At 59.2% G+C, this 57,671-nt stretch carries 50 protein-coding genes and 1 pseudogene (1 of these 51 running past the window's edge); 31 read left to right on the top strand and 20 right to left on the bottom strand.

Annotated elements, in window-relative coordinates; translation table 11 throughout:
- Positions 1-925, top strand: partial view of a VOC family protein gene (locus KGB18_RS27145; protein WP_223570787.1) — the 3' portion only. It extends 467 nt beyond the left edge of the window; the window shows 925 of its 1,392 coding nt (coding positions 468-1,392); its start codon lies beyond the left edge, outside the window; the stop codon is at positions 923-925.
- 121 nt (positions 926-1,046) lie between these two features.
- Here the strand turns inward: KGB18_RS27145 and KGB18_RS27140 are convergent, their stop codons facing one another.
- A complete protein-coding gene (locus tag KGB18_RS27140; protein ID WP_223570786.1) occupies positions 1,047-1,724 on the bottom strand; it encodes a type 1 glutamine amidotransferase domain-containing protein in 678 nt (225 codons plus the stop codon).
- Positions 1,725-1,827: 103 nt separating this feature from the next.
- Here KGB18_RS27140 and KGB18_RS27135 point away from each other — a divergent pair, with 103 nt between their 5' ends.
- From KGB18_RS27135 to KGB18_RS27085, 11 genes and pseudogenes are all read left to right on the top strand, one after another.
- Positions 1,828-2,022, top strand: coding sequence for a hypothetical protein (locus tag KGB18_RS27135; RefSeq protein WP_148710196.1), 195 nt, complete (start codon positions 1,828-1,830; stop codon positions 2,020-2,022).
- 105 nt (positions 2,023-2,127) lie between these two features.
- A complete protein-coding gene (locus KGB18_RS27130) occupies positions 2,128-2,643 on the top strand; it encodes an Hcp family type VI secretion system effector (protein WP_007900657.1) in 516 nt (171 codons plus the stop codon).
- A 131-nt stretch (positions 2,644-2,774) separates the two neighbouring features.
- Positions 2,775-4,817, top strand: a complete 2,043-nt coding sequence (gene tssI / locus KGB18_RS27125) for a type VI secretion system tip protein TssI/VgrG (protein WP_223570785.1) — start codon at positions 2,775-2,777, stop codon at positions 4,815-4,817.
- Positions 4,807-5,547, top strand: coding sequence for a DUF4123 domain-containing protein (locus KGB18_RS27120; protein ID WP_223570796.1), 741 nt, complete (start codon positions 4,807-4,809; stop codon positions 5,545-5,547). Before tssI ends, KGB18_RS27120 begins: the two co-directional genes overlap by 11 nt.
- Complete coding sequence (locus KGB18_RS27115; protein WP_223570784.1) at positions 5,544-10,370, top strand: RHS repeat-associated core domain-containing protein; 4,827 nt, start codon at positions 5,544-5,546, stop codon at positions 10,368-10,370. The genes KGB18_RS27120 and KGB18_RS27115 overlap by 4 nt, the downstream gene beginning before the upstream one ends.
- Position 10,371: 1 nt before the next feature.
- A complete protein-coding gene (locus tag KGB18_RS27110) occupies positions 10,372-10,686 on the top strand; it encodes a hypothetical protein (protein WP_223570783.1) in 315 nt (104 codons plus the stop codon).
- Between the two features lie 212 nt (positions 10,687-10,898).
- On the top strand, positions 10,899-11,216 hold the full coding sequence (locus KGB18_RS30155; RefSeq protein ID WP_411736949.1) for an Imm50 family immunity protein: 318 nt from the start codon (positions 10,899-10,901) through the stop codon (positions 11,214-11,216).
- A gap of 174 nt (positions 11,217-11,390) precedes the next feature.
- On the top strand, positions 11,391-11,954 hold the full coding sequence (locus KGB18_RS27100) for a hypothetical protein (protein WP_223570782.1): 564 nt from the start codon (positions 11,391-11,393) through the stop codon (positions 11,952-11,954).
- Positions 11,905-12,102 (top strand): annotated as a pseudogene (locus KGB18_RS27095) (DUF6124 family protein); the annotation flags it as partial. The gene KGB18_RS27100 and the pseudogene KGB18_RS27095, both read left to right, overlap by 50 nt.
- Positions 12,099-12,365 carry a hypothetical protein gene (locus KGB18_RS27090; protein ID WP_201060086.1) on the top strand — a complete coding sequence of 89 codons (267 nt, stop codon included), beginning with the start codon at positions 12,099-12,101 and terminating at the stop codon, positions 12,363-12,365. The pseudogene KGB18_RS27095 and the gene KGB18_RS27090, both read left to right, overlap by 4 nt.
- Positions 12,366-12,664: 299 nt before the next feature.
- Positions 12,665-14,527, top strand: a complete 1,863-nt coding sequence (locus KGB18_RS27085) for an ATP-binding protein (protein ID WP_201060085.1) — start codon at positions 12,665-12,667, stop codon at positions 14,525-14,527.
- A gap of 553 nt (positions 14,528-15,080) precedes the next feature.
- Here KGB18_RS27085 and KGB18_RS27080 read toward each other — a convergent pair.
- The 6 genes from KGB18_RS27080 to KGB18_RS27055 all read right to left on the bottom strand — a co-directional run bounded on the left by KGB18_RS27080 (position 15,081) and on the right by KGB18_RS27055 (position 21,665).
- Positions 15,081-15,254 carry a hypothetical protein gene (locus tag KGB18_RS27080; RefSeq protein WP_176466896.1) on the bottom strand — a complete coding sequence of 58 codons (174 nt, stop codon included), beginning with the start codon at positions 15,252-15,254 and terminating at the stop codon, positions 15,081-15,083.
- A gap of 10 nt (positions 15,255-15,264) precedes the next feature.
- A complete protein-coding gene (locus KGB18_RS27075) occupies positions 15,265-15,507 on the bottom strand; it encodes a hypothetical protein (RefSeq protein WP_052965204.1) in 243 nt (80 codons plus the stop codon).
- A gap of 62 nt (positions 15,508-15,569) precedes the next feature.
- Complete coding sequence (locus tag KGB18_RS27070; RefSeq protein WP_223570781.1) at positions 15,570-16,643, bottom strand: lipocalin-like domain-containing protein; 1,074 nt, start codon at positions 16,641-16,643, stop codon at positions 15,570-15,572.
- Entirely contained in the window at positions 16,633-19,104 is a 2,472-nt protein-coding gene (locus KGB18_RS27065) for an ABC transporter permease (RefSeq protein WP_223570780.1), read from the bottom strand. Before KGB18_RS27065 ends, KGB18_RS27070 begins: the two co-directional genes overlap by 11 nt.
- A 1-nt stretch (position 19,105) precedes the next feature.
- The gene (locus KGB18_RS27060; protein WP_048394989.1) at positions 19,106-19,774 is read right to left on the bottom strand and encodes an ABC transporter ATP-binding protein; all 669 of its coding nucleotides are present in this window, start codon (positions 19,772-19,774) and stop codon (positions 19,106-19,108) included.
- Between the two features lie 193 nt (positions 19,775-19,967).
- Positions 19,968-21,665 (bottom strand): sulfatase-like hydrolase/transferase, encoded by a 1,698-nt coding sequence (locus KGB18_RS27055; protein ID WP_223570779.1) that lies wholly within the window; start codon positions 21,663-21,665, stop codon positions 19,968-19,970.
- 380 nt (positions 21,666-22,045) lie between these two features.
- Between KGB18_RS27055 and KGB18_RS27050 the strand changes: the two genes are divergently transcribed.
- The 17 genes from KGB18_RS27050 (at position 22,046) to KGB18_RS26970 (ending at position 40,815) form a co-directional block, all read left to right on the top strand.
- The gene (locus tag KGB18_RS27050; RefSeq protein ID WP_223570778.1) at positions 22,046-23,398 is read left to right on the top strand and encodes a UDP-glucose dehydrogenase family protein; all 1,353 of its coding nucleotides are present in this window, start codon (positions 22,046-22,048) and stop codon (positions 23,396-23,398) included.
- Positions 23,395-24,453 carry an NAD-dependent epimerase gene (locus KGB18_RS27045; protein WP_201060081.1) on the top strand — a complete coding sequence of 353 codons (1,059 nt, stop codon included), beginning with the start codon at positions 23,395-23,397 and terminating at the stop codon, positions 24,451-24,453. Before KGB18_RS27050 ends, KGB18_RS27045 begins: the two co-directional genes overlap by 4 nt.
- Entirely contained in the window at positions 24,450-25,196 is a 747-nt protein-coding gene (locus tag KGB18_RS27040; protein WP_123356224.1) for a sugar transferase, read from the top strand. The genes KGB18_RS27045 and KGB18_RS27040 overlap by 4 nt, the downstream gene beginning before the upstream one ends.
- Positions 25,197-25,841: a CpsD/CapB family tyrosine-protein kinase gene (locus KGB18_RS27035; protein WP_123497613.1), complete on the top strand. Its 645-nt coding sequence runs from the start codon at positions 25,197-25,199 to the stop codon at positions 25,839-25,841.
- 23 nt (positions 25,842-25,864) lie between these two features.
- Complete coding sequence (locus KGB18_RS27030; protein WP_223570777.1) at positions 25,865-26,887, top strand: polysaccharide biosynthesis/export family protein; 1,023 nt, start codon at positions 25,865-25,867, stop codon at positions 26,885-26,887.
- A 17-nt stretch (positions 26,888-26,904) separates the two neighbouring features.
- Positions 26,905-28,500 carry a GumC family protein gene (locus tag KGB18_RS27025; protein ID WP_223570776.1) on the top strand — a complete coding sequence of 532 codons (1,596 nt, stop codon included), beginning with the start codon at positions 26,905-26,907 and terminating at the stop codon, positions 28,498-28,500.
- 32 nt (positions 28,501-28,532) lie between these two features.
- Complete coding sequence (locus KGB18_RS27020; protein ID WP_410003843.1) at positions 28,533-29,588, top strand: glycosyltransferase family 4 protein; 1,056 nt, start codon at positions 28,533-28,535, stop codon at positions 29,586-29,588.
- On the top strand, positions 29,585-30,952 hold the full coding sequence (locus KGB18_RS27015; protein ID WP_201060078.1) for an O-antigen ligase family protein: 1,368 nt from the start codon (positions 29,585-29,587) through the stop codon (positions 30,950-30,952). The genes KGB18_RS27020 and KGB18_RS27015 overlap by 4 nt, the downstream gene beginning before the upstream one ends.
- On the top strand, positions 30,949-31,917 hold the full coding sequence (locus KGB18_RS27010) for a glycosyltransferase (RefSeq protein ID WP_123721093.1): 969 nt from the start codon (positions 30,949-30,951) through the stop codon (positions 31,915-31,917). Before KGB18_RS27015 ends, KGB18_RS27010 begins: the two co-directional genes overlap by 4 nt.
- On the top strand, positions 31,910-33,046 hold the full coding sequence (locus KGB18_RS27005; RefSeq protein ID WP_201060077.1) for a glycosyltransferase family 2 protein: 1,137 nt from the start codon (positions 31,910-31,912) through the stop codon (positions 33,044-33,046). Before KGB18_RS27010 ends, KGB18_RS27005 begins: the two co-directional genes overlap by 8 nt.
- A 12-nt stretch (positions 33,047-33,058) precedes the next feature.
- Positions 33,059-34,060 (top strand): polysaccharide deacetylase family protein, encoded by a 1,002-nt coding sequence (locus KGB18_RS27000; protein ID WP_123721091.1) that lies wholly within the window; start codon positions 33,059-33,061, stop codon positions 34,058-34,060.
- Positions 34,057-35,361 carry a lipopolysaccharide biosynthesis protein gene (locus tag KGB18_RS26995; protein ID WP_223570775.1) on the top strand — a complete coding sequence of 435 codons (1,305 nt, stop codon included), beginning with the start codon at positions 34,057-34,059 and terminating at the stop codon, positions 35,359-35,361. The genes KGB18_RS27000 and KGB18_RS26995 overlap by 4 nt, the downstream gene beginning before the upstream one ends.
- The gene (locus tag KGB18_RS26990; protein ID WP_123721089.1) at positions 35,358-37,277 is read left to right on the top strand and encodes a hypothetical protein; all 1,920 of its coding nucleotides are present in this window, start codon (positions 35,358-35,360) and stop codon (positions 37,275-37,277) included. Before KGB18_RS26995 ends, KGB18_RS26990 begins: the two co-directional genes overlap by 4 nt.
- Before the next feature lie 92 nt (positions 37,278-37,369).
- Entirely contained in the window at positions 37,370-38,059 is a 690-nt protein-coding gene (locus tag KGB18_RS26985; RefSeq protein ID WP_201121263.1) for a GNAT family N-acetyltransferase, read from the top strand.
- Positions 38,060-38,063: 4 nt separating this feature from the next.
- Positions 38,064-39,284 carry a GNAT family N-acetyltransferase gene (locus tag KGB18_RS26980; protein WP_201060074.1) on the top strand — a complete coding sequence of 407 codons (1,221 nt, stop codon included), beginning with the start codon at positions 38,064-38,066 and terminating at the stop codon, positions 39,282-39,284.
- Complete coding sequence (locus tag KGB18_RS26975) at positions 39,256-40,068, top strand: ChbG/HpnK family deacetylase (protein ID WP_201060073.1); 813 nt, start codon at positions 39,256-39,258, stop codon at positions 40,066-40,068. The genes KGB18_RS26980 and KGB18_RS26975 overlap by 29 nt, the downstream gene beginning before the upstream one ends.
- Positions 40,069-40,125: 57 nt before the next feature.
- On the top strand, positions 40,126-40,815 hold the full coding sequence (locus KGB18_RS26970; RefSeq protein ID WP_201060072.1) for a hypothetical protein: 690 nt from the start codon (positions 40,126-40,128) through the stop codon (positions 40,813-40,815).
- Between the two features lie 182 nt (positions 40,816-40,997).
- On the opposite strand, the gene KGB18_RS26965 is transcribed toward KGB18_RS26970, so the two are convergent.
- The 9 genes from KGB18_RS26965 to KGB18_RS26920 form a co-directional block, all read right to left on the bottom strand.
- The gene (locus KGB18_RS26965; protein ID WP_223570774.1) at positions 40,998-41,804 is read right to left on the bottom strand and encodes a methyltransferase domain-containing protein; all 807 of its coding nucleotides are present in this window, start codon (positions 41,802-41,804) and stop codon (positions 40,998-41,000) included.
- A 94-nt stretch (positions 41,805-41,898) separates the two neighbouring features.
- Positions 41,899-42,804 carry a LysR family transcriptional regulator gene (locus KGB18_RS26960; protein WP_123721084.1) on the bottom strand — a complete coding sequence of 302 codons (906 nt, stop codon included), beginning with the start codon at positions 42,802-42,804 and terminating at the stop codon, positions 41,899-41,901.
- Between the two features lie 245 nt (positions 42,805-43,049).
- On the bottom strand, positions 43,050-43,676 hold the full coding sequence (gene ycaC, locus KGB18_RS26955; protein WP_123721083.1) for an isochorismate family cysteine hydrolase YcaC: 627 nt from the start codon (positions 43,674-43,676) through the stop codon (positions 43,050-43,052).
- A gap of 68 nt (positions 43,677-43,744) precedes the next feature.
- Positions 43,745-45,583, bottom strand: coding sequence for an amidohydrolase (locus KGB18_RS26950; protein WP_123721082.1), 1,839 nt, complete (start codon positions 45,581-45,583; stop codon positions 43,745-43,747).
- A gap of 9 nt (positions 45,584-45,592) precedes the next feature.
- Positions 45,593-46,183, bottom strand: coding sequence for an antibiotic biosynthesis monooxygenase (locus KGB18_RS26945; RefSeq protein WP_223570773.1), 591 nt, complete (start codon positions 46,181-46,183; stop codon positions 45,593-45,595).
- A complete protein-coding gene (locus tag KGB18_RS26940; RefSeq protein ID WP_123721080.1) occupies positions 46,176-46,592 on the bottom strand; it encodes a DoxX family protein in 417 nt (138 codons plus the stop codon). The genes KGB18_RS26945 and KGB18_RS26940 overlap by 8 nt, the downstream gene beginning before the upstream one ends.
- A gap of 272 nt (positions 46,593-46,864) precedes the next feature.
- A complete protein-coding gene (locus tag KGB18_RS26930; RefSeq protein WP_123721079.1) occupies positions 46,865-47,233 on the bottom strand; it encodes a DUF6124 family protein in 369 nt (122 codons plus the stop codon).
- A 420-nt stretch (positions 47,234-47,653) separates the two neighbouring features.
- On the bottom strand, positions 47,654-48,577 hold the full coding sequence (locus KGB18_RS26925; RefSeq protein ID WP_123721078.1) for a LysR family transcriptional regulator: 924 nt from the start codon (positions 48,575-48,577) through the stop codon (positions 47,654-47,656).
- A gap of 46 nt (positions 48,578-48,623) precedes the next feature.
- Positions 48,624-49,619, bottom strand: a complete 996-nt coding sequence (locus tag KGB18_RS26920; RefSeq protein WP_123721077.1) for an MBL fold metallo-hydrolase — start codon at positions 49,617-49,619, stop codon at positions 48,624-48,626.
- 274 nt (positions 49,620-49,893) lie between these two features.
- Here KGB18_RS26920 and KGB18_RS26915 point away from each other — a divergent pair, with 274 nt between their 5' ends.
- Positions 49,894-50,358 carry a helix-turn-helix domain-containing protein gene (locus KGB18_RS26915; RefSeq protein ID WP_123721076.1) on the top strand — a complete coding sequence of 155 codons (465 nt, stop codon included), beginning with the start codon at positions 49,894-49,896 and terminating at the stop codon, positions 50,356-50,358.
- Between the two features lie 33 nt (positions 50,359-50,391).
- On the opposite strand, the gene KGB18_RS26910 is transcribed toward KGB18_RS26915, so the two are convergent.
- Positions 50,392-51,216, bottom strand: a complete 825-nt coding sequence (locus KGB18_RS26910; protein ID WP_038978364.1) for an alpha/beta fold hydrolase — start codon at positions 51,214-51,216, stop codon at positions 50,392-50,394.
- A gap of 34 nt (positions 51,217-51,250) precedes the next feature.
- Positions 51,251-51,826: a flavodoxin family protein gene (locus KGB18_RS26905; protein ID WP_123721075.1), complete on the bottom strand. Its 576-nt coding sequence runs from the start codon at positions 51,824-51,826 to the stop codon at positions 51,251-51,253.
- Between the two features lie 333 nt (positions 51,827-52,159).
- On the opposite strand from KGB18_RS26905, the gene KGB18_RS26900 reads away from it, so the two are divergent.
- Positions 52,160-54,964, top strand: a complete 2,805-nt coding sequence (locus KGB18_RS26900; protein WP_223570772.1) for an ATP-binding protein — start codon at positions 52,160-52,162, stop codon at positions 54,962-54,964.
- Here the strand turns inward: KGB18_RS26900 and KGB18_RS26895 are convergent.
- Positions 54,929-56,407, bottom strand: coding sequence for an ATP-binding protein (locus KGB18_RS26895; protein WP_201060064.1), 1,479 nt, complete (start codon positions 56,405-56,407; stop codon positions 54,929-54,931). The two genes, KGB18_RS26900 and KGB18_RS26895, sit on opposite strands and share 36 nt — an antisense overlap.
- A gap of 184 nt (positions 56,408-56,591) precedes the next feature.
- The gene (locus tag KGB18_RS26890; RefSeq protein WP_223570771.1) at positions 56,592-57,542 is read right to left on the bottom strand and encodes a GlxA family transcriptional regulator; all 951 of its coding nucleotides are present in this window, start codon (positions 57,540-57,542) and stop codon (positions 56,592-56,594) included.
- Between the last annotated feature and the right edge of the window lie 129 nt (positions 57,543-57,671).

The raw sequence follows: 57,671 nt of genomic DNA, 5'->3' as shown, positions 1-57,671 counted from the left end.
CTTCACCCCGGCGGCATTGGCCCTTATTGAGCGCGCTGAAACCCAGGGCGGCCTGACTGAATACGAGACGCAGGACTTTGTCGCACAAGCACTGGAAACCTTCCGCTGGCACCACAGCGCCACCGTCACCGCCGCGCAATACCAGCAGCTCAGTGCCCAGCATCGACTGATCGCCGACGTGGTGGCGTTCAAAGGCCCACACATTAACCACCTGACGCCACGCACCCTGGACATCGACATTGTGCAGGCACAAATGCCCGCCCATGGCATCACCCCCAAAGCGGTGATCGAAGGCCCGCCCCGCCGCCAATGCCCGATCCTGCTGCGCCAAACCAGCTTCAAGGCGCTGGACGAGCCGATTGCGTTTACCGATCAAGCCGAAACCCGCGGCAGCCATAGCGCCCGCTTCGGTGAAATCGAGCAACGCGGTGCGGCGCTCACCCCCAAAGGCCGGGCGCTTTACGACCGCTTGCTCAACGCTGCCCGGGATGAACTGAAGGACTTCCCCAATGAAGCCAACGCCGCACGCTACAACACGCTAATGACGCAGCACTTCGGCGAATTCCCTGACACCGTCGAGGACATGCGCCAACAGGAACTGGCGTACTTTCGCTACTTCGTAACGGAAAAAGGCTTGGCGGCGGATGAATTGAAAGGCGCGTCGCTGGAAGATTTGCTCAAAGGCGGCTATGTGCGGGTTGAACCGCTGGTGTACGAAGACTTTTTGCCAGTCAGTGCGGCGGGGATTTTTCAGTCGAACCTGGGGGATGCGGCGCAAACCCACTATGGCGTGCATTCGAACCAGCAAGCGTTCGAAAAGGCCTTGGGAAGATCGACGATTGATGAGTTAGGGCTGTATGCCGAGACGCAGCGGCGGTCGATTGATGAGTGTTTGGCAGCACTGGGCTTGAACGTTTCCAAATAAGCGTTATGGCTGCAAAAAAGATCGCAGGCTTCGCCAGCTCCTACGGGGATTAGGTACACCCGCTGCATCGCGGTTGCACACGGTCGATGTAGGAGCTGCCGCAGGCTGCGATCTTTTGATCTTATTGCAGCTTCGCCAACAAAGCCTTGGCGGTCGCTTCCGACGAGGCCGGGTTCTGGCCGGTCAGCAACAGACCATCCGCAATCACGTAACTCGCCCAGTCATCGGCCTTGGAGAAAAGACCACCGTTGGCCTTGAGCATGTCCTCGACCAAAAACGGCACCACATCCGTCAGCTGCACAGCGGCTTCTTCGGAGTTGGTGAAGCCCGTCACGCGCTTGCCTTTGACCAATGGCTGGCCGTCCGCATTCTTGACGTGGCGCAACACCCCCGGCGCATGACAGACCGCCGCCACCGGTTTGCCCGCCGTGTAAAACGACTCGATCAGCGCAATTGAAAAGGGATCTTCAGCCAGATCCCACAACGGGCCATGCCCGCCTGGATAGAAAACAGCGTCATAGTCTTCGGCCCTCACGGTATTCAGCACCCCGGTAGACGCCAATGCGGACTGGGCAGCGGAATCCTTGTGAAAGCGATCGGTGGCCGCAGTCTGCGCGTCTGGCTCATCACTTTTAGGGTCCAGCGGTGGCTGGCCGCCCTTGGGTGAAACCAGGGTCAGCTGCGCGCCAGCGTCCTTGAACGTGTAATACGGTGCGGCGAATTCTTCGAGCCAAAAGCCGGTTTTCTTACCGGTGTTACCCAATTGATCGTGGGACGTTAAAACCATCAGGATTTTCATGTCGCTCTCCAGTCGATTTCAGGGTTATTCAGTGATCTCGGCGCTGGGTTTGACCATCGGACAGCGCTGTTCGTTGCGCCCATTGTCGGGGGGGTGACGGCTCATGGCCTTGATGCGCAAGAAGTTGCGCAACTATTTCGATGAAAAGCCCCCCAGCGACGCTGGACGCCAAGTTAATCAAGCCCTCCAGCCCAGTGCGCAAGAAGTTGCGCAGTGCTGCGCAACTTCTTGCGCACCTTTTCAGCTGATCCTTGCCGAAAATCCTTTCGGCGCTGGACAAATCGCCTCAACCACCTGATTTATATAGCTTTAATAATTTATGGCACGGACCTTGATAACAGTCAGGCACCCACCGGGCGATACCGCCTCCCGGGCACCCTAACTTTTAGCAAGGAGCACATCCATGGCTACACCAGCGTACATGTCCGTTACCGGCGAGAAACAAGGCCTGATCACTGCCGGCGCGTTCACCGCCGACTCCGTTGGCAACACCTACCAGGAAGGTCACGAAGACCAGGTCATGGTTCAGGCTTTCAGCCACGACGTGATCATCCCGCGTGACCCACAGTCCGGACAACCGACCGGTCAGCGTGTACACAAGCCAGTCGTGATCACCAAGGTCTACGACAAGTCTTCGCCACTGCTGCAAGCGGCATTGACCTCCGGCGAGCGCATGAGCGAAATCGTTATCCAGTGGTACCGCACCTCGGCTCAAGGCACCCAAGAGCACTACTACACCACCAAACTGGAAGACGCGATCATCGTCGCCATCAACAACAAAATGCACAACTGCCAGGATCCGTCGAACTCGCACTTCACTCACCTGGAAGAAGTGCAATTCACCTACCGCAAAATCACCTGGACCCACGAAGTATCCGGTACTTCGGGTTCCGATGACTGGCGCGTTCCGGTCGCCTGATCCAGGCCGACCGTTTCAAGCATCGGCCAGCTCTGCTGGTCGATGTTGTTTACGTCCTTCCAGAATTTTGCGTCCGTTGACCCGGCTTCCGGGTGTCAACGAACGCCGCAGCACTGTACGAGGAACAAGGGATGTTCGCGCCGGCCAATCAGACTCACTTTGCCCTGACTATCGAAGGTCTGGAAAACGATCTCCAGGTCCTTTCCCTGCAAGGTCGGGAAGCCATCAGCCAGCCTTTTGTGTTTGAGGTGGAGCTGGTCAGTGAACAGCCGTCCCTGGACCTCGAGACCCTGCTGCACAAACCAGCCTTTTTGCAGCTCTCGCCAGACGGCAGCGGCATCCATGGCCAGATCTATCGTGCCGCCCAAGGCGATTCCGGCAAACGCCTGACCCGCTACGCCGTGACCCTGCGCCCGCAGCTGTCCTACCTGGCGCACCGCATCAACCAACGCATCTTCCAGAACCTCACCGTGCCGAAAATCGTCGGCATGGTCCTCGAAGAGCACGGCATCCAGAGCAATGCCTACGAATTCAAAGTCGGGGCGATTTATCCCGAGCGCATTTACTGCGTTCAGTACAATGAATCGGACCTGCAGTTTATCCAGCGCCTGTGCGAGGAAGAAGGTATCCACTACCACTTCCAGCACAGCGCCACGGCCCACAAGCTGGTGTTCGGCGATGACCAGACGGTGTTCCCGAAACTCGCGCCCGTGGCCTACCAGCAAGACTCCGGCATGGTCGCCAACGACCCGGCGATCAAGCGCTTCGACCTGCGCCTGGAAACCCGCACCAGCCGCACCACCCGCCGCGACTACGACTTCGAAAAACCGCGCCTGACCCTGGAAAGCGAAAACCGTGGCGACGCCCTGCCCGACCTCGAAGACTACGACTACCCCGGCCGCTTCATCGACCGCGAACGCGGCAAGCACCTGGCCAAACGCGCCCTCGAGCGTCACCGCAGCGACTTCCAGCTTGCCGAAGGCAAAAGCGATCAGCCGTTGCTGGTCAGCGGCCACTTCCTGGCCCTGACCCAGCACCCGAAAACCAAATGGAACGACCTGTGGCTGCTGACCGAAATCCTCCACGAAGGCAAACAGCCGCAAGTGCTGGAAGAGTCGGTCACCAGCAACACGACCCAGCTCAAGGACGATTTCCATCAGGGCTACCGCAACCGCTTCCAGGCCACCCCGTGGGACGTACCGAACCGCCCGCCGCTGAACCACCCCAAACCACGGATCCTCGGCAGCCAGAGCGCCGTGGTCACCGGGCCGAAAGGTGAAGAGATCCACTGCGACCAGTACGGCCGCGTCAAAGTGCAATTCCACTGGGACCGCATCGGTGCGGCCGACGACAAAACCAGCTGCTGGCTGCGCGTCTCCTCCGCCTGGGCCGGCGCCCACTATGGCGGCATCGCCATTCCGCGGATCGGCATGGAAGTGCTGGTCAGTTTCCTTGAAGGCGATCCCGACCAACCGCTGATCAGCGGCTGCCTGTACCACAAGGAAAACGTCGTCCCGTACGCCCTGCCGGCAAACAAGACCCGCAGCACCTTCAAAACCCTGAGCTCTCCGGGCGGCGGCGGTTTCAACGAACTGCGCATCGAAGACAAAAAGGGCCAGGAACAGATCTTCCTGCACGCCCAGCGCGACTGGGACGAAAACGTCGAACACGACCAGAAAATCCGCGTCGGCAACGAACGCCACGACACCGTCGAACAAAACAGTTACAGCGAATTCAAGGCCGAAGAACACCACACTGTCTACGCCGACCGCAAAGTCGAAACCCGCGCCAACGACCACCTGACCGTGGGCGTCAACCAGCACATCAAGATCGGCACCGGCCAATTCATCGAAGCCGGCCAGGAAATCCACCTGAGCAGCGGCATGAAAGTCGTGCTCGAAGCCGGCAGCGAACTCACCCTCAAGGGCGGCGGCAGCTTCATCAAGATCGACGCCAGCGGCGTGACGCTGAGCGGGCCGGTGATCAACATGAACTCCGGAGGGAGTCCGGGCAGCGGGACCGGTGCGGCACCGTTGATGCCTGGGGCGTTGAAGCAGGCTGATGCAGATAAAGCAGGTGCGGTGCTGACCCCGGCCCAAGTCAACACCCTCAAACGCAACGCGCCATTCTGTGAAGAGTGCGAAAAATGCAAGGCAGGTGCTTGTGCGATCTGATCTTTTGACCCCTCAAGCGTGGTTGGCTGAACGGCCGTTGCAAACGGGCGAGCGTTTGTACTTGATCGTTAGCACGGCCAGCGATGCCGAAGCGCTCAAGTCGCTTTACCAAAATGAACCGACAACCCAGGCGATCCCGATCTGGGGCGGTACACCCTATGCGGCTTGGCAGCCAGTGATGCCCTACCTCACCGAGTTGAAACCCAACTCAAGCTTCCTGCCATGGATAGCCGAAACCGACGCCCTCGATTGGGGGTGGCTGGCCGTTTCCAGCAGCGAACCGAACGTGGTGTTCGAACATCTACGTAGCCTCACTCAGGTTCGGATGCCGGATGGGACAAAAGTGTTTTTCCGGTTCTGGGATGGGCGGCATATCTACCCGATTCTGGCAGGACTCGGCGATGCCGCCGGTGAAGTGTTGCCGGTGTTTGATCGGTATCTGATCAATGGAAAGAGCCTGAAAGTAGGGCCACGCGCGGTGCCACCGGCGAAGGACTGGCCGTGGTGGGAGGTGCCGCAGAAGCTGCTTGATGAGCTGAACGAGAAAAACCCTGTGACCATCATCGACAACTTGATGAAGTGGCTGGGCGACGACTGCCCGGAACTGTTCTTCGCCTTCCCAGAAAGTAACTTGCGCCACAAGGTCGAGCGCTTCGTCCGCCAACAACCCAATACAGAAGATTTGGCAGAGCGTCTTGCTGCTCAGCTGACAAAGGAAGTCACGTCATGAATACCCCGATTGGTACCTTGGTCCTGCGCGTACTGGACGCCAAAACCCCTGACGTGAACCTGATTCTCAAAGACTTCAAAAATTGCCTGAGCGATTACAAGGAGTGGGCGGACGGTTTCCTGACTGGTTGGGCACTGGATGTCGACCAGACCTTCAAAGTCGGAAATGAAGTCAGCGTGACCAAACGCAAGACCAAAACCGGCAAGGTCGAGACTTACGCGACCTGCCCTCTGGCGGGCGACTTCACGCTGATCCACATGTTCGAGTCGGCGCGCTTCGTACCGATCGGCAATACGCCAGTGAAACTGGAACCCGTCACCAAAGGCACTTTCTACGACGACGTCACCGGACCTGTTATTGAAACAACGATCGGCCCGAGCGGCATTAAGGTGATCGACGGCTGCAAGAAAGGCCAGATGTACCGCATCACCTTTTTCCCGAACGTATCCCAAAGTAATGTCAAAGCGATGTACGACTCCTACCAGGGTGTGATCGGCAATCTAAACGGCTGGTTGCAAAGTGAATGGTCGAGCAAGTTCCAACCACAGTGGGCCAGCTACTCGGCTACGGACCGCGCGGGTCGGTCTGTCATTCTGTTGAAACGAGCGATGGATGGTCTGGAGAAGGCGTTACTCAGGCTGTGGGATGACATCAAAAGCCTGTTCGAACTGCTTGCACATCCAAAGGAAAACCTCGAAAAGCTCCGCAAGTACCTGTCGGATGTCGAAATCGACAAGCTCTATGCTGCGTCCAAGGAATCCATTGCGTCGGGTCTGTTGATCCTCAGTGACGAACCATTGATGTTCATTTACGTCTCGGCGATCGTGGCGTGGGTCGGCATGCTGCCACCACAAGTCATCGTCGACGTGGTGACGGCCATTGCGTCGGAATTCCTGATCAACGTGGTGCTGGGTATTTGCCTCACTGGCGGTGCCGGAATCGCGGTGCGGGTGGGGACCAAAACCCTGTCCACGGTCAAATCCGGTACGGCGCTCAAGTACCTTGAAGAGCTGGCCGCAAAACTGATGTCCCTGAGCGGCAAGCACAGTCTGCCAGCGCACGCCGAAGTGTCGAAGCCGTTGATTGCCAGTGCCAATAACGTGCCGATGAAGCCGGCCAAAACAGCGGCGATCAAAATCGACGAGGCCGCCGCCAACGGTTCTAAAAGTCAGGTACCGAAAACTACGGATACACCGAAACAGGAAGTGAAAGACGCTTCTTCGTTTCCGCGTGGCAAGAAAGAAAAACAGACCACCCTCGTACCAAAGGAAAAGGTCGACGACGCTTCTACTCAGTCGAAAACGCCTGACGACAAAAGCGCCGCCTGCGCCAAGAAAACCTGCACCAATGGTTGCCCGGTATCGATGGTCACTGGCGAAGAGTTGCTGACCCTGACCGACGGCGAACTTGGCGGTTTGCTACCTTTCAGCTGGACGCGCCTCTATCGCACCAGCGCCGCAGAAATCGATTGCGGCCTCGGCTACGGCTGGAGTCACGCCCTCGCGCAACGTGTCGACATCAATGACGACGAGGTGATCTGGACCGATCACGAAAACCGCGTCACCACGTTCCCGCTGCCAAGTATGCAGCGCCCGGCGATCACCAACAGCCTGTCGGAAGCGGCGATTTTCATCGGTGACGATCCGTCCGAACTGATCCTCACCCAAGCAGGCGAACGCAAGCAGTTCTACCACTTCCGCTACAACAGCAAAGGCGCGACGCTGATCGCCATCAGCGACAATTACGACAACCGCCTGCACATCACTCGTGACATTCACGGACGAATCAAACGTGTCGATAACGGTGCCGGTCGCGCCCTCCTCGTGCGGTACGACCGCAAACACATCGTCGCCATCGACTATCAACAGTTCAGCCCGGCGGACAACCTGGAACATGCCTGGAGCACTGTTCAGAATCTGGTCACCTACGGCTACGACGCCCAGCACCGCCTGATCGAAGCCAAAAACGCCGCCGGTGAAGCCGAGCATTACGCCTACAACGAACAGAACGTCATCCTCGAACGCAAACTGGCCGGTGGCGCCAGTTTCTACTGGGAATGGGAAAAAGAAGGCAAGTCGGCACGCTGCATCCATCACTGGGCAAGCTTCTCGCAGATGGACGCCCACTACGCCTGGGATGACAAGGGCAGCGTCACGGTTACTAACTCCGACGGCAGCGAAGAGGTCTACACCCATGACGATCAGGCTCGGCTGGTCGCCAAGGTCGATCCGGACGGTGCCGAACACCTCAAGGCCTACGATGACAAGGGTCGCTTGGTTGCCGAACAGGATCCTCTCGGCGCAGTCACCGAATACCAGTACAACGATGCTGGCCGACTGGTTGCGGTGATTCCATCGGAAGATGCACCGACCAATTACGAGTACTACAACGGGTTCATCCGGGTGGTGAACCGTGGGCCGGCGAGCTGGACATACTGGCGCAACGATCAGGGCGACATCACCGAACAAATCGACCCGGATGGCAACTCAACTCATTACAGCTACGACCAGCAAGGCCGTCTGTTGGAAATCCGTCACCCTGATGGCAGCCGCCATCAATTGGGCTGGAACAACCTCGGCCAGTTGCTAGAAGAACGCCTGCCCAACGGTGGTCAACGCAAATACCGCTACGACGCGCTGGGCCGGCAGATCACCCGTCAGGACGAAAGCGGCGCCATTACCCAATACCAATGGGATGCCGCCAACCGCCTCGCGAAAATCACCCTACCCATCGGCGCGACACGTGTATTCACCTATAACCCATACGGTCGCGTCACCGCTGAGCGTGATGAATTGGGCCGCGTTACCCGCTACGAATACGCCGATGGCCTGCACTTGCTCAGCCGCCGCATCAATCCAGATGGCAGCCAACTGCACTACCGCTACGACAACTCGCGCCTATTGCTCAGCGACATCGAAAACGAACGTGGCGAGCACTACCACCTCGATTACTACCCGAACGGCCTGATCCAGCAGGAAACCGGCTTCGACGGTCGCCGTACCGCCTACGAGTACGACCTTAACGGCCAACTGCTGAAGAAAACCGAATTCGGCGACGACGGTAGCGAGCTGATCACCGAATACCAACGCGACGCCGCAGGCCGCTTGCTGGTGAGAACCCTGGCCGATGGCGGGGAAATTCACTACAGCTACGACGCCCTCGGCCGCCTCGTAAACGTCGACGACGGCCATTGGCCCCTCGCCTACGAATACGACCTGCAAGATCGCCTGATCACCGAACACCAGGGCTGGGGCACCTTGCGTTACGAGTACGACAACCTCGGCCAACTCAGCCACTGCCGCCTCCCCGACGGCAGCAAACTCGACTACCGCCACCAACCCGGCGGCCGTCTGAGCAGCATCGACCTCAATGGCTCGCGTCTGACCACGCACCAGTTCAACGCCGGTCGCGAACAGCAGCGCCAGCAAGGCATGCTGCTCAGCCAATACCAGTATGACGAACAAGGCCGACTGCAAGCCCACACCGTCAGCCAACAGGAACGCAACCTGTTCCATCGCCGCTACGCCTACGATGCCAACGGCAACCTTGCCGGCATCGACGACAGCCGCAAAGGCAACCGCAGCTATCACTACGATCCGCTTGACCGCCTGATCAACGTCCGTGGCACCACCCCGGAAAGCTTCGCCCACGACCCGGCGGGCAACTTGCTTGGCCAAGGCGACCAGCCAACCGCGAACCTGGCTAACGTCAAAGGCAACCGCCTGCTCATGCAGGGCGACCGCCACTATGACTACGACGCCCACGGCAACCTGATCCGCGAACGTCGCGGCGCCGGGCAGAAACTCGTCACCGAGTATCGCTACGACTGCCAACATCGCCTGATCGGTGTCAGCCTGCCGGGTGGCAGCATCGCAAGCTACCAGTACGACGCCTTCGGCCGTCGCATCGCCAAAACCGTCGATGGCCACACCACCGAATTCCTGTGGCAAGGCGAACGTCTCATCGCCGAGAGCGGCGACAACCGATATCGCAGCTACATCTACGAACCCGGCAGCTTCCGCCCGCTGGCCATGCTCGATGGCGAAGGCCCAATCAAAGCCGAACCGTTCTACTACCAACTCGACCACCTCGGCACGCCGCAAGAACTCACTGACTACAGCGGCGAGATTATGTGGTCAGCCAAGTACCGCGCCTACGGCAACCTCGCAACCCTCGACGTTGCAGAAATCGACAACCCTCTACGTTTCCAGGGTCAGTACTTCGATGCCGAGACAGGCTTACATTACAACCGGCATCGCTACTACAATCCGGGCACTGGACGGTTTCTGACACCGGATCCGATCAAGCTTTCGGGTGGGTTGAACAACTACCAGTACGTACCCAACCCCACGGGGTGGGTGGATCCATTGGGGTTGAATACTTGTCCAGGGGGGGATGCGTGTAAACCAGATACCGGTGTTGAAAATCCAGCAACGAAGGCAAAAGTTGATGCACGAGAACCCAGCCCACCAGCTCCATCTACGCCAAAACTTTCAAAGAATGCTGAGCGACTGCGGACGGGCGGTAAAAATACGACAGTAAACGTCAAAACAAAACGCGAGGCAGATCTGCTACTTAACGAAGCCTTCCCAGGGTATCAAAAGGTACGCGGGGTAGGATCCCAAGATGCGGTCGGAGAACGGAAAAAGTTTAAACTGGAGCGTTTTAAAAAGGGGCGCGCATATCATAAGGACTATGCAATTGACCCGAAAACAGGGAGAGTCCGGGGGCACGGGCTTGAAGATGCTCATGGAGAGCACCCACATATCAATGTAAAAAGAGACGACGGCACAAAAGTTGTCATCAATATCACCGGAGAGTGACATGAATACGGATGAAAAAATCATCAGTTGGATAGAGGCCGGCAAACAGGTGGGGTGCCGAGGAAAGCTAGATACTGAAAATGACGTCCTTTGGCTTTCGATTGCAATACAAAAGCATGAAGAAAAATATAAAACATACTCAAGCGAAATCTATGACTCAAAAATAGCCATGGAAGAGTATTTAAAGGAAGAAACCAAGAATTTTTTGACTCCACAAGAAGCTCTAGATCATCTGCGATCGGAATCTAGACTTGAGGTTAGTGAGCTAGCTCCGTGCAAAGGCCAGACGATCTTCAATCCAAAATTTTCTTACTAAAAAAAACAACAAAAATAGCCATAAATATAAAGGGGACAGATTTATTTTCTGCGCACTCATGAAAATAAATCTGAGAATCATCTGGCCGGCCTCCCCACCTCAAAAGTGTGGCCAATCATTACGTGCTTGAGCAAGCTAAAATGTGGACATCATCAATATCTAATAAAAAATAGTGGACTTCTATTTTTGGAGAAGACTACTCCCCTACCAGCATGCGCACTTCCTATGTCATGCTGGACGGAAACTCTATATGTTTAAAACTATGCAGCCAAGTAGAACGAGCAGTCGCCCCTAAGAAATGGCTGGAAAAAGATTATAACGAGTACGAATTCCAGCTTTACATAATAAATGTAGAAAATTTCAACGTAGAAAATTTCAATTTCAGCGGCCCCACTACTATAACCGTTACTCAAGATGGCTCAAACTACAAAGTCACACTTAGGTTTGGAAATTCATGTACAGCCACATGTAATGCAAAAAACATTACCATAGCAAATATTAAGGCATACCATAACTATGGTGCAGTGTAGCAAAATAACATCCAAATCAGCTCACACCAAGAGAACCGCCTAAAAAATTAACAAAACTCACCTCAACACTTAAAAGCAAGAATATAAAGAAAGAGGACAGATTTATTTTCATGGCATGGAAATAAATCTGTCCTCTTTTGGCTAGAAGCGACTTGAATCCAGTAGGTACTACATATGGAGTTAAAAAGCTTGTTTCCGACCCTCCACATTGGTCAACCGATGGACATTAAACATACACTTTTCATCATTCTGACTATTTTTTCAGGGTCAGCACTTGCCCAAGACACTGGATTTGGATTCGTCAAAAACAATCCAGACGGGCAAACTTATTTATATACAACCCAGAATATTTCAAGCAACGAAGTCATTTCAGTCCAACTCCCTCAGGATGGAACCGTTGCTTGCTGCAAGTTAACAAATACAACTGGGGGAAAACAGCAGCAGGGCGATGCAATGGACCTGCTCAACGAATCCGACATGCACATCTATGGGCTCGACATTCATTACACAGCGCCTTTCATCGGCATAGCTGTAGTTGGTAAAAATGCAACCGAAAACGGCGTCTCAGCCGTTGAGGTCAAGGACCAAGCTACAACTATCAGCACCTGCTTGAGTCAAGAAGGCGTTCATCTCTTCTCGAGAAAAAATGGGAGTTTGAACGGTCACTTGTATTTGAGCCTAGGTTACGATAAGCCACGCCTGCGAAACTCTCGCCTCGCTCAACGTGCTGACCACTGACTTTGCCTGCGAACTCGAAGGTTCGCACCGCAGCCTGGCGTTATCGATTCAGCAATTGGCCGTGCTGGGTGAATTGTTGGTAAACCGGGCGCTGGACAATCTCGATCCACCCGGTGGGGCGCCCTATGCTCAGGAGGTGCAGCCATGACTCGATACATGCCGATTACCGGCATCGACTGCACGATCCCTTCCCTGCTGATCGACACCGAAGCGCCTGTCGATGTGTTGCATGACACGGCGGCGTATCGCATTCGCAGCGTCACTCAACTGCTGGAATCGCTGTCTCTGGGCGAAGCCCTGGGGGGTGATGCTGCGCTGTTGCAAGAGTTTGCGCGGGTGTTGGCCATCCCGTTGCGTGATGGCTGCGATCTGCTGGATGTGGTCGGGCGGCGGTTGCGAGCGCAGCTTTAAATCAACAATAAAAATGGGCGACCCAAGGTAGGGTCGCCCATTTTTATATCCGCAACTTTTAAACACCACCTCCCAGACTTATGCACGCAGCACTTCGCAAGTGTTTGTTAAAAACTGTCTTTAAACTTCTGATCAATCCAAAAAATCGACTCAACATCGTGGGTACAAAAAACCCAAAAAACTGGCTCTTTGGTCAACTAACACCTCACCGCCTCACCTGGAAACAGCGAAAAACAAAACCATGGTTTTCAACCAACCTTCAAACTATACTTCCGCGCGCAGTATGGAGGCTGTGATAAATGTTCAAACTCAGGCGGAAAACATGGGCTTTACTCTTGGTCTACATCGTAGGTGTAAGTGGCTATATCTACTACCTCTACGTCGAGACTCAAGGAGTCCTCACTGAAAACATTAATAACAAATTGCTGCATGCTGCGTTGGGCGCTTCGGCCATCCTCGGCGACCGCTACCATGACAATCTGATCGACAAACAGTCCAAATCGGAGACAGAAGACTGGAATTCCATTCAGCGGCTCTCCAGGTTCAACGAGTCCATGGGCACCGCCTTTGTCTATAGCGTAGTCAAACGCGCGGGTGAAGCTTATCTGGTCAGTTCCAGCGCATCGAAAAAAGAAATTCAAGAGCAGAATTTCGTACGTTTTTTCGATCCCTATCCGGATGCCAGTCAGGCTTTGCTCGACAGTTTCGAGCGCACCGAACCCACCTGGATCGACTACTCGGATCACTGGGGAGACTTTCGCGCCGTCTTCGTCCCAATGAAATCGCAGGACGGTACGATTTATGTTACTGGCGCGGAGATTACGTTGGCGGACTACTACCACCAACTTAATCAGGACTCCCTGCACCATATCATCCTGGCCATTCTGGTATTTCTCGCCCTCAGCCTTTTACGCATGCGTGCTCATCTCCAGCAATTGAAAATAAACGAACAGGTATTGAATCAGGCAAAAAATGCCGCCGAGGACGCTGATCGTTCAAAAACCAGATTTTTGGCCACCATGAGTCATGAAATCCGTACGCCCATGTACGGTGTTATCGGCGCGACCGAGTTGCTGGCGAGGTCCGCCCTGAACCCCGAGCAAAGCAGTCTGCTAAGAACGATTAATACAAGTGGACGAGCCCTGCTGTCTCTTATCGACAACATTCTCGACCTTGCAAAAATCGAAGCGGGCAAACTTGAATTGAAACCTCGTGTTTTCGAAGTGAGAGCATTGGTTTTATCCAGTATTGAAATGATCCGACAAAACATTCAGGACAAGCCAATAGCACTTGAGGTCCAAGTCTCACCGGACGTACCTTCCCTGGTCAAAACCGATACCGATTGCCTTCGCCAGATATTGCTCAACTTGTTGGGCAATGCGGTCAAATTCACCGAAGCCGGAACGGTATCGCTCATGGTCACGACTAGCGGTTACGGCCCTCAAGCCCGACTCGACTTCTCTATACGCGATACCGGCATAGGTATCCCCGCGGAACGGCAAAACAGCCTATTCAAGCCCTTTACTCAGTTCAAAGGGCCGGCCAGTCAACGCTTTACCGGGAGTGGGCTAGGTCTTTCAATCTGCAAAAATCTGGTCGAGGCGCAGCATGGGACTTTATCTTTCACCAGTCAGCCTGGCGTCGGATCGACGTTCTCCTTCTCACTCCCCATGGAGCTTTTTTCAGTCTCGGAAATACCCATCGGGGACGATCATGCAGTGGTGGGTTTCGACTCATCTTTTGCCGGGGACTACCCGCTCGATATCCTGCTGGTGGAAAACCATCCAGTGAGTCAGAAAGTTGCCATGGCGATGCTACAGGAGTTGGGCTATACACCCGACCTTGCGTCAGATGGCCTGGAGGCGGTCAATCAGTGTATGACTTCGACTCCAGATATCATCTTTATGGATATCAACATGCCTGTTATGGATGGGCTAGCGGCCATTCGTGAAATCCGCAAACTACCATTGGGCGATACTTGCTACATCGTTGCTTTCACCGCGAGCGCTTTTTCGAGCGAGATAGAGCGTTTCAGGGCCGCGGGTGCCAATGACGTTTTAACCAAACCGGCGAACTTTATGGCCTTGACCCGAGTGCTTCAGCGTGCGGCCAACTACCGGCAGCAACTCCAGGCCAGCACTCCGGTAGTGGATGCAATTTAAGGGCACATTCGCAGCGTGACTCAACGGTTGGAAACGCGTTCCCTGGGCGAGGCGCTTGGCGATGACGCTGCGTTGTAGCAGGCATTTGCGCGGGCGGCGGTTGCGGACGCAGCTTTAAATCACCCAATAAAAATGGGCGACTTCAAGGTCGCCCATTTTTTATGTCCGAAACTTTTAAACATTGCGTTCCAGAGGAGGTGTTCGCCCAGTGTAATGGCCTGGCAATCCATGCACCGGTAAAGAGCCCTGACACCGGGCGAACGGGAAGGATTTTAATAGAATTTGGCCGATATGTCCTCGTGTATAAACATGAAATTTCTGCACGTAATATTTCGTAAGGCTTTGCTTACAAAGCGTCTACAAACTTCCAAAACTCACCAGTCCGACCATTAAAACTGATTGTTCTTATACAACTATCAGCACAAGAACAATCAATATGTACAAGTAATGATCAACTTGCGGGATGGCGGGTCACTTTCGACCTATCGGTATCGATCACCACAACGCTCTGTTCTACGTTCAGATCTTTCATTTTCGCCTGCATAGACGCTACTCAGGGAGTGTTCGCAGTTTCTTGCGCGGTGGATTCGCCGCTGTCTGTGCCCTTGCCGCTTTCCTTGCGCCGGGTCGGGTCGGTGGGGCGCAAGGCGTCGTTGTCGCGCTCGACTTCGCCTGGTGGCCGGGGCTCGTCGGGGTTTTCCGAGGGGGTGGTCGGTTTTGGATTCATGGGGTTTTCCTCAGGCTTCGGGATCGTCGACTTCGTGGGCGACGTTCACGGCGGGCGAGTCTTTGTGGGATTGATCGGCCTTGGTTTTGAGGATCTGCCATTGATCGAGGTCAATGGCGCCCTGCCCCAGCAGATCGTCGGCGATGCGCAGCAATTCGCTGTAATGCGCGTCGGGAGATTGCTGCCAATAGGCCTTGTCGTCGAACAGCCGCTGCCAAGTGGCGAGGGTGGGCGGTTTGAGGTCGTCGCTCATGGCGGGCTCCCGTGAAATGGGCTTCATTACGTAGGAAAACGGCGTGGCGGCGAGAGTTCCGGTTAATACCCGGTCATTTCCAGATACCCCTGCCCGCCATGACTGCCGCTGAGCCGCACCGGTCCTTCCCAATAGGGAATGCGCAAGTCCATCCAGGCCTTGGGGTTGAGGGCGCTGATGGTGATTTCGAGGTGTTTGGCGGGGATTTTGATCGACCAGCTCACGGGCATCGAACGCCCGGCCACGTTGGCGGTGTCTTGAGGCGTGAGGCTGATGTCGTCGGCATGCAATAGCTGCGTCTGGCCTTGGGCATCGATCCAGGTGCCGGTGAGGTATGGCGCGCCGTCCTTTTGCCGCATGCGGTAGAGCATGACTTCTTCGCCGCTGTCCAGGTGCAGGGAGAACCAGTCCCAACCGGTCTGGTTGGCGGTCAGGGGTTGGCTGCTCCATTCGCGGTCGAGCCAGGCCGGGCCACTGACGGTGTAGGTTTTGCCGTCGATTTCCAGGGTGCCGCTGGCCTGGAAAAACGGCTGACTGTAGTAGTACGAAGCCTGGCCTTGTTCGGATTTCTGGCTGTAGCCTTTGTCTCCCTGAAGCACCAGTGGACGTGTGGAAGTCAGTCGAAGCTGGTAGCTGAAAGCCTTGTCGCGGGCGCTGAGTTGCAGGTCCGCAAGAGGCTCTTCATGGGTGGCCTGACTGCTGAAACGCCAGTCGTCGATCCATGCGTTGAACGGCGTCAGGCTCACTCCGGCCTGGCCGACGCCGCCTCGGGCGTAGCGTTCGGCGGCATGATGCGCCGTGGCGGAAGTCACGGCCGCATGGCCCAGCCAGATGGTCTGATTGCTCCAGCCAGATTGTTCGGGAGTCGCTTTCAAGGCGCTGCGAAACAGCGTCCATTGCGCGCCGAACTCCTGGCCCTGATCGTCCTTGAGGTTGGCGGTGACGTACCACCATTCGATGCGAAAGCCATCGTGCGGGCCGTGGTCTGCCGGGAAGCTGAACACCCGCCCGGGCACCACTGGGGTAAATGCCTCGGCCTGATGACCGAGGCCGGCGAAGCCTTTTTCCGGCGCAGGCGTGTTGTCGCATCCGCTCAGCAGCGCGGCCAGTAACAACACGCCGAGCTTAATCTTCATGAGCAAACGTCCTCAGCAGATCCGCCGGTTGTGTGCGATACAGCGAGTACAGCGGCCATGCTGAAGCGAGCAATGTGGCGAGCAACGCCAGGCCCATCAACTGCAACAGTTGCAATGGAAACACCCGCAACGGCAAGCGCCAGCCGAAGGCCTGAACGTTGATCACCGTGTCCAGGCACCACGCCAATGCGATGCCCAAGGGCAATGCCAACACCAATGTCAGCACCGCCAACAACCAGGTTTGCCCGAGGTTCAGCAGCATCAATTGGCGACGGGTTACGCCCAAAGCCCACAGCGGCGCGAGTTGTCCGAGGCGGCTTTGGCTTTGGGTCAGCAGGCTGATGAACAGCGCCACGCCCGCGACACAAAGCGTCAGGCTATTGAGCGCGGCGGTGGCGGCGAAGGTGCGTTCGAACACTTGCGTGGACCAGCCCTTGAGCCGGGCCTGATCGACGATGCGGCTGTCATCCAGGGTGAAGCGGGTTTGCAATGCAGTCAGGAATCCGGGGATGGACGCCGGGTCGATGCGCAGGTTGAAACGGTTGGGCGTCAATTGCGGCCAGCCGCGCAACAGGTGATTGATGTTGACCAGTAGATGACCCTTGGGATTGCCGTAATCGGCGTAGATCCCGACGATCCGCGGCGACCATGGGCCATTGGGCGTGGGGATCGTCAGATGATCACCGAGCCGCACCTTCAACCGCCTCGCCAGTTGCTCGCTGAGCATCAGCGCGTCGTCCTTGGCCAGTCGCTCCCAAGGGTTGTCACCCAAGGCTTCCAACAATGGCCAATGCTGACGATACGTCGGGTGATCGATCACGCCAAAAACATCCGCCGGCCAGCCCTGCAACTGGATCGACACCTGCCAGTTCGGGAGCACTGCGGTGACTTGAGGTTGTTGTTTGAGCCAGGTGTGCAGTTCTCGAGCCTGGGCGGGATTTTGCGGATTGAGGTACAGCTCGGCGGTCAGGCGTTGTTCGAGCCAGTTGCTGAAGGTCTGGCGGAAACCAGCAGTCATGCTGCCAGCACCGATGTTTGCCGCCAGCGCCAACAACAGCGCCATCAAGGCCAGGCTCAGGGCCGGCAGTTGCTGGCGGCAGTCGGCGAGAAACCATTGGCCGAGCACCGAACGACTGCGCCCAAGCACCCAGTCGAGCACGCTATTCAACACCACCGGCAAGGCCAGTGCGGCGCCGATCAACAGGGCGGCCATCAGCACGAAACCGCTGCTCAGGCTGTCGCCGAAGATCAACGCCAGCAACGCGATCACCGCAGCCATCGCCGCGACCCAACCCTGGCGCCGCAACCAGCGCGCGTGGGCTTGGTGCCAGGCTTGCGGATTGGCCAGCGCCAGCAACGGCAGACGCGCCGCCCGCAGCAAACTGTTGGCGCCGGCCAGCAAGGCGCCGAACAGGCTCAGGCCGATACCGCTGAACCACCACAGCAGACTTAGATTCAACTGCCCCGGCACTTCGGCGCCGTACAAGCCGCGCAGGCTGGCGGCGACGTCCGGCAACAGCACGCCGGCCAGCAGGTAGCCGCTGACGACGCCGGCGATACCACCGATGAGCGCCAGGCCACCCAGTTCGACGGCAAGGCAGGCAATCAACATGCGTGCGCTGACCCCACAGGCGCGCAGGGTTCTGAGCAAGCTTCGGCGTTGCTCCAGCGCCAGGCCGATCGCCGCGTGAACGATGAACAGGCCGACCACGAACGACAGAAAGCCCAAGGCATCGAGGTTCAGGTGGAAGCTCTCGGTCAGGCGCGCGAGATTGTTTTCTTCGCCGCTGGTTTTGAGCTGGAGTTGGCCCTTGAGCTCATCAGGCAGGGGCGCGCTGAAATCCTTGGGCAGCAGCAGCCGTGACAGTTGATCGGGCAATTGCAGAATCTGTTGGGCGAAGCCGATGTCCACCAGCAACACGCCGGGCGCCATGTCGGTCTGGGCACGCAGCGGCGGCAAGGTGATTCCGCTCTGGGCCACCGGGGTTTCCCCTTCGTGCAAGCCCAACGCTTGTAAAGTCTGCGGTGAAATCCAGGTGCTGCCCGGCGGGGTGAAAAACTCGACAACCTGCTCGATTGGCAATGACCGCCCGGCCACTGCGGAACCGGTCGGCAGCGACACCGGCTCAATCCCCATCAACTGCAAGCGCTGGTCTTCATGGCCTTTGAGCGTCACCCGGCCTTGCAACACAGGCGATACCGGCCAACCCGCACGACGCAGGTCGACAAACACTTGCTGGGAAAACACCCCACCACCGGGCGCACTGAGGCTGGCTTGCGGTTCGCCGCCGATCAGCTGACTGGCCCGGGCGTAGCTTTCTCGGGCCTGACTGTTCAGCGCTTGCACGCCAGTCAGCAGACTGGTGGCGAGCCAGAGCCCGGTCAGCACACTGAAAAATTGCACCGGGTGCTGTCGCCAATGGCTGAGCAGCGCCCGTAGCGTCTCGCGAAAAACCCGCACCTCAGCGCTCGTCCGCGCCAGCCAGACGGCCGCCGTGCAGCACCACTTTGTCTGCCAACCGCGCAGCGACTCGTGGGCTGTGAGTGACCATCAACAACGTCGTCGGGCTGTCGTCGAGCAGTTCCAGCAACAACTTCAACACCTCATCGCTGGTCGCTTCATCGAGGCTGCCGGTGGGCTCGTCGGCCAGCAGCAGTTTCGGTTGCGATGCCAGGGCGCGACCCAGGGCGACCCGTTGCTGTTGCCCACCAGACAGCTGCTCCGGATAGCGTCGCAGTAAATCGCCCAACCCCAGACGTTGCACCAGATGCGCCTGCCAACGTGGATCGTGGCGCCCGGCCAGACGTGCCTGAAACGCCAGATTGTCTTCAACGCGCAAACTGCCGATCAGGTTGAACTGCTGGAACACCAGACCGATTTCGGTCCGCCGCCAGTTCGCCAATTGGCTCTCGTTCATTTGCTCCAGCCGATGCTCGCCACTGCGGATGCTGCCGCGATCGACCTTGTCCAGCCCGGCGATCAGGTGCAGCAAGGTGCTCTTGCCACTGCCCGACTCCCCCATCAGCGCCAGGCTGCTGCCGGGCTTCAACGTGAGGTCGACGCCTTGCAGCACGGGCAATGGGCCTTGGGGGGTGGCGTAGCTTTTGAAGACGCCCTGGACGTGCAGCATGAAGGGGAAACTCTTTTGATGAGTGGGGGCAAGGGTAGAGAGTACACCCGATAATCTTGGGTTGAACGGTCTGACGTCTTCGCGGGCAAGCCCGCTCCCACAGTGATCGAGGCGAACCCAAACTTTGCGCACGCCATCGCCCCTGTGGGAGCGGGCTTGCCCGCGATGAGGCCAGATCAGCCCATCGAAAATCTCACTGCCCCACCGCCACACTCGGCACCACCCGCCCCGGCGTCACAATGCTGTTCAGGTCAATATGCTTCCACTCCGGCTTGGCCCCCAACCGCGCATTAAACCGATAGTTAAAGGTGAAATCGTCCCCCGTCGGCACACTCAACGGTTTGCCATACACCGCCTCGATCCCCGCCAGGTCATAACCCATCACCTGCAGCAACGTCGGGAAGATGTTGTAGTGACTGGAGCGATCCTTGTTGGCCGGCAATTGCGCCTGCCAGTCCAGGGTCTTCAAACCGCTGCCCGAAATCACCACCAGGGGCACCAATCCCTCCTCCTCCACCGGATCACCACCGCAGTGAGTATTGAGCCCCGGGTTACCGCGCTCATGCAGATCCTGCCCATGGTCCGAGGTGTAAATCAGCAGCGCATGACTCAAATCCGCCTGAGCGAAAACCCGTGCGAAGAACTCGCCGACATTCCACAGCACGGTATTTTTGTAGGCATTGCGGTACAGCAACCAATCATCTGGCTGACCGTTGAAACCATCACGTTTGCCCGTGTCCGCCACTTCGACAAATCGCCCTCGGGGCAATGTCGGACGGTAAGCCATAAACGCGTCCGGGTACTTGTCGTGCACCGGAAAATGCGCGCCGACCTTGTTGATCACCACCAGCTGCGGCTTACCGTCGTTGAGCAGCTCGATCAGCTTGGCCGCCGCGGCCATGTCGCGCTCACGCACGCTGGTGCGGTCGAATTGCACGAACTCGTCGATGTCCTTTTTTTCGGCAGCGTTCATCAGGTTCTGCAAGTTGCCACCGGTGCGCTGGGAGTCGATGTAAACAGTGCGCAGCCCGGCCTTTTTTGCGTACTGCCAGATCGACGGCAGCGTGCTGTTAATCCGCATGTAGTCGCCGCGGGTGCCACCGTAGCGCAGGGTGACATTGGTGTCGGCACTGCAATTGGCGATGGATGCCGCGTAGCCGTAATTGAAAATGTCCACGCCCGGGCGCGGTTCCTTGAGGTTGCTGTGCACACCGAACGGCGTGTTGATGTCCAGGTAGTTGCCGGAAATGCTTTCGTCGATGATCAGCACAATGTCGTGCCCCACCGGTTGATCGATGCGCGTCAGGCTCACCGGTTCACGCGGGCCGACGGTGTTGTGCAGCGCTTCATAGGTGAACAGATTCAAATAGGCCAACGGCGTGTACATGATCGGCAAGCCACGGGCGCCCTCACCGGCCCGTACGAACAGTACTACGCTGAGCATCAGCACCCCGAGCACTGGCGCCGCCACCAACAGTGCACCCGGTAATGGCGCCCGTCGACGCGGCTTGAGCCCGATACCGAACAGCAGCAATAAACCGCTGACCAGCCCGCTGATGATTGCATCGCGGTACTGGAACGCCGCCTCTTGAATGAACCCACCGGAATACACCAGCGACACAAAACTGCTGTAGGTCATGTAACCGGCAGTCACTTGCGTATAGACGTCGAAGAACACCGCCGAGCCAAACATCGTCAACGCGAACAGGTGACGGATCAGCGTCTGGCGGATGTACGCGGTCATGAACAGCGCCACTGTCAGCACGACGAACATTGCGCCAAACAACAGCATCGGGAAACCGATGCCCAGCGCCTCAAGACGATCGAGGTAGTAGTCGTAATTCTTGAGCAGATACAGAACCAGCAGCAGTTCTTTGAGGTAATGGATCATGGTGTTTACAGCACCTCCATGGCCAATGGGTTGTCGGCCATTTTCTGACACTAGCACCGGGCCCTCGAAGCGCAAGAAATGCCGGTTTTTTTCCTAAAGCGTCAAAAAAACGTTGCCTCAAATCTGACACACTCAAACGTCTGTAACCCTTGTGTTTCAAGCCTTACGACCGTTTATCGTTTTCTTCAAACCGTCAGAAACCCCTCAAAACCGCGGCAAATCCAGCAGCGGCAAGCACTTGATGGCAAATAGCCCGTGAAATCGGGGTTTTCCCGGTCGCGTTACCCGTCATTTTGCTGACTCGCTTTCCCACGGCTGGGCTATACCCCTTTTGACAGTCTCATTTCAGTTACATCCACCGTTTTACGAGGCACGCCAATATGGACGTGAGCGTATTTGGTACGGGTTACGTCGGTCTGATACAAGCCGCGGCATTGGCCGATGTCGGACATCGTGTGCTGTGCGTTGATATTGACCCCAACAAGATCAAGCAACTGCAACAAGCCGTGCCCCCGATCAGCGAACCGGGACTGTCCAACACACTGGAAGACAACATCAAGGCCGGTCGCCTGCTCTTCTCCACTCAGGCCAGTGACGCGGTCGAACACGCCGAACTGATTTTCATCGCGGTGGGCACTCCCGCCGATGAAGACGGTTCCGCCGACCTCAGCCATGTGCTGAATGTCGCTCGGCAGATCGCCAGTTTCATGGAGTCAGACCGCACCCTGATCATCAAGTCCACCGTGCCGGTGGGCACCGCGGACCAGGTGGCAAGCACCGCTAACGAAGAACTGCAACGCCGTGGCAAAGAGGCGTTGAACGTGCGGGTGGTGTCCAACCCGGAGTTTCTCAAGGAAGGCAGCGCCCTGGCCGATTGCATGCGCCCGGACCGGATCATCGTCGGCACCAATGACGATGAAGCGCGCAACCAATTGAGCGAACTCTATGCGCCGTTCTGCCGCAACCGCGAAAAGCTCATGTTCATGGACAACCGCAGCGCCGAGCTGACCAAGTACGCGGCCAACGCAATGCTCGCCACCCGCATCAGTTTCATGAACGAATTGGCCAACCTCACTGAGTTGCTGGGGGCCGACATCGAAGCGGTGCGCAAGGGCATCGGCTCGGACCCGCGCATCGGTTACCACTTCATCTACCCCGGCTGCGGCTTCGGCGGCTCGTGCTTTCCCAAAGACCTGCGTGCCCTGCTGCACACCGCCGAACACAACGGCATGCCAATGCGTCTGCTGCGTAGCGTCACCGATGTGAATGACAGCCAGCGGCACATCCTCTTCAGCAAACTGCAGGCGCTATTTCCCGATGGCCTGGTCGGCAAATCCATCGCGATTTGGGGCCTGGCCTTCAAGCCCAATACCGATGACATGCGCGAAGCCCCCAGCCGATATCTGATGGAGGCGCTGTGGGCCGGAGGCGCGAGCGTGCAGGCTTACGATCCGGAAGCCATGTCCGAGTGCCGGCGCATTTACGGCTACCGCAATGACCTGCACCTGTGCGCCACCCGCGACGACACTCTGGAAGATGCCGACGCACTGGTGATCTGCACCGAGTGGAAAAATTTCCGTGTGGTCGACTTCGATCTGCTGGCGAGCAAACTGCGTGCGCGGGTGATCGTCGACGGGCGCAATCTTTACAACCCGGAGCACGTGGCGGCGGCCGGTTTGCACTACAGCGGCATCGGGCTTCGGCACATCGCTCCCGAGGCGCCACGGCCATGAAGATACTCGTCACCGGAGCGGCCGGTTTCATTGGTGCCCATTGCGTGTTGCGGCTTTTGCGCGATGGGCATCAAGTGTACGGCCTGGACAATTTCAACGACTTCTACGACCCGCAGCTCAAGCACGACCGCGTGGATTGGGTGCGCAAGCAAGTCGGCGATTTCCAGCTCGCGAAAGTCGATATAGCCGACGCCACAGCCCTCGACGCTCTGTTTGTGCGCGAGCAACCGGAGGTAGTGATTCACCTCGCGGCTCAGGCCGGGGTGCGTTACTCCCTGGAAAATCCCCGGGCCTACGTCGACAGCAATCTGAGCGGTTTTTTGAACATCCTCGAAAGCTGCCGCCACCACCCGGTCAAGCACTTGATCTATGCCTCGTCCAGTTCGGTGTACGGCGCCAACCAGCACACGCCTTACTCGGTCAAGGACTGCGTCGACCACCCGTTGTCGCTGTACGCCGCGACCAAAAAAGCCAATGAGCTGATGGCCCACAGCTACAGCCATCTGTTCGGCGTTCCCTGCACCGGTTTGCGTTTTTTCACCGTGTACGGGCCTTGGGGCCGGCCAGACATGTCGCCGATCCAGTTCGCCCGGGCGATTGCCGAAGGTCAGCCGGTGAAGCTGTTCAACTACGGCCAGCACCAGCGTGATTTCACCTACATCGACGACATCATCGAGAGCATCGCCCGTCTGATCGAACGCGCGCCCCAAGCGGCACCGCAGTGGAACCGCGAACAACCGGACCCGGCCAGCAGCATGGCGCCATGGTGCATTTACAACATTGGCGGACAACAACCGGTGGAGCTCAAGGACTACCTGGCGCTGCTGGAAAAACACCTCGGACAAAAAGCCCTCGTCGAGTTGCTGCCCCTGCAACCGGGCGACGTGCTCAACACCTGCGCCGATGCCAGTGATCTGGCCCAGGCCACCGGTTTCCAGCCACGGATCGAGCTGGATGAAGGACTCGGACGATTCATCGCCTGGTTCCGTGACTACTACCCACTGCGCAACGCCCACTCGCCACTCGCGGAAGGGCTTCAGCGGAGGACTCTATGACTGGACAAGAAAAAGGCGTGTTGCTCAATCACATGCAGCGTGACAAACGCCTGGACCCCGAACATCGAATGCGCCTGGATACGGCGATCCACATGCAGGGTCGCGGCTGGCTGACCGGTCGTGACGGTGGTCGCCCCTGGACCCTGTCGCGAACCAACCGGGTGGTTGCATGCCTCGGCGCGCTGGTGATTTTGCTGCTGCTCTCCCCTGTGTTGCTGGGCCTGGCGCTGGTGATCAAATTCAGCAGCCCGGGGCCGGTGATGTTCGTGCAAAAGCGCACCGGCTACCGCGGCCGCCTGTTCGGCATGTACAAATTCCGCACCATGGTGAGCAACGCCGAAGAGCTCAAGGAGTCCCTGCGGCACCTGAACAAGCACGGTGCCGACGCCATCGACTTCAAGATCGACGACGACCCACGCATTACCCCCATCGGCGGCTTCCTGCGGCGCAGCAGCCTCGATGAGTTGCCCAACCTGATCAATGTAGTCAGTGGCGACATGCGTTTAGTCGGTCCCCGACCGACCTCGTTCAACGCCTATCGCTACAAAGACAACCACCTTGCACGCCTGAGCATCTACCCCGGCATGACCGGCCTGTGGCAGATCTCCGGGCGCAGCAATATCGACTTCGACCAGCGCGTTGAGTTGGACCTCAGCTATATCGCCGAGCAGAGCCTCTTGCTTGATCTGAAGATCCTGTTGAAAACCCCCTTCAAAGTATTCAGCGGCCACGGAGCGAGTTAAATGGACGGTTCATCGAATAAAAGCCTGACCATCGCCAGCCCGAGCGAGTCCAACCTGACCTCGACCGTGCTCGACCTGGATCTGCGGATCCTCTTCCTGACCGCCGCCAATCCAGGCGCCGGCACCACCACCAGCGCCCTGGCGCTGGCCAGCCAACTGGCGTCAATGAGCAGCGGTCAAGTGCTGCTGGTGGACGCCAGCCAGTCGGAGGGCAACCTCACGCAACAGCTGGGGCTGACCAAAGAACGCGGCTTTCGTGACCTGCTGTTCAACGCCTCGCCGCCACTGCTGCAGGACTGCCTGGTGAACGTCTCCAGCCTGCCCTTCCACATCCTGCCGAACGGGCGGCACATCCGTGGCGCCGAACACCTGACGACTGAACAGCTGGCCCCGTTGCTCAACCAACTGGGCGATCGGTATCGCTTCGTGGTGATCGACGGCGACGCGGTGTATTCGGCCGCCGATACCTTGGTCATCAGCACCTTGGTGGACGGCGTGATCATGGTGGTGCGCGCCGAAGACACGCGCTGGGAAGTGGCCCAGGCCGCGGTCCAGCGCCTGACTCAGGCTGGCGCAAAACTGGTGGGCAGCGTCTTCAACCGGCGCAAGTACTACATGCCCAAATGGCTCTACAAAAACCTGTAAGCAACCGCAGAAAGGATGACGCCATGAACGCCAAAATGCTTCTCCTGCTGTTGCTGCCGCTTGCAGGTTGCTCCAGCACCAGTGAAACCCAGCAAATGCCGGTACAGATTCTCACGGCCGAGCCGGCCAATGCCCAGGCCACCGACATGCCCAGGGTCGAACAGACCCTACGGCCCAAGGACGTGCTGGATGTGATCTTCCACATCAGCACCAGTAGCTCGGGGGCTTACCGCATTCAGCCCGGTGACCAGGTCGCCCTGAACTTCACCGCGGCCAGCCAGCTCAACGGCACTCAACTGGTGCTGCCCGACGGCACCATCGAACTGCCAGGGGCCAATACCGCGGTGAAAATCGGCGGGCTGACGGCCGTCGAAGCGCGGCAGGAGATCCAGCGTGCCTATGAGCGCAAATCCCTGTTTCAGCCCAATCGCAATCAGGTGACGGTGCTGGTCACCAGCCCGCTGAGCAACGAGCTAAACCTCAAGAGCAACCTGAGCCAGCCCGGTAGCGGTATGACCCGGGAGATCACGGTGGGCAACGACGGCTATGCGAGTTTCCCGGAAATAGGCTCCGTTCCGCTGCAAGGCATGACGGTCAACCAACTGGAAACTTTCCTCAATCAACGTTACGCGCAACTGCCGGGGCGGATGAGGGTCGACGTCATGCTCAAATCCACGTCGGGCAACGAAATCTATGTGCTGGGTGAAGTCGCGCAACCGGGCTCCTACCCGATTCGCCGGCCGGTCTCGGTGCTCGAAGCGTTGACCCTGGCCCGTGGCACTAACGTCAAGGCACGGCTCGATTCGGTGGTGATCATGCGCCGCACCGGCAACCATGTGCAGGCCGTGCACTACGACGTTGAAAAAGCCTTGTCCGGTGACGCCTCGCAGATTGCCTACCTGCAACCGGACGACATGCTCTACGTGCCCAAGACCAAACTGGCCAGCGCCGGTGAGCTCGCGCGGCAACTGGCGGACGTGGTGTTGTTCCAAGGGGTGGGCTTCGGTTTCGCCTACCGCGTCGACAACAAAGACAGCGACAACTAACGCTCAGGTGACCGACCATGAACCCAAAGGAAAACTACCTGCATGAGTTCTTCAGGATTTTCTTCGCTAACAAACAGTTGGTGAAACGAGTCTTCCTGATCTTTGCAGTGATCGCCCTGATCTTGCCGCTGATGCTCAAGCAGAGCTTCGACATTACCGCGCAGGTGATCGTGCAGTCCAAAAAACTCTCCCAGGGAGACGCCACCACGTCCCTGACCCAAGGGGATGCCTCTTTCATTCCACCGTCACTGGCGGACATGGAAACCGAGAGCAATATCCTGCGTTCGCCGGCCCTGATCCGTCAGACCATCAGCAACCTGCGGGACAAAGGCGAATACGCGCCCAACCCCGGGATTTTCAGCAAACTGGTGACCGAACCGATTAAGCGTTATGTGACCACCCCTTTGCGTGAATACGTGGTCAATCCGGTGCGCGATGCATTCGGGCTTGAGACCGATCCCGTGCGCGATACCGACCTGGATGTCTTCACCCAGCAAGCCATCGATAACCTGAAAATCGAAACCCTGCCGGGTTCCAACGTGATCTCCATTGTTTACAGCTTTGGCGATCCCGCCCAAGGCACCCGGTTTGTCGCGGCGCTGTTGCAAAACTACCTGGCCAGCCGTCAGGAACTGCAATCGATCGACCTGCCGCAGAGCTTCTACGAAACCAAGAAGAAGCAATATCAGGTGCGTCTCGATGGCCTGGAAGGCACGCGGCTGGCGTTGCTCGAAGGCGTGGGTTCATCCGATCCGAAGGAAGAAATTACCTTCCGCCTCAATGCCATCAATACCGAGGAACAGGCCCTGAACCTGTATCAGGATCGCCTGCTGCAAAGCCAGCGCTGGCTCGACTACCTGAAAACCGCCCTGGCGTCAGCCACCAATACGTCCCGGCTCAGCGAGTACACCTTCCCCTTCACCTTCACCACCACGGTGGACAACATTGCGTTCGAAGACCGCGAGATCAGGCAGCTCGGTGAGCAACTGACCACTCAGGTCAGCCGCTACATGAACGACCTGGCGGTGTTCCAGCCGGGCAGTGAACCGATGCTGTTGACCCGCGAGCAGATTTCCCGCACCCGTCAGCAGTTCCTGAAAATCGTCAGCAACCGGATTCAGGAGCGCACCAACGACCTGGCGATTGTCACCTCGGTGATCAAGCAGAAAACCGCGCGCATCGCCGACTTCAAGGACCGCATCCATCAGTTGCAAGTGGCTCAAAGCAAGCTTGCGCAGATGGACACCGAGATCAATGCCTTGCACGCGGCGTTCTCCACCTATGCCCAACGCTTTGCCGAAAGCAGCTCCGCCGGTTTGCTGGACAACGATATGTCCAACGCCCGGGTACTCAGCCCGCCGTACGAACCGACCGATGCGGCGTTTCCCAAACCGCTGCTGATCATTCCGTTCGGGATGCTGACCGGTCTGCTGTTGGCGATTGCCTTCGTCTACGTGCGTGAGTTCTTCGATCACCGCTTCAAACACCCAGCGCAAATCACCCATGAACTGGGCTTGCCGGTGCTGTTGGTGATCAACGAGCAAGACGCTATGCCGAACAATCCGCACAAAAACTGGACCGTGGATAGCTTCGTGCATTGGGTGCGCCATTGAACGGGCCGCTCAGCGCCAGCGCTCTGCCGATCATGCATTTGATCAGCAGCGGCGGCTTCTATGGGGCTGAGCGGATGCTGCTGGACCATTGCCTGGCGACACCGGGGCAGCACCAGGTGCTGTTTCTCGATGCGCCGCCAGTGCTGATCGCGCGATTTCGCGAGGCTGGGGTCGACTGCCGCAGCTTCATGGGTTTGAGGGAATTGCTGCGTCATTTACGTCAGCGGCGGGCTGAACAGCCGCTGATCAATACGCACAATTTCAAGGGTCTGTTATTTGGTTGGGTGAGTGCGACGTTGTTGGACTTGCCGCTGGTGATTACCCAACACGGTTTCACCCCGCGCAGTCGCAAGCAACGCCTCTACGGCTGGCTGAGCTTGCAACTGTGCCGCACGGCGTCGGTGCATCGCGTTGTTTGCGTGGCCGAAAGCATCGCCGTATTGCATCGCAAGGCCAGTGTCCGGACGGAGAAACTGCAAGTGATTCCCAATGGTCTGCCAAAGGCCAACGGCCTGCTGCCCCACAATGCCACGCACCCGCGCTGGCTGGCGGGTTACGTCGGTCGGCTGAGCAATGAAAAAGGCCCGGACCTGTTTCTCGATGCCCTGATTCCGCTCTGTCAGCAACACCCGCAACTGGACGCCGTGATGCTCGGCGACGGCCCGGAACAGGCAGCCCTGCTGGCGCGGATTGCCGCTGCCGGCTTGCACAAACGCATCACCTTGCCGGGTTATCAGACCGACATGAACCGGTGGTGGCAGCAACTCGATGCGCTGGTGATCAGCTCGCGCACCGAGGGCACGCCGATGATTTTACTGGAGGCGATGCAGGCCGGAGTGCCCGTGGTGGCGTTCAGCGTCGGCGGGATTCCCGATGTGCTGGAGGACCGGCACAACGGCCTGCTGGCGACACCCACCGACAGCGCCGCCCTCGCCCGGCAGATCGACACGCTGCTGAGTGAGCCGGCACTGGCTCGCGAATTGATCGACAACGCAAGACGTACGCAATTGGACCGTTACGACCTGAAGGCCTTGGCCGAACGCTGGTCGCAGCTTTATATCCGTACTGCACGGGAGGCACGCGCGTGATCTTTCCGCTCTCGATCGTCAGTCTGCTCGCCCTGGTCTGCCTTGGTTTGCTGGCCAGTCCTTATCCTTATCTGGCACCAGGCGCGGTGCTCGGCCTGGTGGCTGTCGCGGTGCTGTACCGAAAACCTGCCTGGGGTTTGTTGGGCATCGCGGCGTTGGTGCCGTTCGAAGGTTTCTTCAAGGGCAATGCGCTGTCGGGCACCAAATTCATCGGCGCTTCGCTGGCGCTGATCGTGATGTTGCAACTGGCTATCCACCAGATTCCGTCCGAGCGCCTGCGCAGCAACATCTGGCGCTACCTGATCTGGTTCATGGTGTTGTACCTGTTGAGCATGATCAATACCGACAACCTGGACATGTCCCAGAGTCATCTGCGGGATCTGAGCGTCGGCCTGGTTCTGTTTGTAATCACCTTGCTGATCGGCCGTGATTTGAACCTCGATATGTTCGCCCGGCTGGTGACCCTCAGCGTCAGCGCGACCAGCGCGCTGGCCATGTTCTCCACCAAGTATCAGGACCAGGGCCGAGCCGCCGGGCTGCTGGAAGACCCGAACTCGTTTGCCCTGCTGATCGCCTTCGCCGTGCCATTGGCTCTGCTGCTGGTGATTCGCAGCCCGAACCTGTTGCACCGGTTGTTCTGGGGTGGCTGCTGCATTTTGCTGCTGGGCGGCATGACCAAGACCGATTCCCGTTCCGGGCTGGTGGTGCTTTTTATCAGCTTGATGATCGGCGCCTGGCACTACCGCGCGCAGTTGCCACGCATCCGTCCGCGCCACTTGGGTTTTGCCATGCTTGGCCTGGCAATCGTGATCCCGCTGGCCATTTATTCAATGCCGGCCGGTTACATCGCACGCATTCAGTCCTTGAGCATTTTGAAGGCCGGCGCCAAGAGCCAGGACGAATCCCTCGGCCGCCGCACGTCGTACATCCTGGTCGGCAGCCAGATCATTCGTGAGCACCCGTTACTCGGTTCCGGCCCCGGCACCTTCCCGCTGCACTACGCCACCACCGGTTACGCCAAGGTGTTTTCCGCCAACCGCAAGCCCAGTGACCTGTACCGCCGCGCTCACAACACTTACCTGGAAATCTTCAGCGAAGTGGGGATTCCCGCCGGGCTGTTGTTCGTCGGCATGCTGGGCCTTGGGATGTACAACCTGATCCGTGCCCGTCATGCCTGGTTGCTGCGACGGGATTGGGAACAGGCCGACCTGATCACACACCTGGGCATCAGCTATCTGTCGCTGATGCTGTTTTTGATGTTCCTCAGCGCACCAAATCACAAATACCTGTGGATCATGCTCGCCCTGACTTTCGTGTTGCGCCTCAAGGCTGAAGAACGTCCGCCGACGGAGGCCAAGGCATGAGCCGCATCAGCCTCGTCATCCCGATGTACAACGAAGCCCGACACATCGCCCGGACCCTGCTCGCTGCGCAACGCGCCGCCAATGCCGCAGGGCTGGAATGCGAGTTGATCGTGGCCGACAACGGTTCCAAGGATCAAGGGCCGCACATTGCGCGGCAAATGGGCGCGCAGGTGCTGGTTCTGCCGGGCCTGCTGATAGGCGCGCTGCGCAATCGCGGCGCCGCCGTTGCCACAGGCGAATGGCTGGCCTTCATTGATGCCGACATCGAAGTGCCCGAGGACTGGCTCACGCTGTTGTTGAGCATCCAACCCGCAGTTCAGGTCGACGTCCTGGGACTGGACCTGCACACCCCGGCCGAAGCCCCGTGGTATGCCAATGCCTGGCAACGCCGCACGTTGCGCCCGAACGATGAAACGATGAAAACAGTGCGATGGCTGCCCAGTTCCAACCTGTTGATGCGTCGCCCATGGTTCGACAAGGTCCGCGGTTTCAACGAAAACCTGCGCACCGGCGAAGACAAAGATTTCACCATGCGCCTTTCCCACTCTGGCGCACGCCTGCTGTCCGTCAACCAGAGCGTTGCCTTGCATTGGGGTTACGAAAGCAGTTGGCGCGAATGGATGGGCAAGGAGTTCTGGCGTCAGGGAAGTCATCTGCAATTACTGCGCAGCCACGGCATGAATCTGCGTTTACTGCGTTTCCCGATGCTGTCGATCATCGCCTGGGTGTTGGATTTCATGGCGCTATCCGCCCTGCTCAACGGTTCCCCCCGACTGGCGCTATTAATGCTGTTCGTCACCAGCCTGCCAGCGCTCGCCCAGAGCCTGCGCCAGAGCCTGAAACACCACGACCTTCGCCTGATGCTGCAACTGTGGGGCCTGCACTGGGTGCGCCTGCACCTGGCCGGCGCCGCGCTCATCTTGAGCCTGTGTCATTGGAATGCCAGGAGGCCGGCCCGTGGCTGAATTCATTTTCTGGTTGTGCCTGCTATTGCCGGTGTATGCCTGGCTCGGCTACCCACTGCTGCTGACGCTGATCGCGCCGTTGTTCCGCGTGCGGCGTCATGCCCCAGCACAACCCATGAATGTCAGCATCATCATCGCCGCGCACAACGAGGCCCGGCATATCGAAGAGAAATTGCGCACCCTGCTCGCTCAGGATTATCAGGCGCGTTCGCTACAAATCATTCTGGCCAGCGACGGCTCCACCGACGACACCGTGGCCTGCGCCCACAAGGTTATCGACCCGCGCATCAGCGTGCTCGACCTGCCCCGTCAGGGCAAGGCAGCCACCTTGAATGCCGGCGTCGCCCTGAGCACGGGTGAGATTCTGGTGTTCACCGATGCCGACAACCAATGGTCGACCGACACCCTCGGCCAGTTGCTCGCGCCCTTGGCCGATCCCGAGGTCGGAGCCTGTGCCGGGCACATGCTGATCCCGGTGCCGGGCAAGGGCTTGAGCCTGGGCGACAGCCTTTATCGGCATTACGAAGGCTGGTTGCGCAAGATGGAAAATCGCACCGGCTGCATGGTCTCCGCCGACGGCGCCCTGCTCGCCCTGCGTCGCGAGTTGTTCCAGCACGTGCCGGCGGAGGTCAATGACGACTTCTTTATCAGCACCTGTGCGCCGGTGGCGTTCAAACGCATCGTCTATGTGCCCCAAGCACAAGTGAGCGACCAGGGCGTCGACGAAATCGCCAAGCAATGGCGTCGTCGCCAGCGCGTCACCGTCGGCGGCCTGCAGAGCCTGGCCGAGCGCCGGGAGATGCTGAACCCTTGGCGGTATGGCCTGTACGCGATTGCACTGATCAGCCACAAGCTGATTCGACGCCTGGCACCTATCCTGTTGGTGCCGTTGCTGCTGAGCAATTTCTGGCTGTGGAATGTACATGGCTTCTATCGCCTGAGCCTGATCGCGCAACTGCTCGGTTACGCGATGGCCATCGTCGGCCTGCTGGATGTGCAACACCGTTTGCCCAAACCCTTTCGCCTCGCCGCGTTTGTTCTGGTGACCCTTGCCGGGATGAGTATCGGTCTGTGGCAGTTCCTGCGCGGCCAGCGGTACGCGCAATGGAACCCCGAGCAAAATCGTTGAAAGGACCGCACCATGGCGATCAAACAATTATTAAAACGCACCAGTGGCTGGCTTTATCTCAACTCGCCCGTAGGCCGTCACCAATTGCACGGTGCCGGGGTGATCCTGATGCTGCACCGGGTGCTGGCCAATGACCGCGCCGCCGACCTGCCCCATCGCAATGAACTGTGCGTCGGGCCGAAGGCGTTCGAACATCTGCTCGCCTGGTTGAAAAAAAACTTCGAATGCGTGCCGTTGATGGAGATCTTGCAACCCGGTGCCATCAGAACCGAGCGGCCAAAAGTCGCCCTGACCTTCGACGACGGCTGGCGCGACAACGCGCTGAATGCCTTCCCGTTGCTGAAAAAGTATCAGGTGCCAGCGAGCATTTTTCTCTCCACCGATTTCATTGGCAGCCGACAACGCTTCTGGTGGGAAAGCCTGGGGGAAACCCTGTGGCACAGCCACGGTGAAAAAGCCCGGACGCACTTGATTGAATGCCTGCAACAGCTTGGGCGACCGCTACCGGTGCTGCTCGATGACCTGGATGTGCAGCGCCGTAGTCTGGCGCTTTTGCATTTTCTGCAAAGTCTGAAAACCTTGCCTGCGGGCGAACTGAACTGGCTCACCGATCAATGCCCGGAGGAGTCGTTGCCCCAGGCTCTGGACTGGCATCAAGTACGCGCGCTGGAAGCCAGCGGGTTGATCCGCTTCGGTCCCCATGGCGCCAGCCACGCGATTCTCACCGACCTTGACGATCAACGTCTGGATGAGGAACTGAGCCGCAGTCGCAATGCCCTGCTGAACGGTTGCAACCGACCACTGCCGGTCTACTGCTACCCCAATGGCGACCATGATGCGCGGGTGCGCGAACACGTGGCGGACCATGATTTTCCGTTTGCCTTGGGCACCGTCGCCGGGATTTATCGTGGTATCAGCGATCCCTTGGCCTTGCCGCGAATCGGCATCAGCCAGCGCACCGCGCGCAATCCGGAGTTGTTGTCCTGGCGCATCTACCGCGGAGCCAGGCCATGAGTCGCAGTCATTACCTCAAACACCTGGCCCTGAGCATGGGCACCAAACTGGTGATGATCGGCCTGCGCCTGCTGCGCAACGTATTGCTGGCGCGGATTCTGGGGCCCAGCGAACGAGGTCTGTTCGCGTTGCTCAGTACCCTGCCCGATTTGATCAGCGCCGCCACCAGCGGCGGGCTGAATTCGGCGGTGGGGTATCAGGCGGCCAAGCAACGACCCATGGGATTGTTGCTGAGCCAGGTGCTGGTGTTCGGTTGCCTGCTGGCGGGTTTGCTGACGTTACTGGTGGTGGCGCTGGTGCGCGAGTTCGGCGGCGAACTCGATATCACCACGCAACTGGGATTGCTCGCCTGGCTGTTGCTGCTGGCGGTGCCGCTGACCGTGCTCAAAAGCGGCCTGTTGACCTTGCACAATGCGTCGGGCGGTGTGGTGGCATTCAATGTCTTGCGACTGGTCGAATCGCTAACCCCCCTACTGTTGTTTCTGGCCTTGTTCTGGATGTGGAAAGACGCAGCCCTGGAAGCGGCGCTGATCAGTTGGCTGGCCGGCATCAGCCTGGTGGTGCTGGTCGGATGGTTCTGGCTCAAGCGCGCTCAGCCCCTGGCGTTGCAATGGGACCGCGCCAGCCAGAATGAACTGCTGCGCTACAGCGCTCGCAGCCATCCGGACCTGCTGTTCCAACAAGTGATTCTGCGCTCCGATTTCCTGTTCATCGGCGCCCTGCTCGGCAGCACGGCGTTGGGGCATTACGCCATGGCCAGCGCCGCCGCCGAGTTGCTGCTGATCGTCCCGGAAGCGGTGACCACGCCACTGATGAAACGCCTGCTGCAACAGGACGAAGGCATGGATCGCCTGACGCCGTTGGCGCTACGCCTGACCGCCACGGTGATGCTCGGCGCCTGCCTGACCATGGCCGTGATTGGCGAATGGCTGATCGTCACGTTGTTCGGCATTGCCTATCAGCCAGCCTACCCGGCGCTGCTGGCACTGCTGCCGGGGCTGTTCGGTCTTTGCTATGCGAGCATCCTGCGCCTGGACTTGCTGGGCAAAAATCGCCCCGGCACCATTTCACTGTTAATGGGCCTCGGCGCGTTGCTGAACCTGGCCCTGAACCTGCTGCTGATCCCGATTTACGGCATCGTTGGCGCCGCGACGGCATCGTCCATCGCCTACCTGGCGGTAACCCTCGCGCTGCTGGTGATGTATTGCCGGTTGAGCGGCGTACCGGTCTGGCAAACCCTGATCATCCTGCCCAGCGATGTGGCCCCGATGCTTCAGATGCTGCAGCGGAAATCGGCATGAAACGCCTCGTGCTGCTGTTGAGCCTGGGCCTCGGTTTGAGCGCCCAGGCGGCGCCCATGCGCTGGTCTGATATTCGCGACGGCAGCCTGTACCTGCAAACGGATCGTCCCGACACGCTGACTATTCGTTGGGCTCCGGCATGGCAAGCCGATGCCAACGAAGAACACCTGTACCTGCTCGATGGCACCGGCAACCTGAAGGGCGAACGCCTGATCGCCGCCAGCGAAACCCGAGGCAAACAGAGCTGGCCGCTGGCGCCGAGTGCCGCCAGTTATCGACTGGAAATTCCGGGCTACAGTTTCCGTCGCTACACGATCGAACACGACGAACACACCGTGGCGTTGTTCGCCCCGGCCAAGGTGCATTTCAGCGCCGAAACCCGCGGCGGCGATGAGCTGTATTTCAAGGTCGCGCCGGGGGAACACGCAGTGTTGGCCGGCAAGTTTCACGGTGGGATCAACACCCTGCAGGCTCAGCGCGTGAGCGACAACAAACAGCTGTCCCTGGCGCTGAAGCCCTATCGCGCCTACTGGCAGTTCGATCAACTGGCATTGCCCGTCACTCAGGACGAACAGGTCTGGCGCCTGCGCCTGCAAGGCAGCGGCAAGGTTGCGTTCTGGCTCGATGGCACGGCGAACCTGTTCGCCCAGAACCCGCAGCAACTCAAACCGCTGCGCGAGGACGATGGCCAGACCCGCTTGACCCTGCACAAAGAGCTGCTCGGCCCCACCCCGAACCTGGGCATTTATTTGCCCTACGTGCTGCCCCCTCAATCCAGTTTCGCAGCGCTCGACGCCCTCAAGCCCCAGGCGGGCACCTATTACAGTTTCGTTGACGTCACCGCGCAAAATCCGCACCACGAAGATGCGTTCCGCCAGCTCTATCAGAACCGCTTCGGCATCACGCAGGACCTCACGCTGTTGGCCGGCAGCCAGCGTCAGGCGGATTTGCGGGCCGACACCCAAAGCAACGCCGGCCTCGACGCCTGGCTCGCCGCCACTCGCGCCCTCGGCGGCAACGGTACGCACTACATCGCGTTCGCCGACGAGCCGAACCTCAATTACCCGAGCTACGCCGACTACCAGGCGATCTTCAACAGCATGGCCCGGCAAGTGCGCAGCGATCCGGCCAACGCCAAGGCCGGTGTGCGCATCGCCATGCCCGCCACTTCGCGCTTCGTCAACGGCCCGTTCGCCGACAACGCCGTCGACAAGCGCGGTATCGATTGGGCGCGGCGCCTGCTGGCCGAATCCGGCGAGCAGATCGACGCCCTCGCCTGGCACGAATGGATGATTCGCGACCTGCTGGCGACGCGGGTCTACCGCGACAGCGTGCGCCGTGCCGCCGAGCTGGTAGGCCTCGATGCCAAGGGCCGGCCACGCAAGGCCTTGCTGCTGGATCAGACCAACCTGTCCAGCGGCTCAAGCCTGAGCCCCTACGATCAGGAAACCCATTTTGCCTCGCTGTGGTGGACCTCGGTGGTCATCAACTCGGCCCAGGACGGGTTGCTGGACATGCTCAACTGGTTCCAGGCCGCCGACGAACCGACTTACCCCAAAGGCATGGTGCGGGTGCTGGGCGGCGATCGTTTCGAACTCAAGCCGGTGGGCCTGGCCCAGCAATTCATCCAGCAGCACTGGCTGAAAAACGTCATGCGCCTGGACAACGACGCCTTTGAAGTCGATGTGCTGGCCATGGCCACCGAACGCCAGCGAAGTTTACTGGGGGTCAACAAGGGGGTGCGCTTGCAGCGTGTCGATCTGGTCGGGGCGACGTGCCCGCTGGCCAAGGGAGCGCTGGTGTACTTCGGTGCCGACAGCCGCAGTCGTAGCGCTCAATTCAACTGTCACGACGGTCGCGTCAGCTTCGACCTGCCGGGCGAAACCTTGTTCGCCTTGAGCTGGAGCGCCTCATGAACGCTGTCAACTTGCATCACCACGACCGCGCCGCGCTCGACCGCGCGCTGCAGGACGCCACTCGCGACCGGTCCCTGTCAGGAGGCAATGATATGAATGCCTTAGGGAAACTTCGCCAACACATCAAACGAAAAGGCCTGCGTGCAACGATCAGGGTCGTATGGCGGCGCTACGTGTTTGCTCACTGGGCACTGTTGTGGATGAAGCGTGACCTGGTCAGCCCGGTACCGCCCCACCGGCTCAAGCCTTGCCCACCGCTGCAAGTGAAGACCATCACGGTGCACAACACCGCAGCCTTTGCCCGTCACTTTGGTGACCGGGTCAACATCATGGAAGAACTGGCCACCGAGGGTTACACCGGGCACATGTATCTGGATGGCAAAGGCGATGCGGTGGCCTTCATCTGGGGCAGTACCCGGGAGTATCACGACCGGCATTTCTACGGCTGCACGTTCCCGGTCAAGAAAGGCGAATTCTTCGAATTCGGCGGCGAACTGGCTCGCGCCTATTGGGGCACCACGCTCTCGGTGGACCTGCAACTGAGACTCTGGAAAGCCATGCAGGCCCAAGGTTGCAACACGGTCGTGGATGTCTGCGACGCCCACAATATACCGGCGCTGAAACTGCACATTCGCATGGGCTATCAAGAGCAAGGACGCATCCAGCATGTCTATCGACTATTCGGTCGCTGGCGCTTCTTTCGTGAGACCCGTTACAGCGACTCACGCCTGGATGCGCTACGTAAACCGTCCCGTTCACCTGTTCCTGAGGCGGTGGCCTGAACTTATGGTGGCACGATTCGAATGGCGCACCTCGCTGTGCGCCCCGGACTTTCCGGCAGCTGCCTATGAGGGGTTGCGCCTGCGCGTGCCCGATCACACGCCGTTCAACACCCTGGCCTGGCTGTGCGCGTCGGAACAGGCACTGACCGCTGGAGAACACTTGCACGTTCTGCTCGGCTGGCAGGGCGATGAATTAACCTTGTGCCTGCCGCTGGTGGCATCCGTGGAGCGCTTTGGAAAGCTGCCATTTCGGGTCCTGCGTCACCTCGGTTATCCCCTTACTGACCGCCTGGCCCTGCTCACTTGCCTCGATGCCGACAGCATGCGCAAGGCACTGGTGATCATCCGCCGTCGCGTGCCCCATGCGATGCTGCAACTCAATGAATTATCCGAACCCATCGGCGAAGAAAGCGCGCTGACCACATGGATGGCCCACAGCTCGACCGGCGAGCGTCGCCTCAGTTGCCGGGTGCCGGTGCATTTGATCAGCGAGGCCGACCGCCAGGAAGTCTCCGGCGACCCGCGCTACAAACTGCGCCGGGCGCGTAAACGCATGTTGGCCTATGGTGCCCAGGTCCGACGCGTAACCCCTGACGCGACCACCATCGGGCCTTTATTGCAGGCCCTCAGCGAAGTCGAAGCGCAGAGCTGGAAAGGTGTCGAAGGCGTCGGGATTTTCACCAGCAACCGTAGCCGACAATGGATCAACCTGGCCTTCACCGCCCTCGCCGAACAGGGACTGCTGCGGGTGGTGGTACTGGAAGTGGACGGGCGCTGCATCAGCTACCGGCTCGGCTTGCTGGAACAGGGCCGGCTGTACGACTACAACCTGGCGTTCCTGCCGCAATACGCCGATCTGGGCAGCGGTCGTGTGCTGCTCGAAGAGTGGATTCGCTGGGGCCTGGACGACAATTGGCACTGGATCGACGCTTCGCGAGTCAGCCTGATGAACTCCAGCCATCAACTCCAGGAGCGCATGACCGGGCAACTGGAGCACTGGCGCTGGAGTTTCTACTCCTGGCGTCCCAGCGGCCTCGCTCTGGGGCTGGCCATGCGGCTCTGGCACCAACTCAAACCCTGGTGGAAAAAATGGCAGGCCAGGCGTGCAGCGGCGCTGGTTGTTCCTGTTACCACTCCTACTCCCGCGCCCGCCGACAAAGGCCCTGTACCCACCGAAAAAACCATGGAGGGCAAACATGCCTCGCCAAGTCATAGTCAACGCTGACGATTTCGGCCTCAGCTCGAGCGAAAACGCGGTGATCCTTGGCGCCTTCAAGGCCGGGGTCATCAGCTCCGCCACCGCCATGGCCAATATGCCGGCGTTCGAGGAAGCCTGCGTCCTGTCCCAGCAGTCATTGCTCCAGGGACGAATCGGGTTGCACTTCAACCTCACCTATGGCCGGCCGTTGAGCCCGTCGATTCTCACGCGTTCGACGTTCTGTGACAGCCAGGGCGTGTTCAATCTCAACCTGCCCCGCCACAGTCTCTGGCTCAACCGCCAGGATCGCGACGCCGTGCTGGAGGAACTCGAAGCCCAATGGCAACGCTGCCTGGACAATGGCCTGCGCCCCAGCCACATCGACTCCCATCAGCACGTGCACAACATCTGGCCCGTCGGTGAAATCGTCGCGCGTTTCGCCGCCCGCCAAGGGGTGCCCGTGCGACTGGCGCGCCATCTGGGAAACAACCTGAGTGTGCCCAAGCGGGTATTCAAGACGCTGTTCAATCATCGATTGAACCGCCTGGCCGGCGCGACCGCCCAGTACGTATGCACCCCGGTGGACCTGCGCAACGTGGCGATGCCGATCGACGGCCTGTTGGAAATTGTTGTCCACCCGACCCATATCGGGGCCGATTTTGGCGATATCTATTTAAACCCCGGAGAGTCTCTGGCTCACATTCTGGAGAAGCGCCTTCCGGGCATTCCGAGAGTGTCCTATGCCGTTGTGCCAAGGACGCTCAAAGACGAACAGCAGTACTCGATTGAGCTACGCCCGTTGCAACCTTGATTTATCGCTATCAAAAACCTTATCCACCACACCCTGGCTTCAGCCTCGGAGGACTTCATGAGCGCCATCGACAAGCTTCGCGAACGAATCAAAGAAAAAGGCCTGCTTCACACGCTCCAGACGCTCTGGAATCGCTATGTGTACTTGCACCGAGAGCTGCTGTGGCTGGGACGCGATCTGGTCACCCCAATAGCGCCGCACAAACTACGGCCCTACACGGGCTTGCGTCTGGTGACGATTACCCAGGAGAACGCCAAGGCTTTCACCAAGTATTACGGTAATCGCGTCAAGGCCATGGCCCAAATCGCGTCCGAAGGTCACACCGGGCACATGTATCTGGACGAGGAAGGTGATGCGATCGGATTCATTTGGGGCAGCCTCAGTGACTACTTTGACCAGCACTATTACGGCTGCTGGTTCCGGGTCCAACCCGGTGAGTTTTTCCAGTTCGGCGGTGAAATGATCCCTCAATACTTCGGCTCCGCCCTGTCGGTGGATGCCCAGTACAACATCTGGGGTGCTATGCGGGACCAAGGTTGCAACAAGGTCATGGACGTCTGCGATGTCCGCAACATCCAGGCCATGAAAATGCACCTGCGCATGGACTACCAGGAGCAAGGGCGCATCACCCACGTCTACGACCTGTTCGGCCGCTTTCGCTTCTTCCGCGAAACCTACTACAGCGGCTCACGGCTGACTGAACTGCGCAAACCTGCGCAGTCGACGGCGACTGCGGCGCAGGCGTGATTTTGGCTGGTGGGAGCGATGGTTGTTGCTTGACTGCGGACCGTGTCGTCGCCATCGCGGGCAAGCCCGCTCCCACAGGTATCTGCTTTGACCAAAAGATTTGTGAACGACAGCGATCACTGTGGGAGCGGGCTTGCCCGCGATGGCGTCAGTCAGTACAACTCATTTCTCAGATCCGAAGCTCAGCGCTTCACCGCGACCAACGTGTAACACAACGGCAACTGCGCCTTTTGCTGCTGATACCGATCGTAGAGTTCTTCGCGGTTGGAATGCGGGTATTCCTTGAAGTGGCTGATCTGCAACCCCGCCTCGATGGCACCGGTGAAGATGGCGCCCAAGGTGTGGACGAACCAGTAAGACGCTGAGGCCGGCTGTTCGACTTTGCCTTCATAGACGATCGGCTGGTTCTGGACGAAAGGTTCGCTGCGAAAATACGAACTGTCCGGGCGATAGGGATCGGCTGACTCGGGGTCGAACATCTCCAGGAACGGGTGGGTTTCGTACACCACAAGCGCACCGCCGGGCTTGAGGATTTGCGCGGCATGGCGCAAGAATTCGGCGATGTCCGGCATCCAGTTCAATACGCCGATGGTAATCAGCGCTACATCGAAGCGCTGGTGAAGATCCGTCGGCAGGTGATGGACGTCAGCCTCGATGAATTCGGGCTCATAGGGCGAAACGAATGCCAGCTCCCGAGCCTGATCGAGAAAGGCCTCCGACTGATCAATGCCCACGACACGGCGGGCACCCAGCGCAAACAACGAAAGACTTTCACGTCCGTTGTTGCAGCCCAGTTGCACCACATCCTTGCCATCGATGCCGACCTGTTGAAGCAACCCGGTGAGGGTGTCATCCAGGCAGGAAAAATCGCCATGGCTCACGCCACTCAAACAGGCCTGCCACTCAGGGGTATCTTTGTGATGTGGGGCGGAGTCATTCCACGCATCGCGATTACTGGCGATGGCTTTTTCTTTTGTCGGCATTTCCATTGCACGCTCCAGAGTTCGGGCCTTTGATTGGCCGGCACTAGTCTGGATCAGCGTCAGGAAAATCGCCATTCGAGCTTTGTTGCGAACTTGTAAATCAGCGGTAGTGCGAACCCTCTGCGCGTTGATTCAACCGCTCACGCAAGAACTCGATCAGCGCCTGCACCGGTCGCGAACTCTGGCGATGTTGCGGGTAGACGGCCGACAAAGTCAGCGGTTCGGGGCGCAGATCATCTAGCACCGGCACGAGTCGGCCGTCCTTCAGGGCCGAACCGACGATGAACGTCGGCAGGTACGTGATCCCCATGCCGGCGATGGCTGCGTCCTTGAGCAACTCACCATTGTTGACCCGCATCCGCCCCGTGACGTTGACGTTCAGCGGCTTGCCCCGCCCCTCGAAACGCCACTGCACCTGACGACCGTGGCCGTAAGGCAGGCAATCATGGGTGTGCAAATCCTCGGGTTTAAGCGGCGTGCCCCGCTCGGCCAGATACACCGGGCTGGCGCAATACACCCGCTCGATGGAGGCGAGGCGTCGGGCGATCAGTGTCGAGTCTTCCAGCACGCCAATGCGCAATGCCAGATCGTAGCCCTCGCCGAGCAAGTCCACCGGCCGATCACTCAGGTCGACTTCCACGGTGACATCGCGATAACGCTGCAAAAACTCCGGTAACAGACACCCCAGATGCGCCACGGCAAACGATAACGGCGCGCTCAGGCGAATAGTGCCGCGAGGCTCGGTGGTCTGGCCGGCGATGCCCTGCTCCACTTGCTCGACTTCGCTGAGCAGGCGCAGGGCTGATTCGTAATAACTCTGCCCCAGCGGCGTGACGTCCAACCGCCGGGTCGAACGGTTGAGCAGGCGCACGCCGAGGCGCTCTTCCAGTTGCATCAGGCGGCGGCTGACGTACTGTTTGGACAACCCCAATTGATCGGCTGCCGCAGTGAAGCTGCCAGAGTCCATGACCTGGCAAAAAATACGCATATCCTCGAACGGGTTCATTGTCGCGCCCTGGTTGACAGTAAAACGCTTTATAGCCGTTTTTTCCGTTCCCGGCTCCCCAAATCTAAAGATCAAAAGATCGCAGGCTTCGCCAGCTCCTACGAGGGATTGCGTGCCGCCGGTCAATGGCGGGTGTACCCAATCACGTAGGAGCTGGCGAAGCCTGCGATCTTTTGATCCTGCTCTTCAAACCGAGCCTGCGATCTTTTAAAAAGCTGCCAGCCCAAGGCTGGCAGCCTGATTGCTTACTTGGAGCTCAGCACCGAATAGCTGTTCATCAGGTTGCGATAATTCGGAATGCGTGGCGACAGCAGATTGGCCAGGCCTTCCATGTCGTTGCGCCAGTCACCCTGCAGCTCGCAGGCCACCGAGAACCAGTTCACCAGCTGTGCGCCGGCCGCTGCCATACGTGCCCAGGCCGCTTGCTGCACGGTTTCGTTGAACGTACCGGAAGCGTCGGTGACCACGAACACTTCAAAGCCTTCAGCCAGCGCCGACAGGGTCGGGAAGGTCACGCACACATCGGTCACCACACCGGCGATGATCAGTTGCTTGCGACCGGTAGCCTTGACGGCTTTAACGAAGTCTTCGTTGTCCCAGGCATTGATCTGGCCTGGACGCGGGATGTATGGCGCGTCCGGGAATTGCTCTTTCAACTCCGGCACCATCGGGCCGTTCGGGCCGTTTTCGAAGCTGGTGGTCAGGATGGTCGGCAAGTTGAAGAACTTGGCCACGTCGCCCAAGGCCAACACGTTGTTCTTGAATTCGTTGGGCGAGAAATCCTGCACCAACGAGATCAGGCCGGTCTGGTGATCGACCAGCAATACCACTGCATCATCTTTGTTCAGACGTTTGTAAGGAACGTTGCTCATGTGAAACTCCTCGCAGGATTGACGTTTCATAGGGCGCCGACACACTAGGTCGGCGCTTATTTAAATGACTAGAAGGCAAAACACGAGCAGCCAAACGCGCCCCAGAACCCCTGGAAATCGCTGACCGGTGCGTTCGACAAACGCGCCCGTTCATGGCTGTGGGAATGCACCGCGCACGGTCCGCTGCAATGGTGAACCTGCGCCTGCATCGGCGAAGCCGGACGCCAGTGACCCGGCACCTTGACCACCGGTGACCAGTCCGGCAGCACCGGCACGCTGGGAGGCCCCAGTTTTTCGAATTCGCCGGCGGCGTACACCACTTTGCCGCCGACCACGGTCAACACCGATTCGATCCATTTGATGGCTTCTTCCTCGACACTGAAAAAGTCCGCGCTCAATGCCGCCACGTCAGCCAGTTGACCGACCTTGATCTGGCCTTTCTTGCCCTGTTCCGACGAAAACCAGGCACTGCCATGGGTGAACAGTTCCAGCGCGGTCTGCCGGGGCAGGCCTTCGCTGTGCAACGCCAGCCCACCGACGGTGCGACCGCTGACCATCCAGTACAACGAGGTCCATGGATTGTAGCTAGACACTCGAGTCGCATCGGTGCCGGCGCCGACCGGTACACCCTCGGCCAACATGCGCTTGATCGGTGGCGTGTTTTCGGCGGCCTTGGCGCCATAACGCTCGGCGAAATATTCCCCCTGGAACGCCATGCGATCCTGAATCGCGATACCACCGCCCAGCGCCCTCACCCGCTCGATGTTCTGCGGGGTGATGGTTTCAGCGTGGTCGAAAAACCATGGCAAACCATTGAAGGGAATGTCGCGGTTGACCTTCTCGAATACGTCGAGCATGCGGCTGATGGATTCGTTGTAAGTCGCATGCAAACGGAATGGCCAGCGCTGCTCGACGAGGTGGCGGACCACCGGTTCCAGCTCGTCTTCCATGGTTTGCGGCAGGTCTGGACGCGGCTCGAGGAAGTCTTCGAAATCCGCCGCCGAGAACACCAGCATTTCCCCGGCGCCGTTGTGCCGCAGGAAGTCGTCGCCCTGATGCAGCTTGACGCTGCCGGTCCAGTTCTTGAAATCGGTGAGTTCTTCCTTGGGCTTCTGGGTGAACAGGTTGTAGGCGATGCGGATAGTCAGTTGCTGGTCCTTGGCCAACTGCTCGATCACCGCGTAGTCGTCGGGGTAATTCTGGAAACCACCGCCAGCGTCGATGGCGCTGGTCAGGCCGAGGCGATTAAGTTCACGCATGAACTGGCGGGTCGAGTTGACCTGATATTCCAGCGGTAACTTTGGCCCTTTGGCCAGGGTCGAGTACAGAATCATCGCGTTCGGCCGCGCCACCAGCATGCCGGTCGGCTCACCGTTGGCATCGCGCACAATCTCGCCGCCCGGTGGGTTCGGCGTGTTGCGGGTGTAACCGGCGACGCGCAACGCGGCGCGGTTGAGCAAGGCGCGGTCGTACAAATGCAGCACGAACACCGGCGTATCGGGTGCCGCCTGGTTGAGTTCTTCCAGGGTCGGCATGCGTTTTTCGGCAAACTGAAATTCGTTCCAGCCACCCACCACCCGAACCCACTGCGGCGTCGGCGTGCGGTCGGCCTGATCCTTGAGCATGCGCAAGGCATCAGCCAGGGACGGCACACCTTCCCAGCGCAGTTCGAGGTTGTAGTTCAAACCACCGCGGATCAGGTGCAGGTGCGAGTCATTGAGGCCGGGGATGACGCAACGGCCCTTGAGGTCGATGACCTGCGTGCCCGAACCGCGCAGGGCCATGGCTTCGGCATCGGTACCGACCGCGACGAAACGGCCGTCGCTGATCGCCACGGCACTGGCGAGGGGTTTTTCACGGTCAACGGTATGAAACTGGCCATTGAACAAAATCAGATCGGCGTTCATCGCGTTTCCTTAAGGCTGTGTGGAATGGGACTGGCCGGCTTCCAGCCACGGCGCGAACAGGCGCGTGGCCAGCGGCATAAAGACGTACACCACCGACAGCACAATGGTCAGGGTGATCAGGAAAGTGGCGACCACGTAGTTGGACAGGAAGGCATTGAGCTGCAACAGCGGCCCCCAGAGCAGCGGCACCAGCAAGGTGTGCGGCAGGATCACCAACAACGTCACCACGGCCTGCTTCCAGCGCGGCGGTGGCGAACCGGCCTCAGCCAGCGGTGAGAACCAGAATTCATTGACCGGGTTGACCTCGGTCTGGTCGCCGTCGGCCAGCATCGGCGCAGCTTCATCGACCAGCGCCTGACGTTGCGGCGAGTCGAGCCAGCGCTGCATGGCCTCGGTGGAGCAAAAGCGCAGCACGCAGGTGAACATGTCCAGCCCACCGTTTTTGGCACGGATCACATCCACGCCCAAGTGCCCTTCGCTTTGCCCGGCGACATTGACAATGTTGCGCAGCCAGGCCTCGTAAGGGACTTCAAAACCGGCCTTGACCCGGTGCTTGACGATCAGGGTCACGACTTCTTCGAATCGATTGGAATCAGGCATAACGGAAGGCTCCGGCGAATCGGATATTGAGCGCCAGCCGGCCAGGCCCGGCGATGAAGATGCTGGTGAAGAGGATCAACAGTAGCCAGCCGAACTGCCCTTCGGCCACGCTCCATTGCGGATGCACAATCAACAGCGCCACCAGCAGCACAAACAGAATAGGCAAGCACGCCAGACGCACCAGCGCCCCGGCGATGATCAGCAGCGGGCACAGCACTTCGGCGAAGATCGCCAGGCTGAGGGTGAGGTGGGCACCGAGGTGGAAAGGGTCTTCGATCTGTTGCAGCTGCGCACTGAAGTCCAGGAGCTTGGGCAAGCCGTGAACCCACAGCAGAAACAGACCGCCACTGACCCGCAAAAACAGCAGCCCGACATCCCGCGCCTGTTCATCCCGTTGCGAAGCGTTCATGGCTCACCCCTGTTCAATCACTGGCCTGAATAGTGCCGCCAAGGGGTGGGGAAAAATTGAATGTACGTGCTCTCTTTGCGAGTGCGTTGAACGCCCGAACGACACAAAACCCTGTGGGAGCGGGCTTGCCCGCGAATAGGGTGTGTCATTCAACAGTGATGTCGACTGACCCGACGCCATCGCGGGCAAGCCCGCTCCCATAGGGTTTTGTGCGTGCTCACTACTGCTCAGGCACAAAAAACGGCCCGAAGGCCGTTTCGTATTGAATCCGGTCAGACGGCCGGGGCTGCCTTCAACTCCAGACTATCCAGCGCCCGACTCACAGCCAGTTCACCCAGCATGATGAGCTGCGCGACGCCCAGTACCGTATTGCGCTGCGGCCCCTCCAGAAACCCGGCACAGTCACTGGCGATCACCTTGGCCGAGGCAAAGGATTCGCAGGCATTGGCCAGTAGCTCTTCGATGTCGATGCCCGGGGCGACGGTGTAGATCGTGCTCGGTTTGCGCGCGGTCTTGGGGTCGGACGGTTTGAGGTAGTGATCGAGAGCACGCTCGGCGGCTTCGTTGAGTTTTTTAGGATCGAGGGGATCGTAGGGGGAAACGTCGTCGGTTTCTGGCGGGTTAGGTGTGGCTTTGAACATGGTGAATCTCCTTTGGAAAATAGCACCACCAGAACCTGTCGCTAAACAAATAAGGGTGGCGACTGTATGCAGGTTAGCGAACCGGTCAAAGGCACCCGGTAGACCCGAGGGTCTCCCGCATACAGCCACCATAACGCAATTGCAGACGTCAAAAGTCGGCAATAAAGTCTGGAGCACTGATGCACTTTGAATAGTCCGAGTCGCTAAACCCGATCGCTGAGTTCTCAGCGATGCGGAAACGATAAAGACCAGACCCAAAGCGCACAAGCCGGCGGATTCTGGCGCAGTCGTAGGCAACGGCGCAAGGATCTGTAGCTTTCAGGAAGTAACGCTAAACACCATTAAACACAGCCCTCGAATCAACATACATTCCCCTGTGGGAGCGGGCTTGAGGCGTTTTGAAGATTTGTATTTGCAGCCTTAAACCACCGGAATATCCAGCGCCACCGACATGAACTGACTGATCCGCGAGCGCAACCAGCGCTCCGCAGGATCGTTGTCGTGCACCCCGCTCCACGCCATCGACAACTGTGCAGCGTCGATGGGGAACGGTGGATCTTCGGCGCGCAAGGCACATCCCTCAACCAACGCGCAGGCTGCGTAATCGGGGACAGTGGCGATCATCTCTGTGCCGGCGAGCAACGCGCGCAAACCGCTGAATTGCGGAACCCCAAGTACAACACGTCGCGTGCGCCCGACCTTGGCCAGATCCAGATCGATGTTGCCGCTCAGGTCACCGGAAAACGACACCATGGCATGGGGCCTCGCACAGTAATCATCCAGGGTCAGCGGTTCTGGCCGGTTGTCGCCGCGCAGTACTTTGCACGGAATGTCGCGCAGTTTCTTGCGTTTGGCGTTGGCCGGCAGGTCGGTGGTGTAGCTGACGCCCACCGAGATTTCGCCGGAGGCCAGCAATGCCGGCATCAGCAGGTAATTGGCGCGGCGCACCACGACCACGATTCCCGGTGCTTCTTCTTGCAGTTGTCGTAACAACGGTGGGAACAGACCGAACTCGGCATCGTCCGACAGCCCGATGCGAAACACATCACAGCTGGTCGTCGGGTCGAATTCCTTGGCGCGGCTGACCGCCCCCGAGATGGTGTCCATCGCCGGTTGCAGCTCCTTGAGAATCGCCAACGCCCGTGCCGTCGGCTCCATCCCGCGACCGTTGCGCAGCAACAACGGATCATCGAACAAATCACGCAACCGCCCCAGCGCAGCGCTCACTGCGGGTTGGCCCATGAAGAGTTTTTCGGCGACACGGGTCAGGTTCTTTTCGAACATCAGGGCTTCGAAAATCACCAGCAAGTTCATGTCGACGCGGCGCAGATCGTTACGGTTCATGGGCAGGGTTCCTTTGGTGTTCAGCCAGGCGCGAGTCTGTCGGACTTTACTCGATCATCGGCACTTTCGCCGCTCGTTTGTAAGGCCCGTACTCGATGGGTACCCACTGGAAATGCTTGTCCACTGCGGTGATATGGCCGACACCCGGAAACGGCAAATGCGCCGCCGTGACCCAAATCTTGCTGGCGGCCGCATCGCTGAAAACTTTGGCGCGACTCTTGATCGCTTGTTGACTGTCGACATCGAAACGAATCGATACCTCGGGATGCTCGAACTGCACCGCCAGGTTATGCACCAGATCGCCCATGAACAGAATACTCTGGCCTTGGGAGTTGAACCGATACGTGGTACTGCCCGGTGTGTGCCCGGCCTCCAGCTCGGCATCGACAACGCCCGGCACTGGCGACTGCCCGGCAGCAAAGGTCTTGAAACGGCCGGCCGCGATGTACGGCGCGGTGGAGTCCTGAGCGATCTTGAAAAAGTCCTTGGCACCGGCTGGTGCCTTGGCCATAGCCTGAGGGTCAAGCCAGTAATCGGCTTCGGCCTTGGCCGCATAGACCGTTGCATTGGCGAACACCGGTTTTTGCTGCCCGTCCACCAACCCGCACACATGATCCAGATGCAAGTGCGTGAGCAGGATGGTATCGACCTGTTCTGGCTGATAACCGGCGGCTTTCATGTTCGCCGACAGCTGGCCCGCCGTGGCACCGATGCACTGCCCCGCCCCGGTATCCACCAGGATCAATTGTTTGCCGGTGTTCACCAGAAACGCATTGAACGCGGTTTGCACCCCCGGTGTTTCAATCGAACGACGCGCCAGTAACGCGCGAATCTGGTTTTGGGTCAGACCGTCGAGCAGTTTGGGCGACAGGTCGTTGTAGCCATCAAACAACGCCGTCACCTCGTAGCCGCCCACCGCGAGCCGGTAATAACCGGGTACCTGAGTGTTCACCTGAGCTGGTGCCTGGGCCAGGCTGGTGCCGGACATCAGCGCCAATGACAGGCCAAGTCCGCCAAGCATGCAAACGTGGGAAAGCTTCATGAGATCACCCTTGATCGAGCCAGAAAATGCGGCCCTGTCCAGGCCGCTACACGTCGTCAATCTTGCACGGCCCTGCGTTGGCGCGATTGCAGCGATGTGCTCAGTTGAGGCTTTTTCACGCTTGGCCTGACCGCGGAATTAACAACGTTTAACTCGCAAGCCAAAGCTCTCGCGACCAAGAATGAAGCCCTCTGCGCAGACCTTTTTTTCAGAGGGAACGTGCTGACTTACCGTGCAGCGCACCCGCGCGCGCCCTCCGACACGGATATTGGCCATGGCTCACTTTCAGCAAAACGCGATCAGCGCGTCCTCCACTGAAACGCGAAAAAAACCCACTGGCGGGCTCAGCCCCTGGCGTGAAAATCTGGCCAAGCAGTTGATCCTCGATCACCTCGGTGAAACCCTGGGAGTGACCGAACTGGCACGGGCGTGCGCCTTGTCACGCAGTCATTTTTCCCGTGCGTTCAAGTGCAGCACCGGCCTCTCGCCGCAAGACTGGATTCGCCGGCAACGCATCGCCCGGGCCAAGCAGTTGATCCAGAACACCGACCTGACACTGACGCAAATCAGCCTGGAATGCGGCTTCTGCGATCAGGCACATTTTTCCCATATCTTCACCCGCAGCGAAGGCGTTTCACCGTTTGCCTGGCGCTGTCGGGCCGTGCGTTCCCTTCCCTCTCTCACAATCAAAAGATCGCAGTCTTCGCCAGCTCCTACAGGGGTTCACATAACCGTGTAGGCGCTGGCGCAGCCGGCGATCTTTTGATCTTGATCAGCCCTTGATGAACGCCAGCAGATCTTCGTTGAGTTGATCCTTGTGGGTATCGGTCAGACCGTGGGGTGCTCCCGGGTAGACTTTCAATGTGGAGCCCTTGACCAGTTTCGCCGCCGCGATGCCGGCGGCTTCGATTGGCACGACCTGGTCGTCGTCACCATGCACCACCAGGGTCGGCACGTCGAACTTCTTCAGGTCTTCGGTAAAGTCGGTTTCGGAGAACGCCTTGATGCAGTCATACGCGTTCTTGTGGCCGGACATCATGCCCTGCAGCCAGAACCAGTCGATCATGCCTTGGGACGGCTTGGCACCCGGGCGATTGAAGCCAAAGAACGGACCGCTGGCCAGATCCTTGTACAGCTGCGAACGGTCGACCAGGGACGCCTGACGAATACCGTCGAACACTTCCAGCGGCAAGCCGCCGGGGTTGGCCTCGGTCTTGAGCATCAACGGCGGCACCGAGGAAATCAGCCCGGCCTTGGCCACCCGACCGGTGCCGTGGCGACCGATGTAGCGCGCCACTTCGCCACCGCCAGTGGAGAAGCCGAACAGCACGGCGTTTTGCAGATCCAGATGCTCGATCAGCTGCGCCAGGTCATCGGCGTAAGTGTCCATTTCATTGCCGAACCATGGCTGGCTCGAACGACCGTGACCACGGCGATCATGGGCAATGACCCGGTAGCCTTTGGAAGCCAGGAAGAACATCTGCGACTCCCAGCTGTCGGCGTTCAATGGCCAACCGTGGCTGAAGACGATTGGTTGACCGGTGCCCCAGTCCTTGTAGTAAATCTCGGTGCCGTCTCGGGTGGTAAAGGTACTCATGGTGATGTCTCCTCATGCATGGATTTTGCGGCGGTTAATAAGTGGTGCGGGCCATTCGTTCGGCCAGGCGTGCCACCCGCTCGCCCAGATGCGCGGCGGTGCGGCGGTCTTCGGGCGGCGGTGCAAGGTCGGGGGATTGTTCGACGTTCGATTGGGCCATGGCTCCCAGCGAACTGCCGAGGCGATTCAACTGCCCATCGAACAAGCCAATGCTGCTGCGCGCCGGCAGCAGGTCGAGGCCGACCCAGATCATTGAGTGCTGGGCGGCGAACACGGTCATTTGCAGCAAGGTGTTGAGCTTGTCGCCGCACAGGCAGCCGGAATTGGTAAACCCGGCGGCGAGCTTGTCGCGCCAGGGCTGGGCCAGGTAAAACGACGCGGTAGCTTCCATGAAACCCTTGAAGGCCGCCGAGGCACTGCCCATGTAAGTCGGGGCGCCAAAGATAATTGCATCGGCACGGTGCAAGCGTTCCCAGTGCTCATTCACTTCCTCGACCGGAATCAGCCGACAGGTGCTGCCCAGGTGCCGTTCCACACCCTGGCCCACGGCTTCGGCCATGACGCGGGTATGCCCGTAGCCACTGTGATAGACCACCACCACGTTGCTCATTCCGGCTCCTCCAGAAGTGTTCATCCTTTTTCGGCACGCTTTTTGTTGCAAGAAGGTCAGTGCCTTCGGTTGAACTTGAAGGGATGGATTTTTGAGCGTAGACCGGATACACGACGAGTTAAACGTTGTTAATTTTTAATGGTGCGCCAATGGATTCCGCTACGCCTTCAGCGGCATCGCGCCCAATAAATACGGGACCGACCAGGACTGACTTGAATACAGTGACCGATACGCACTGCCACCAGGTGCTCGACGCTGCGTTGCGCTGCCGAAAAAACCTGAGGAATATGCCCGGATACCGCGTGATAGACGGATGCAAGCAGGAGTGACCCGTTGACCCTTTCTCCCGAACAGGCCATCCATTTTGGCCCTTACCGGATCTACCCCGGACAACGCCTGGTGATGGAGGCCGACCAGCCCTTGCGCCTGAGTCGGCGGGCAATGGACATTCTGTTGATCCTGCTGGAACACGCCGGGCATGTGGTGAGCAAGCAGCAACTGATCGCCCGGGTCTGGCCCAAAAGCGTGGTGGAAGACATCAACCTGCGGGTGCACATGGCGGCGCTGCGCAAAGCCCTCGGTGACGGTCAGGCCGGCCAGCGCTACATCATCACCGTCGCCCAACGCGGGTACAGTTTTGTGGCGCCGTTTTCTGTGACGCAAGTCGAGCAAAGCCCGAAAAGCGTCGAAAATGAACCGAGCCGGCATAACCTGCCGATCCGTCGAACTCGCATGATCGGTCGTCAGGCTCTGGTCGACAGCCTGGTAACCCAACTGGCGCGGCAGCGTTTCATCACCCTCGTGGGCCCCGGCGGAATCGGCAAGACCACGGTGGCACTGCGCGTTGCCGAACAATTGATCGGCCGCTACCGAGACGGCATTCGCCTGCTGGACCTGGCACCGATCAACGACCCTTTGATGATCACCGCGCACCTGGCAGCGCTGCTAAATTTGTCCTTGCACGACGCCGAACCCATGAACGGTCTCGCCACGCTCCTGCGCGAACGGCAGATGCTGCTGGTCATCGACAATTGCGAACACCTGATCGACGCCATTGCTTTACTCAGCGAAAGCATCCTGCGCGCGGCGCCCCAAGTGCATATTCTGGCCACCAGCCGCGAGAGCCTGCGGGCCGAAGGCGAGTTCGTGCAGCGCCTGGAATCGCTGGACTGCCCGCCGCCCATCGCCGTGCTCGACCGCGCCCAGGCCCTGACGTTTTCGGCGCTGCAGTTGTTTGTCGAACGGGCGATGGCCAGCCACGACTGCTTCGAACTGAGCGAAGCCGAACTGCCGCTGGCGATTGAAATCTGCCGGCGTCTGGACGGCATACCGTTGGCCATCGAACTGGCGGCAGCGCAAGTGGGCAGTCTGGGATTGAGTGGGTTGCTGTCGCAACTGCAAGGCAGCTTTCGCCTGCTCACCCAAGGCGGCCAAACGACCTTGGGCCGCCATCAGACTCTGCGCGCGACGCTGGACTGGAGCTTCGAACTGCTCAACGCCTGTGAGCAAACCTGCCTGCGTCGACTGGGTATGTTCCAGGGCGCCTTCACCCTGGAGTCGGCGGCCGCCGTGATTGTAGGTGAACACATTGAACCCGGCGTGGTGTTCGCCTCGATCACCCAATTGGTCGCCAAGTCGTTGCTGAACGTGGAAGTCGGCGACGAAGAGGTGTTCTACCATTTGCTCGACACCACGCGCGGCTATGCACTGGAAAAACTCGCCCAGGCCCACGAGCTGCCGGACACCCGCGAGCGCCACGCCGAACGCTGCCTGGCCTTGATGCAGCAAGCCCAGAACGACTGGGAGCACATCTCCAGCGATCGCTGGACCGAGCGTTATGCCCGCAATCTGGAAGACATCCGTTCTGCACTCGATTGGGGCTTGAACGCTCAAGGGCCCCAGGCCTTGGCCATCCGCCTCGTCGCGACCTCGACGCCGCTCTGGCAGGAACTGTCGCTGCTCAAGGAGCACGGCGTGTATGTGCGCAAAGCGTTGGCATTGCTCGAAGCGACGCATCACCCCTGCCCGCGCTTGCAAATGACCTTGAAACTCGCCCTCGGCAGCTCTTGCTACCACACTCAGGGCGGCAGTACTGAGACCATCGAAGCGTTCGTCAGCGCCAAACATCTGGCCGAACAGTGCGACGATGCGGTGGGTCAGCTCAGAGCCGTCTCGGGGCACATGGCGGTCAACCTCAGTTGCGGCAACTACCAAATGGCCCTGGAGCAGAGCCGGCAATTCGAACGACTGGGCCTGCACGGCGATGCGGTATTGTCCCTCAGTACTCATCGCTTGCGGGTCCTGGCTCAGCACTTTGCCGGGGATCAGGCACTGGCGCGGGAGAATGCCGAGCAGGTCATTCAGCGCCTGGCCCAGAGCGGTCACCTCAACCGTTTCACCCACGGCTTTGGCGTGCAGTACGACCAGAGCGTTGCGGCCCTGACGATTCTGGCGCGTATCCTCTGGCTGCAAGGGAACCCGGAAAAAGCCTGGCGAACCGCGCGGCAGGCGCTTGATATTGCGATCCAGATCGATCACGGCACGTCCATCTGCTACACCCTGGCACTGTCCGGTTGCCTGATTGCCCACTACAACGGCGACACCTCGGTCGCTCGCGAACTCCTGAGCCTGCTGCTTGAGCAGGCGAAGAAACACTCGGTGTTGCTGTTCTACACCTGGGCCAAACATTACGCGCAGGTGATCGAGGGCGCCGATGCGCCCACGTCACCGCAAGCGAACACCGGTTTGATCAAGGAAATTATGGTCACGCTGGACAGCGGTTTCATCGATGACGTGCTACTGGAACGGGCCGAAAACGGCGCGGCGGGCTGGAGCACCGCGGAAATTCTGCGCGCCCGGGCCGACGCCTTGCTGACCGAGGATTGCCCGACCGGGGTCAGTGCGGCTGAGGCAGTGCTGCTCAAGGCGTTAGCCGTGGCAAAAACCCAGGGAGCGCTGGCCTGGGAACTGCGCAGCGCAACATCACTGGCCCTGCTGTGGCAGCGTCAGGGCCACTTCCGGCAAGCCCATGAGCTGCTGGCGCCGATTTACCAGCGTTTCACCGAAGGCTTCGCCACACCGGACCTGATAAAAGTCCGGCGGTTACTCGACGAGTTGCAGCGCGACCTGCCCGACTGATGTCCAGTGGGCCCGGCCGATGTAGCGTTCATAACGCAGTTCGAAGGCGCGCAAGTAACCGCTGTGTTCGAGCTTCTCCAGGGCGTAAGCGCGCGTGGTATTGAGGAAACGGTAGCGGGTCACGCCGCTGCCCTGCTCCACCGACAGCAGCGATTTATTCGCCAGACTCTCCACCACGTTGACCAGGCTTGCGGGCAACAGCATCGCGCCACTGATCACGCCAATCGCCGCGTCCAGGGTGAACGCCATCTTGAACACCGCCAGCCGCTGCAACACGATCTGCTCCAACGGGCTCAGCCGTTCATAGCTCCAGTCCAGTGCGGCTTTGAGATTCTGATGCCGTGGCACGGCGGTACGCCGGCCTTGGCTCAACAGCTGAAAACAGTTGCCGAGTTGCGCTTGCAACCCCACCAGCGCCAGTGCGTCGATTTGCGCCGCCGCCAGCTCAATGGCCAGGGGCAAGCCATCCAGCCGCCGACAGATTTCGCGCACCGCCTTGAGATCCTGCTGGCGCAGGGCAAACCCTTGCTGACGGGCTCGGGCGCGGCTGACCAACAGCTGCACCGCCGAATAATCCATGGCCTCGGCCACGCTGTATATCGCTGAGGCCGGCGGCACCGCCAGGGCCGGTATATGCAGCAGCGTTTCTCCCACCGCTCGCAGGGGTTCGCGGCTGGTGGCGAGGATCGACAGCCGTGGCGCCGAGGCCAGCAGATTGTCCACCACTGCCCGACAGCATTCGAGCAGGTGATCGCAATTGTCGAGCACCACCAAGGCATGCCGTTGCTCCAGCGCCCCCCCGCCGACGTCCAGTTCCAGTGTGCGCGACAGATGCTCGACGAGTTGCGCCGGGTCATCGATGGCCGCCAGATCAACCATCCAGACGCCGTCGTGATAGTGCTGCAACAGCAGCTCGGCCACGCGCAACGCCACGGTAGTTTTGCCAATGCCGGCGGGACCAATCAAGGTCATGAGACGTCGAACCGGCAACTGCCGGACCACACTGCCGACGATCGAGTCGCGACCGGTCACCGGGGTGAGCCGCGCAGGCAGGTTGTGCAGAGGCTTGTGTACAGTCTCGACCGGCACCGGCGCGCCTGTCCCGTCGCGTTGTACCGGGGCGATGAAGCTGTAGCCGCGCTGGGGAATATTGACGATGTAACGCTGCCCGTTCTGGCCATCGCCAAGTGCCCGGCGCAGGGCGGCGATGTGCACGCGCAGGTTGATTTCCTCGACCACCGAGGTCGGCCAGACGTGGGCAATCAGGGCATCCTTGCTCACCACCGAGCCGGCACGTTCGACCAAAACCTGCAAAATATCCAGGGCTCGTCCGCCCATGCGCAGCGGGCGATCAACCTCCAGGATCAATCGCTGACGCAGGTGAAACGCGTAGGGCCCGAACCGCAGCACCGCATCGCTTTTTATATCTCTGAGGCTGTTCATGCACTTTCATGCGCTGAAAACCTGGCCCGGCTCAAGGTACTGCAAAACCCCTCGCGCCCATCCATCCAGGTTCCCGCACCTCCATGGCAAAGAGTTCACAGGTATCTTGGCAGGCATGGGTGTCGGTACAACGGCCACGGGAGGAGCGTCACGGCCATCACGGTGCGCGTGACGGACAATCGCGCTAGCTGAACTGTTCGCGGTATTGAGTGGGGGTCAGGCCGAGCTTTTCACTGAACAGAAAACGCATATGCCGCACGCTGCCAAAGCCACTTTTATAGGCCACGGTCTTGAGCGGCAGGTCGCTGGTTTCCAGCAGATTCCTGGCGCAGTCGATGCGCGCGCTTTGCAGAAACTCCATCGGCGTCATGTTCACTTCCCGGGCGAAAACCCGGGCGAAGTGCCGCGCACTCATGTTCACCAGACTGGCCATGCGTTCGATGCTGAATGCTTCATCGAGGTGTTCGAGCACATGATTCTGTACCCGGGTGATCGGCGTTTCATGGGGTGCGACTGCCGCCATCAACGGACTGAACTGCGCCTGCCCGCCCTGGCGCTTCATCACCACCAGCAATACTTTGGCAACGTCCTGGGCGACCTTCTTGCCATGGTCTTCGGCAACTACCGCGAGCGCCAAGTCGATGCCAGCGGTGACACCGCCAGAGGTGATGAGATTGCGGTCCTGCACGAAAATCTGATCAGTCTCGACGGTGGCCTTGGGGAAGCCCTTGATCAGGCGCTCGGTGTAATGCCAGTGAGTGGTCACGCGATAGCCATCCAGCAGCCCGGCATGCCCGAGCACGAACGCGCCGGTGCAGATCGACCCATAACGGTTTGCTCGGTTGACGGCGCCTTGAAGCCAGCCTAGCAACGGTGGATGCTTCTCGTTGTAGGCCCCCGGCCCGCCCGGCACCAGCAACAAGTCATAGCGTTCGTTCGCCTGATCGATATGCAAATCGGCCTGAACATTCACGCCGTTTGAAGCTCGCAGCGCACCCGGCTCGGTGCCAATGGTCGACAGCTCGTAACGGTCGCCTGGTGCCAGATAACGATTGGCGATGGAAAACACCTCCATGGGACCGGCCATGTCGAGCAGAAGAAAGTCGGGGAACAGCACCATTGCCACGGTTTTCATGGGTTCAAGGTCACTAAAAGAGAACTGTTTAATACCATTGCACCGAACACCAACCCCTTGTGGGAGCGAGCCTGCTCGCGATAGCGGTTTCACATTCACGATGATGGTGACTATAAGACCGCTATCGCG

Source organism: Pseudomonas sp. BF-R-26, from assembly GCF_019947395.1.
GTDB lineage: Bacteria > Pseudomonadota > Gammaproteobacteria > Pseudomonadales > Pseudomonadaceae > Aquipseudomonas > Aquipseudomonas farris.
Note: the sequence above shows the minus strand (reverse complement) of the source record. Positions and strands in the feature narration are given on the sequence as shown.

Excerpts from the sequence above, each read along its gene's own strand:
- KGB18_RS27140 (WP_223570786.1), bottom strand. The coding sequence starts at position 1,724 with ATGAAAATCCTGATGGTTTTAACGTCCCACGATCAATTGGGTAACACC.
- KGB18_RS27135 (WP_148710196.1), top strand. The coding sequence starts at position 1,828 with ATGGCCTTGATGCGCAAGAAGTTGCGCAACTATTTCGATGAAAAGCCC.
- KGB18_RS27130 (WP_007900657.1), top strand. The coding sequence starts at position 2,128 with ATGGCTACACCAGCGTACATGTCCGTTACCGGCGAGAAACAAGGCCTG.
- tssI (WP_223570785.1), top strand. The coding sequence starts at position 2,775 with ATGTTCGCGCCGGCCAATCAGACTCACTTTGCCCTGACTATCGAAGGT.
- KGB18_RS27115 (WP_223570784.1), top strand. The coding sequence starts at position 5,544 with ATGAATACCCCGATTGGTACCTTGGTCCTGCGCGTACTGGACGCCAAA.
- KGB18_RS27110 (WP_223570783.1), top strand. The coding sequence starts at position 10,372 with ATGAATACGGATGAAAAAATCATCAGTTGGATAGAGGCCGGCAAACAG.
- KGB18_RS30155 (WP_411736949.1), top strand. The coding sequence starts at position 10,899 with ATGCGCACTTCCTATGTCATGCTGGACGGAAACTCTATATGTTTAAAA.
- KGB18_RS27100 (WP_223570782.1), top strand. The coding sequence starts at position 11,391 with ATGGAGTTAAAAAGCTTGTTTCCGACCCTCCACATTGGTCAACCGATG.
- KGB18_RS27090 (WP_201060086.1), top strand. The coding sequence starts at position 12,099 with ATGACTCGATACATGCCGATTACCGGCATCGACTGCACGATCCCTTCC.
- KGB18_RS27085 (WP_201060085.1), top strand. The coding sequence starts at position 12,665 with ATGTTCAAACTCAGGCGGAAAACATGGGCTTTACTCTTGGTCTACATC.
- KGB18_RS27080 (WP_176466896.1), bottom strand. The coding sequence starts at position 15,254 with ATGAATCCAAAACCGACCACCCCCTCGGAAAACCCCGACGAGCCCCGG.
- KGB18_RS27075 (WP_052965204.1), bottom strand. The coding sequence starts at position 15,507 with ATGAGCGACGACCTCAAACCGCCCACCCTCGCCACTTGGCAGCGGCTG.
- KGB18_RS27070 (WP_223570781.1), bottom strand. The coding sequence starts at position 16,643 with ATGAAGATTAAGCTCGGCGTGTTGTTACTGGCCGCGCTGCTGAGCGGA.
- KGB18_RS27060 (WP_048394989.1), bottom strand. The coding sequence starts at position 19,774 with ATGCTGCACGTCCAGGGCGTCTTCAAAAGCTACGCCACCCCCCAAGGC.
- KGB18_RS27055 (WP_223570779.1), bottom strand. The coding sequence starts at position 21,665 with ATGATCCATTACCTCAAAGAACTGCTGCTGGTTCTGTATCTGCTCAAG.
- KGB18_RS27050 (WP_223570778.1), top strand. The coding sequence starts at position 22,046 with ATGGACGTGAGCGTATTTGGTACGGGTTACGTCGGTCTGATACAAGCC.
- KGB18_RS27045 (WP_201060081.1), top strand. The coding sequence starts at position 23,395 with ATGAAGATACTCGTCACCGGAGCGGCCGGTTTCATTGGTGCCCATTGC.
- KGB18_RS27040 (WP_123356224.1), top strand. The coding sequence starts at position 24,450 with ATGACTGGACAAGAAAAAGGCGTGTTGCTCAATCACATGCAGCGTGAC.
- KGB18_RS27035 (WP_123497613.1), top strand. The coding sequence starts at position 25,197 with ATGGACGGTTCATCGAATAAAAGCCTGACCATCGCCAGCCCGAGCGAG.
- KGB18_RS27030 (WP_223570777.1), top strand. The coding sequence starts at position 25,865 with ATGAACGCCAAAATGCTTCTCCTGCTGTTGCTGCCGCTTGCAGGTTGC.
- KGB18_RS27025 (WP_223570776.1), top strand. The coding sequence starts at position 26,905 with ATGAACCCAAAGGAAAACTACCTGCATGAGTTCTTCAGGATTTTCTTC.
- KGB18_RS27020 (WP_410003843.1), top strand. The coding sequence starts at position 28,533 with ATGCATTTGATCAGCAGCGGCGGCTTCTATGGGGCTGAGCGGATGCTG.
- KGB18_RS27010 (WP_123721093.1), top strand. The coding sequence starts at position 30,949 with ATGAGCCGCATCAGCCTCGTCATCCCGATGTACAACGAAGCCCGACAC.
- KGB18_RS27000 (WP_123721091.1), top strand. The coding sequence starts at position 33,059 with ATGGCGATCAAACAATTATTAAAACGCACCAGTGGCTGGCTTTATCTC.
- KGB18_RS26995 (WP_223570775.1), top strand. The coding sequence starts at position 34,057 with ATGAGTCGCAGTCATTACCTCAAACACCTGGCCCTGAGCATGGGCACC.
- KGB18_RS26990 (WP_123721089.1), top strand. The coding sequence starts at position 35,358 with ATGAAACGCCTCGTGCTGCTGTTGAGCCTGGGCCTCGGTTTGAGCGCC.
- KGB18_RS26985 (WP_201121263.1), top strand. The coding sequence starts at position 37,370 with ATGAATGCCTTAGGGAAACTTCGCCAACACATCAAACGAAAAGGCCTG.
- KGB18_RS26980 (WP_201060074.1), top strand. The coding sequence starts at position 38,064 with ATGGTGGCACGATTCGAATGGCGCACCTCGCTGTGCGCCCCGGACTTT.
- KGB18_RS26975 (WP_201060073.1), top strand. The coding sequence starts at position 39,256 with ATGCCTCGCCAAGTCATAGTCAACGCTGACGATTTCGGCCTCAGCTCG.
- KGB18_RS26970 (WP_201060072.1), top strand. The coding sequence starts at position 40,126 with ATGAGCGCCATCGACAAGCTTCGCGAACGAATCAAAGAAAAAGGCCTG.
- KGB18_RS26965 (WP_223570774.1), bottom strand. The coding sequence starts at position 41,804 with ATGGAAATGCCGACAAAAGAAAAAGCCATCGCCAGTAATCGCGATGCG.
- KGB18_RS26960 (WP_123721084.1), bottom strand. The coding sequence starts at position 42,804 with ATGAACCCGTTCGAGGATATGCGTATTTTTTGCCAGGTCATGGACTCT.
- ycaC (WP_123721083.1), bottom strand. The coding sequence starts at position 43,676 with ATGAGCAACGTTCCTTACAAACGTCTGAACAAAGATGATGCAGTGGTA.
- KGB18_RS26950 (WP_123721082.1), bottom strand. The coding sequence starts at position 45,583 with ATGAACGCCGATCTGATTTTGTTCAATGGCCAGTTTCATACCGTTGAC.
- KGB18_RS26945 (WP_223570773.1), bottom strand. The coding sequence starts at position 46,183 with ATGCCTGATTCCAATCGATTCGAAGAAGTCGTGACCCTGATCGTCAAG.
- KGB18_RS26940 (WP_123721080.1), bottom strand. The coding sequence starts at position 46,592 with ATGAACGCTTCGCAACGGGATGAACAGGCGCGGGATGTCGGGCTGCTG.
- KGB18_RS26930 (WP_123721079.1), bottom strand. The coding sequence starts at position 47,233 with ATGTTCAAAGCCACACCTAACCCGCCAGAAACCGACGACGTTTCCCCC.
- KGB18_RS26925 (WP_123721078.1), bottom strand. The coding sequence starts at position 48,577 with ATGAACCGTAACGATCTGCGCCGCGTCGACATGAACTTGCTGGTGATT.
- KGB18_RS26920 (WP_123721077.1), bottom strand. The coding sequence starts at position 49,619 with ATGAAGCTTTCCCACGTTTGCATGCTTGGCGGACTTGGCCTGTCATTG.
- KGB18_RS26915 (WP_123721076.1), top strand. The coding sequence starts at position 49,894 with ATGGCTCACTTTCAGCAAAACGCGATCAGCGCGTCCTCCACTGAAACG.
- KGB18_RS26910 (WP_038978364.1), bottom strand. The coding sequence starts at position 51,216 with ATGAGTACCTTTACCACCCGAGACGGCACCGAGATTTACTACAAGGAC.
- KGB18_RS26905 (WP_123721075.1), bottom strand. The coding sequence starts at position 51,826 with ATGAGCAACGTGGTGGTGGTCTATCACAGTGGCTACGGGCATACCCGC.
- KGB18_RS26895 (WP_201060064.1), bottom strand. The coding sequence starts at position 56,407 with ATGAACAGCCTCAGAGATATAAAAAGCGATGCGGTGCTGCGGTTCGGG.
- KGB18_RS26890 (WP_223570771.1), bottom strand. The coding sequence starts at position 57,542 with ATGAAAACCGTGGCAATGGTGCTGTTCCCCGACTTTCTTCTGCTCGAC.